Origin of the sequence: Cohnella baijiui, assembly GCF_020731285.1 — a bacterium.
GTDB lineage: Bacteria > Bacillota > Bacilli > Paenibacillales > Paenibacillaceae > Cohnella.
Window position 1 is genome coordinate 1 of sequence record NZ_JAJFOW010000017.1, and the last position, 57254, is coordinate 57254.

The 57254-nt window shown below is 60.0% G+C and carries 52 protein-coding genes, 1 tRNA gene and 1 pseudogene (1 of these 54 running past the window's edge); 35 read left to right on the forward strand and 19 right to left on the reverse strand.

What is annotated here, in order from left to right; all coding sequences use genetic code 11:
• Nucleotides 1-267: 267 nt before the first annotated feature.
• On the reverse strand, nt 268-822 hold the full coding sequence (locus LKX83_RS16480; RefSeq protein WP_227883386.1) for a GNAT family N-acetyltransferase: 555 nt from the start codon (nt 820-822) through the stop codon (nt 268-270).
• A gap of 215 nt (nt 823-1037) precedes the next feature.
• Between LKX83_RS16480 and LKX83_RS16485 the strand changes: the two genes are divergently transcribed.
• Nucleotides 1038-2249, forward strand: a complete 1212-nt coding sequence (locus LKX83_RS16485) for a copper amine oxidase N-terminal domain-containing protein (protein WP_227883387.1) — start codon at nt 1038-1040, stop codon at nt 2247-2249.
• A gap of 173 nt (nt 2250-2422) precedes the next feature.
• On the opposite strand, the pseudogene LKX83_RS16490 reads toward LKX83_RS16485, so the two are convergent.
• Nucleotides 2423-2587, reverse strand: a pseudogene (locus LKX83_RS16490) (aldo/keto reductase); the annotation flags it as partial.
• A 361-nt stretch (nt 2588-2948) separates the two neighbouring features.
• On the opposite strand from LKX83_RS16490, the gene LKX83_RS16495 reads away from it, so the two are divergent.
• From LKX83_RS16495 to LKX83_RS16535, 9 genes are all read left to right on the forward strand, one after another.
• Nucleotides 2949-3848, forward strand: coding sequence for a LysR family transcriptional regulator (locus LKX83_RS16495; protein WP_227883388.1), 900 nt, complete (start codon nt 2949-2951; stop codon nt 3846-3848).
• Nucleotides 3849-4027: 179 nt separating this feature from the next.
• Nucleotides 4028-4921, forward strand: a complete 894-nt coding sequence (locus tag LKX83_RS16500) for a transporter substrate-binding domain-containing protein (protein ID WP_227883389.1) — start codon at nt 4028-4030, stop codon at nt 4919-4921.
• A gap of 29 nt (nt 4922-4950) precedes the next feature.
• On the forward strand, nt 4951-5733 hold the full coding sequence (locus LKX83_RS16505; RefSeq protein WP_227883390.1) for an amino acid ABC transporter permease: 783 nt from the start codon (nt 4951-4953) through the stop codon (nt 5731-5733).
• Nucleotides 5730-6440, forward strand: coding sequence for an amino acid ABC transporter permease (locus LKX83_RS16510; protein WP_227883391.1), 711 nt, complete (start codon nt 5730-5732; stop codon nt 6438-6440). Before LKX83_RS16505 ends, LKX83_RS16510 begins: the two co-directional genes overlap by 4 nt.
• The gene (locus LKX83_RS16515) at nt 6437-7189 is read left to right on the forward strand and encodes an amino acid ABC transporter ATP-binding protein (RefSeq protein WP_227883392.1); all 753 of its coding nucleotides are present in this window, start codon (nt 6437-6439) and stop codon (nt 7187-7189) included. The genes LKX83_RS16510 and LKX83_RS16515 overlap by 4 nt, the downstream gene beginning before the upstream one ends.
• Before the next feature lie 20 nt (nt 7190-7209).
• Nucleotides 7210-8232: an LLM class flavin-dependent oxidoreductase gene (locus LKX83_RS16520; RefSeq protein ID WP_227883393.1), complete on the forward strand. Its 1023-nt coding sequence runs from the start codon at nt 7210-7212 to the stop codon at nt 8230-8232.
• Nucleotides 8229-8825 (forward strand): DinB family protein, encoded by a 597-nt coding sequence (locus LKX83_RS16525; RefSeq protein ID WP_370639090.1) that lies wholly within the window; start codon nt 8229-8231, stop codon nt 8823-8825. Before LKX83_RS16520 ends, LKX83_RS16525 begins: the two co-directional genes overlap by 4 nt.
• Nucleotides 8826-8827: 2 nt before the next feature.
• Entirely contained in the window at nt 8828-9358 is a 531-nt protein-coding gene (locus LKX83_RS16530) for a GNAT family N-acetyltransferase (protein ID WP_227883394.1), read from the forward strand.
• Nucleotides 9359-9547: 189 nt separating this feature from the next.
• Nucleotides 9548-10885 carry an LLM class flavin-dependent oxidoreductase gene (locus tag LKX83_RS16535; RefSeq protein WP_227883395.1) on the forward strand — a complete coding sequence of 446 codons (1338 nt, stop codon included), beginning with the start codon at nt 9548-9550 and terminating at the stop codon, nt 10883-10885.
• Nucleotides 10886-11085: 200 nt separating this feature from the next.
• Here LKX83_RS16535 and LKX83_RS16540 read toward each other — a convergent pair whose 3' ends face one another.
• From LKX83_RS16540 to LKX83_RS16550, 3 genes are all read right to left on the reverse strand, one after another.
• Entirely contained in the window at nt 11086-11391 is a 306-nt protein-coding gene (locus tag LKX83_RS16540) for a hypothetical protein (RefSeq protein WP_227883396.1), read from the reverse strand.
• Nucleotides 11378-11740: an alpha-helical endospore appendage domain-containing protein gene (locus tag LKX83_RS16545; protein ID WP_227883397.1), complete on the reverse strand. Its 363-nt coding sequence runs from the start codon at nt 11738-11740 to the stop codon at nt 11378-11380. Before LKX83_RS16545 ends, LKX83_RS16540 begins: the two co-directional genes overlap by 14 nt.
• Before the next feature lie 192 nt (nt 11741-11932).
• On the reverse strand, nt 11933-15223 hold the full coding sequence (locus tag LKX83_RS16550; RefSeq protein WP_227883398.1) for a DEAD/DEAH box helicase: 3291 nt from the start codon (nt 15221-15223) through the stop codon (nt 11933-11935).
• 250 nt (nt 15224-15473) lie between these two features.
• Between LKX83_RS16550 and LKX83_RS16555 the strand changes: the two genes are divergently transcribed.
• Nucleotides 15474-16715 (forward strand): NAD(P)/FAD-dependent oxidoreductase, encoded by a 1242-nt coding sequence (locus LKX83_RS16555; RefSeq protein ID WP_227883399.1) that lies wholly within the window; start codon nt 15474-15476, stop codon nt 16713-16715.
• Between the two features lie 115 nt (nt 16716-16830).
• On the opposite strand, the gene LKX83_RS16560 is transcribed toward LKX83_RS16555, so the two are convergent.
• On the reverse strand, nt 16831-17133 hold the full coding sequence (locus LKX83_RS16560) for a hypothetical protein (RefSeq protein WP_227883400.1): 303 nt from the start codon (nt 17131-17133) through the stop codon (nt 16831-16833).
• A gap of 169 nt (nt 17134-17302) precedes the next feature.
• Here LKX83_RS16560 and LKX83_RS16565 point away from each other — a divergent pair, with 169 nt between their 5' ends.
• Nucleotides 17303-19165: an LTA synthase family protein gene (locus LKX83_RS16565; RefSeq protein WP_227883401.1), complete on the forward strand. Its 1863-nt coding sequence runs from the start codon at nt 17303-17305 to the stop codon at nt 19163-19165.
• A 51-nt stretch (nt 19166-19216) separates the two neighbouring features.
• Nucleotides 19217-19885: a phosphatase PAP2 family protein gene (locus LKX83_RS16570; protein WP_227883402.1), complete on the forward strand. Its 669-nt coding sequence runs from the start codon at nt 19217-19219 to the stop codon at nt 19883-19885.
• 101 nt (nt 19886-19986) lie between these two features.
• Here LKX83_RS16570 and LKX83_RS16575 read toward each other — a convergent pair whose 3' ends face one another.
• Entirely contained in the window at nt 19987-20595 is a 609-nt protein-coding gene (locus LKX83_RS16575; protein ID WP_227883403.1) for a TetR/AcrR family transcriptional regulator, read from the reverse strand.
• Nucleotides 20596-20826: 231 nt separating this feature from the next.
• Between LKX83_RS16575 and LKX83_RS16580 the strand changes: the two genes are divergently transcribed.
• Nucleotides 20827-22317 carry a DHA2 family efflux MFS transporter permease subunit gene (locus LKX83_RS16580; RefSeq protein WP_227883404.1) on the forward strand — a complete coding sequence of 497 codons (1491 nt, stop codon included), beginning with the start codon at nt 20827-20829 and terminating at the stop codon, nt 22315-22317.
• Nucleotides 22318-22770: 453 nt separating this feature from the next.
• Here LKX83_RS16580 and LKX83_RS16585 read toward each other — a convergent pair whose 3' ends face one another.
• Nucleotides 22771-23973: an MFS transporter gene (locus tag LKX83_RS16585; protein WP_227883405.1), complete on the reverse strand. Its 1203-nt coding sequence runs from the start codon at nt 23971-23973 to the stop codon at nt 22771-22773.
• A 73-nt stretch (nt 23974-24046) separates the two neighbouring features.
• A complete protein-coding gene (locus tag LKX83_RS16590) occupies nt 24047-24478 on the reverse strand; it encodes a MerR family transcriptional regulator (protein ID WP_227883406.1) in 432 nt (143 codons plus the stop codon).
• Nucleotides 24479-24672: 194 nt separating this feature from the next.
• Here LKX83_RS16590 and LKX83_RS16595 point away from each other — a divergent pair, with 194 nt between their 5' ends.
• The 5 genes from LKX83_RS16595 (at nt 24673) to LKX83_RS16615 (ending at nt 32569) form a co-directional block, all read left to right on the forward strand.
• Nucleotides 24673-25731 carry a LacI family DNA-binding transcriptional regulator gene (locus LKX83_RS16595; protein ID WP_227883407.1) on the forward strand — a complete coding sequence of 353 codons (1059 nt, stop codon included), beginning with the start codon at nt 24673-24675 and terminating at the stop codon, nt 25729-25731.
• A gap of 40 nt (nt 25732-25771) precedes the next feature.
• The gene (locus LKX83_RS16600; protein ID WP_227883408.1) at nt 25772-26227 is read left to right on the forward strand and encodes a VOC family protein; all 456 of its coding nucleotides are present in this window, start codon (nt 25772-25774) and stop codon (nt 26225-26227) included.
• A gap of 28 nt (nt 26228-26255) precedes the next feature.
• Nucleotides 26256-26960 (forward strand): SDR family oxidoreductase, encoded by a 705-nt coding sequence (locus LKX83_RS16605; RefSeq protein WP_227883409.1) that lies wholly within the window; start codon nt 26256-26258, stop codon nt 26958-26960.
• 1499 nt (nt 26961-28459) lie between these two features.
• Nucleotides 28460-31639 carry an efflux RND transporter permease subunit gene (locus LKX83_RS16610; protein ID WP_227883410.1) on the forward strand — a complete coding sequence of 1060 codons (3180 nt, stop codon included), beginning with the start codon at nt 28460-28462 and terminating at the stop codon, nt 31637-31639.
• 33 nt (nt 31640-31672) lie between these two features.
• Nucleotides 31673-32569, forward strand: coding sequence for a TetR/AcrR family transcriptional regulator (locus LKX83_RS16615; RefSeq protein WP_227883411.1), 897 nt, complete (start codon nt 31673-31675; stop codon nt 32567-32569).
• On the opposite strand, the gene LKX83_RS16620 is transcribed toward LKX83_RS16615, so the two are convergent.
• The gene (locus tag LKX83_RS16620) at nt 32494-32847 is read right to left on the reverse strand and encodes a hypothetical protein (protein WP_370639091.1); all 354 of its coding nucleotides are present in this window, start codon (nt 32845-32847) and stop codon (nt 32494-32496) included. The genes LKX83_RS16615 and LKX83_RS16620 overlap by 76 nt on opposite strands.
• On the opposite strand from LKX83_RS16620, the gene LKX83_RS16625 reads away from it, so the two are divergent.
• Entirely contained in the window at nt 32837-32974 is a 138-nt protein-coding gene (locus LKX83_RS16625; RefSeq protein ID WP_227883412.1) for a hypothetical protein, read from the forward strand. The genes LKX83_RS16620 and LKX83_RS16625 overlap by 11 nt on opposite strands.
• A gap of 96 nt (nt 32975-33070) precedes the next feature.
• Here LKX83_RS16625 and LKX83_RS16630 read toward each other — a convergent pair whose 3' ends face one another.
• The gene (locus LKX83_RS16630; protein WP_227883413.1) at nt 33071-34204 is read right to left on the reverse strand and encodes a Gfo/Idh/MocA family protein; all 1134 of its coding nucleotides are present in this window, start codon (nt 34202-34204) and stop codon (nt 33071-33073) included.
• A gap of 114 nt (nt 34205-34318) precedes the next feature.
• Here LKX83_RS16630 and LKX83_RS16635 point away from each other — a divergent pair, with 114 nt between their 5' ends.
• Complete coding sequence (locus LKX83_RS16635) at nt 34319-35200, forward strand: AraC family transcriptional regulator (RefSeq protein ID WP_227883414.1); 882 nt, start codon at nt 34319-34321, stop codon at nt 35198-35200.
• Nucleotides 35201-35286: 86 nt separating this feature from the next.
• On the opposite strand, the gene LKX83_RS16640 is transcribed toward LKX83_RS16635, so the two are convergent.
• Nucleotides 35287-36162 (reverse strand): aldose epimerase family protein, encoded by an 876-nt coding sequence (locus tag LKX83_RS16640; protein ID WP_227883415.1) that lies wholly within the window; start codon nt 36160-36162, stop codon nt 35287-35289.
• A 253-nt stretch (nt 36163-36415) separates the two neighbouring features.
• Here LKX83_RS16640 and LKX83_RS16645 point away from each other — a divergent pair, with 253 nt between their 5' ends.
• From LKX83_RS16645 to LKX83_RS16655, 3 genes are all read left to right on the forward strand, one after another.
• Nucleotides 36416-37048, forward strand: a complete 633-nt coding sequence (locus tag LKX83_RS16645; protein WP_227883416.1) for a TetR/AcrR family transcriptional regulator — start codon at nt 36416-36418, stop codon at nt 37046-37048.
• The gene (locus tag LKX83_RS16650; RefSeq protein WP_227883417.1) at nt 37045-38325 is read left to right on the forward strand and encodes an MFS transporter; all 1281 of its coding nucleotides are present in this window, start codon (nt 37045-37047) and stop codon (nt 38323-38325) included. The genes LKX83_RS16645 and LKX83_RS16650 overlap by 4 nt, the downstream gene beginning before the upstream one ends.
• A 396-nt stretch (nt 38326-38721) precedes the next feature.
• Complete coding sequence (locus tag LKX83_RS16655) at nt 38722-39780, forward strand: phosphodiester glycosidase family protein (RefSeq protein WP_227883418.1); 1059 nt, start codon at nt 38722-38724, stop codon at nt 39778-39780.
• A 171-nt stretch (nt 39781-39951) separates the two neighbouring features.
• Here the strand turns inward: LKX83_RS16655 and LKX83_RS16660 are convergent, their stop codons facing one another.
• Entirely contained in the window at nt 39952-40560 is a 609-nt protein-coding gene (locus tag LKX83_RS16660) for a DUF3298 and DUF4163 domain-containing protein (RefSeq protein ID WP_227883419.1), read from the reverse strand.
• A 102-nt stretch (nt 40561-40662) separates the two neighbouring features.
• On the opposite strand from LKX83_RS16660, the gene LKX83_RS16665 reads away from it, so the two are divergent.
• Nucleotides 40663-41352: an aspartate/glutamate racemase family protein gene (locus LKX83_RS16665; RefSeq protein WP_227883420.1), complete on the forward strand. Its 690-nt coding sequence runs from the start codon at nt 40663-40665 to the stop codon at nt 41350-41352.
• A 56-nt stretch (nt 41353-41408) separates the two neighbouring features.
• Here LKX83_RS16665 and LKX83_RS16670 read toward each other — a convergent pair whose 3' ends face one another.
• Together LKX83_RS16670 and LKX83_RS16675 are read right to left on the reverse strand one after the other, a co-directional pair.
• Nucleotides 41409-42371: an SPL family radical SAM protein gene (locus tag LKX83_RS16670; RefSeq protein ID WP_227883421.1), complete on the reverse strand. Its 963-nt coding sequence runs from the start codon at nt 42369-42371 to the stop codon at nt 41409-41411.
• Nucleotides 42372-42518: 147 nt separating this feature from the next.
• The gene (locus LKX83_RS16675; RefSeq protein ID WP_227883422.1) at nt 42519-43175 is read right to left on the reverse strand and encodes a response regulator transcription factor; all 657 of its coding nucleotides are present in this window, start codon (nt 43173-43175) and stop codon (nt 42519-42521) included.
• 199 nt (nt 43176-43374) lie between these two features.
• Here LKX83_RS16675 and LKX83_RS16680 point away from each other — a divergent pair.
• A tRNA-Thr gene (locus tag LKX83_RS16680) sits at nt 43375-43450 on the forward strand.
• Between the two features lie 146 nt (nt 43451-43596).
• On the opposite strand, the gene LKX83_RS16685 is transcribed toward LKX83_RS16680, so the two are convergent.
• A complete protein-coding gene (locus tag LKX83_RS16685; protein WP_227883423.1) occupies nt 43597-43782 on the reverse strand; it encodes a DUF2524 domain-containing protein in 186 nt (61 codons plus the stop codon).
• A gap of 242 nt (nt 43783-44024) precedes the next feature.
• On the opposite strand from LKX83_RS16685, the gene LKX83_RS16690 reads away from it, so the two are divergent.
• The 6 genes from LKX83_RS16690 (at nt 44025) to LKX83_RS16715 (ending at nt 52979) form a co-directional block, all read left to right on the forward strand.
• Nucleotides 44025-45512 (forward strand): polysaccharide deacetylase family protein, encoded by a 1488-nt coding sequence (locus tag LKX83_RS16690; RefSeq protein ID WP_227883424.1) that lies wholly within the window; start codon nt 44025-44027, stop codon nt 45510-45512.
• A 26-nt stretch (nt 45513-45538) separates the two neighbouring features.
• Complete coding sequence (locus tag LKX83_RS16695) at nt 45539-46852, forward strand: nucleotide sugar dehydrogenase (protein WP_227883489.1); 1314 nt, start codon at nt 45539-45541, stop codon at nt 46850-46852.
• A gap of 17 nt (nt 46853-46869) precedes the next feature.
• Nucleotides 46870-48756: a glycosyltransferase gene (locus tag LKX83_RS16700; RefSeq protein WP_227883490.1), complete on the forward strand. Its 1887-nt coding sequence runs from the start codon at nt 46870-46872 to the stop codon at nt 48754-48756.
• 38 nt (nt 48757-48794) lie between these two features.
• Nucleotides 48795-50561: a polysaccharide deacetylase family protein gene (locus LKX83_RS16705; RefSeq protein ID WP_227883425.1), complete on the forward strand. Its 1767-nt coding sequence runs from the start codon at nt 48795-48797 to the stop codon at nt 50559-50561.
• 17 nt (nt 50562-50578) lie between these two features.
• Nucleotides 50579-51664: a glycosyl hydrolase family 18 protein gene (locus LKX83_RS16710; RefSeq protein ID WP_227883426.1), complete on the forward strand. Its 1086-nt coding sequence runs from the start codon at nt 50579-50581 to the stop codon at nt 51662-51664.
• 781 nt (nt 51665-52445) lie between these two features.
• Nucleotides 52446-52979, forward strand: coding sequence for a type 1 glutamine amidotransferase domain-containing protein (locus tag LKX83_RS16715; protein WP_227883427.1), 534 nt, complete (start codon nt 52446-52448; stop codon nt 52977-52979).
• 147 nt (nt 52980-53126) lie between these two features.
• Here LKX83_RS16715 and LKX83_RS16720 read toward each other — a convergent pair whose 3' ends face one another.
• Genes LKX83_RS16720 through LKX83_RS16730 form a run of 3 tightly spaced genes read right to left on the reverse strand, consistent with a single transcriptional unit; the run spans nt 53127 to nt 54511 of the window.
• On the reverse strand, nt 53127-53603 hold the full coding sequence (locus LKX83_RS16720; protein WP_370639092.1) for a VOC family protein: 477 nt from the start codon (nt 53601-53603) through the stop codon (nt 53127-53129).
• A 51-nt stretch (nt 53604-53654) separates the two neighbouring features.
• The gene (locus LKX83_RS16725; protein ID WP_227883429.1) at nt 53655-54161 is read right to left on the reverse strand and encodes an SRPBCC family protein; all 507 of its coding nucleotides are present in this window, start codon (nt 54159-54161) and stop codon (nt 53655-53657) included.
• The gene (locus LKX83_RS16730) at nt 54161-54511 is read right to left on the reverse strand and encodes an ArsR/SmtB family transcription factor (protein ID WP_227883430.1); all 351 of its coding nucleotides are present in this window, start codon (nt 54509-54511) and stop codon (nt 54161-54163) included. The genes LKX83_RS16725 and LKX83_RS16730 overlap by 1 nt, the downstream gene beginning before the upstream one ends.
• A gap of 367 nt (nt 54512-54878) precedes the next feature.
• Here LKX83_RS16730 and LKX83_RS16735 point away from each other — a divergent pair, with 367 nt between their 5' ends.
• The 3 genes from LKX83_RS16735 to LKX83_RS16745 form a co-directional block, all read left to right on the forward strand.
• Nucleotides 54879-55640 carry an IclR family transcriptional regulator gene (locus tag LKX83_RS16735; RefSeq protein ID WP_227883431.1) on the forward strand — a complete coding sequence of 254 codons (762 nt, stop codon included), beginning with the start codon at nt 54879-54881 and terminating at the stop codon, nt 55638-55640.
• 184 nt (nt 55641-55824) lie between these two features.
• Nucleotides 55825-56598 (forward strand): SDR family NAD(P)-dependent oxidoreductase, encoded by a 774-nt coding sequence (locus LKX83_RS16740; RefSeq protein ID WP_227883432.1) that lies wholly within the window; start codon nt 55825-55827, stop codon nt 56596-56598.
• Between the two features lie 19 nt (nt 56599-56617).
• Nucleotides 56618-57254, forward strand: partial view of a fumarylacetoacetate hydrolase family protein gene (locus tag LKX83_RS16745; protein WP_227883433.1) — the 5' portion only. The gene runs 248 nt beyond the window's last position; only the first 637 of its 885 coding nucleotides appear in the window; its start codon is at nt 56618-56620; the stop codon falls past the right edge of the window.

Consider the following 57254-nt stretch of genomic DNA (forward strand, 5'->3'; position numbering starts at 1 on the left):
GGTAATTTCCATTACCCCTTATGTGGAAGTTTTATTCAGTGACCTAAGTAGTAACTACGAATGCAACTAATTTACTAAGCGACCCGAACCGAGCACAAACAAGGCCAAATGGCATACACCAGTGGCGAACCATCGGCCGGAATCCGACGAATTTTCACCAAGACCCAACTGAGTCATTCGAAACCAGCCTCGCAGATGGCCAAGCGTCCAAGGCAGCCGTCAGGAGTGGAAGGATCGTCAATTATTTCCAATGAAGCCAACCTTCACTTAGCGTGGAAGCTGGGGTCTCCCGTCCGGCCGCAGATCGATCCAGAACCGTTTCACCACGTTGCCGTTTTCTTCGATGTAGCTCGCGTCAGGCACGCCGCCGTTATTGACGATCGTGCGCTCGGAGGCGATATTGTCCGCGTCGCAGACGACCAGCACCCGGTCCCAGCCCCATGATCGGGTCATCTCGAGCGTCAGGGACAGCAGCCGGGTAGCGTAGCCCTTCCTTCGCTCCGACGGCCGGATGCCGTAGCCGATATGCCCTCCGCTTTGGAGGAGCTTGTCGGTCAGCCGGTGCCGGATGTTGACGGCCCCGAGCACCCGGCCGGACGAGCCGACCAACCAGAAGGTGGAGTCGGGGACCCATCCTTCGGGGAGATGTTCCCCTTTCTCGTTGTCGAGCAGAAACCGGACCATCGCCGCAAAATCCGTCGGGTCCCGCTCGATCACCCAAGGAACCATGTCTTCTCCGCTCGCCAGCCATTCCCGGTAAAACGAAACGTACTCCTCGCGCAAGTCCGTTGTCGGTCTTGCCAGCCGAACCTCTTCGCGCATCGGCGTCCTCCTTTTGGCGCGAACCGCACTTTGTCTCTCCATTATAAGGGACTTTCCGCCCGACAGGGAGCTCCCATGAACACCTGATTCGGTCCTGGTCAGATAGTAGGAGATTCCGTCTTTTTGTCCTTTTATCCCGATGGGATTGGAAGTAAGATGGGGGTTAATGTCGCAGCGCATGCTGGGCAAATCTCATCGGATAGGGGAATCGAATGATGAAAAAACGATGGACCGGATGGCTGGCCGCAGCGGTGCTGTTGGCCTCCGCAGGCACTGCTTCCGCAGGTACGGCCTCCGCAGCGGCTAAGGACCAGCCGATTCAGGTCACGTTAAACGGGAGCGCGTTGCAGTTCGAGACGGCGCCGGTCATCGTGAAGGGAAGGGTGTACGTCGCGTTCCGTCCGCTGTTCAAGCAGTTGGGTTACACGGTCGATTATGCCGAGGCGACAAAGCGGATCAAGGCCAAGTCCGACCAGCGCGAACTGGAGATGACGGTTGGCGGGGCGGATGCTCTCGCGGGCGGCCAGTCCATTCCCATCGACGGACAGCTCAAGGTGATCAACGGAAGCACCTTTATCGGCGTGAAATTCCTCGGCTCGCTCTCGGACAAGAAGGTCGAGTGGCAGCCGGAGAGCCGGACGGTCGCGATGGTCGACAACGTGACTGTCAATCCGCAAGAGGCGGCGCTCTATCCTGTACTGGAAAAGCTGGCGACGGCCGAGGCTGCGGCGGACGCGGATGCTCTGGCGTCGCTGTTCGCGGACGATTCGCCGCAGAAGGCCGGGTTGGCCGACGCGCTGAAGGCGCAATTCCAGGTTGTGAAGACTGCGACCTCTTTCGTCAGCAAAGAGATTCGCGCTTACGCTGATCAGGAGGCTACCGTGGTCACGGTAGAGGAGACCAAGAAGGTCAGCGGCGGCTTCTATCCGAACACCCGCTCGGAGGTGCAGTATACGCTCCATCCGGGCGTGGACGGGCAGTGGCGAATCTACTCGGCAGAAGTGCTGTCGACGGAATTCACCAATATCGACGAGCTGCTGGCGCACCCGGCTGCGCTGCCGGCGTCGGAGGAGTCGGCGATCAAGGCCGTGCTGGAGAAGCAAGCGGCAGCTTCGAACGCGGAGAATCTCGAAGATTATCTGGCGACGATGTTCTATACCGACGACGTGACGCAAGAAGATGTAGCCGATGAGCTCCAGCAGGTGTTTGAAGACTACGATGCCTCGCTGACGCTGGACAAAGTGGTCGTAGCCGACTACAACGGGTCGGACAGTGCGACCCTCTTGTTCGTCGCGACCACGGAAGTGAACGCCGGCGGCCAGAAGGTCAAGAGTAGCGTCACGGTCGCCAACGCCGCACGGAAGCAGAACGGCCAATGGCTGCTTGATCCGGTGGCGCAGCAATTGTCGGTGAAGCCGATCACCTAGGTTAAGGAGAAACGGGGGAGAGAAGCAGCGACGCATACGTGCCAGCCTGGCCGCAAAACGCGGCCTACCCGCGCGAAGCGGCGCCCAGGCGCCCGCCCAGGCAGGGCCGCTCCCTGCGCACGAACAAGCGCCCTGCCGCAACGGCAGGGCGCTTGTCTTCGTGCGTGCTCGGGTCAAGGCAGCGCCCGTCCGCGCGAGGCGAGGTACAGCGAATACCATTCCTCGCGGGAGAGCTCGACCTTCTCGGCGTCCGCGCAGGCGCGAATGCGGGCGGGGTTGGCCGTGCCGATGACCGGCTGGATCTTGGCCGGGTGTGGAAATCCCAGTTTGACCCCTTCTCCGAATCGTGTTAAGATCTTAAACAAAGTTATCGGGTAAGCGATATAAGAATTAAATATTAGCTTCATTGTTCGGCGGGTTGACCGATCGATCGGAGACCTCCCTATTGCGCATCCTTCGATGCGGGAAGGGGAGGTCTTTTTGTCAGTCATACAGAATGTATTAGTTCTACACTTAACCATTTCTGCATGACCTCCGATAAAAACGTGTCGCCGTTCGGGAAGACGGCAAAGCCGTTTTTACTTGTCACGCGATAAGCGGGAAGATCGATTGCTTTCCGGAGCGCCTTTCGAGAAGAACGACGGTTCTTCGACGGAAGGCTTTCTTTTCATTCGATTGGAGGAGAAGGGGGCCGAAAGCATGAATATCGAAAATATCGAAGCCTTTGTCTACGTCCTGCACTATGGCAGCTTCAACAAGGCGGCCGACGCGCTGTATCTGTCGCAGCCATCCGTGACGGCGCGCATCCAGACGCTCGAACGCGAGCTGGACTGCATCCTATTCGACCGGGTCGGCAAGCAGGTGCACCTGACGGAAAAGGGAAAGCTGTTCCATCCGTACGCTCAGCAATTGATCGATACGTACCGCAAGAGCAAGCAGCAGCTTCGGCAGACGATGACGAACAAGGAGGAGCTGAGGATCGGCTGCACCTCGTCCGTCGCCCACTACATGCTGCCCGAGCTGATCCCCGATCTTCGCGCCCGCTTTCCCCTGCTCCGCTTCAAGCTCGTGACCGGCACGACGGACGACATCGCCGCTCGGGTGCTGGACAAGGAGCTGGACATCGGCTTCGTGCGCAAGATCAGCCACCCCGATCTGCAGTCCGCCGTCGTCTACGAAGATCCGATCCGCCTGTACGTCTATGGGGGACATCCGTTCGCGGATGCGGAACGCCTGCCGATCGAAGCGCTCGGGCAAGAGCCGCTCCTGTTCTTCGAATGCGGGGCGCTCGACTGGATGCGGATACATCGGGTGTTCGAGAACCTCAGTCCGCTGCCGAATCTGATCCTGCAGACGGACAATCTGGAGACGGCCAAGAAGCTGGTGCTGCAGAAGGCGGGAATCTGCTTTCTTCCCGGCTTGAGCGTCAGGCAAGAGAAGGCGCTCGGGCTGATGAAGCCGATCGACTTTCCCGAGACGTCCGGCATCGCGCTGAAGACCTGTCTGATCAGCCGGCAAGGGGAGAATGACGCATATTTCCAAGACATCCTCCGCATCGCGTACGACCGGTTCTCCCGCTCGAACGGATGGATCGAATAGTTGCATGGATCGATAGAGGATCTCTATTATCCGGCATATTGACGCTTCGGAGTCACGGGTGTACATTGATTTCAATATAATTCTTACTATGCGGGTATGAATTATAAACATTGAATGAATCGACCCGTCAACCGGAGTTCATTCGCCCATATGCGAAGAGAGAATCGGAGGGTATGAGGATGAGAAAAGGTCTTTGGCTCACGACCGCGTTGGTACTGGTATCGGTGCTAGCCGGCTGCGGCAACAAGAACGATTCGAACGGGGGAGCGGCTTCCCAGGCGTCTCCGTCCGGTTCGGCGCCGGCGCCGGCATCCGCTTCGCCAACGCCAAGCCAGGAGGCTTCGGGATCGGCGGCGGTGAAGAAGATCGTCGTCGGCACGGGGACGCAGTTCCCCCGGGTATGCTTCATCGACGAGAACGGCAAGCTGACCGGGTTCGACGTCGAGCTCGTGAAGGAGATTGACAAACGGTTGGCGGATTACGAGTTCGAGCTGCAGACGCTGGACTTCTCCAACCTGCTGCTGAGCCTCGAGACAAAAAAGATCGACTTCGTCGCCCACGAGATGGAGAAGAACCCGGAGCGAGAAGCGAAATACCTGTTCAACAAAGAGCCTTACGCCCACTGGCGCAACAAGATCATCGTCGCCAAGGACAACGATACGATCGATTCGCTGGACGATCTGGTCGGCAAAAAAGTGCTGACAAGCGCGACCAGCGCGGAAGCGCAAATCCTGGAGAACTACAACAAGTCGCACGATAAGAAGATCAACATCGTCTACCAGAGCGGCGCCGCCAACGATACGGTGGCCCAAGTGGCGAGCGGCCGCGTCGACGCCACGCTGGGCGCGGATTTCACGCTGTCCCTCATCGATCCGAAGGGGCAGCTGAAGACGACCGGCGACGATCTCAGCGAGGCGGATATTCTGTTCGTCTTCCGCAAGGACGATCCCGATTCGCAGCGGCTCTCGGACGCGGTCGACGGCGCGATCAAGGAGATCAAGGCCGACGGCACGCTCGGCAAGCTCAGCAAGGAATGGCTCGGTCAGGACTATACGTCGGACGACGCCAAGTAGAAGACTCGGGAGGACGGTGAAGCACGCGGATGGGTACGTCTTTCGACATCTCCTATGTGTTCGATTACTTCGTGAAGCTGCTGCCGTATATTCGGATCACGCTGACGATCGTCGGCTGCTCCCTCTTGATCGGCCTCGGCATCGGACTGCTCGTGGCCCTGCCGCGGATGTACCGGATTCCCGTCCTGCAGCGGTTCTCGCAGGTTTACGTCTCCTTCTTTCGCGGCACGCCGATCTTGATCCAGCTGTTCCTGTTCTACTACGGGATGCCGGAGATGCTGAAGCTGATCCACATCGACGTCACCAAGGTGCCCGCGCTATATTTCGTCATCTTCGCCTACGCGCTGCATACCGGCGCGTTCCTTTCCGAATCGATCCGCGGCGCGGTCGGCGCGGTGGACCGGGGGCAGGTCGAGGCTGCCTACGCGGTCGGGATGACCGGCTATCAGGCGTTCGGTCGAATCGTGCTGCCGCAGGCGCTCGGTATCGCCATTCCCGTGTTCGCCAACCTGGTGATCGCGGTGCTCAAGGACACCTCGCTTGCCTTTTCCCTCGGCATCATGGAGCTGACCGGGAAGTCCCAGACGCTCCCGACGATGTCGCAGCACTTCTTCGAGGCGTACTTGTCGCTCGCGCTCATCTACTTCATCATCAGCATCGCCCTGGAGAAGCTGTTCTTCGCCGTCGAGCGCCGATTGCTCCGCTACGAGGGCGACCGCGACCGGGACGGCAGGGCGGCGAGCGGACGCAAGTGGCTGAACCGCCGCTTCTCTGGCAGGCTTGAACTTCAGAAGGAGGGGGCAAGGCCATGAAGCTGGACCCGGCGTTCATCTGGACCGCGTTCATAGAGCTGCTGTCCGCCATTCCGACCACGCTCGAGATCGCGGGCGTGTCCGTCCTATGCGGCATCCTGATCGGGACGGCCGTGGCGCTCGTTCGCATCTATCGCGTGCCGGTGCTTCATCCGATCGCGTCGGCCTACGTCACGTTCATCAGGGGCACGCCGATGTTGACCCATCTGCTGCTCATTCTGTTCGGCCTGCCGATGCTCATCGATGCCGTTGCCGAGTCGCTAGGCATACCGTTTCGGTCGGTCTCGATCCCGATGATCGGGTTCGTCTACATCTCCTTCTCGATCACGGAGGGGGCCTACATGTCGGAGGTCGTCCGGTCCGGGATGCTGGCGGTGAACCGCGGCCAGATCGAAGCCGCGTACGCCGTCGGGATGACGACGCCGCAGGCGCTCCGGCGGATCGTCTTCCCGCAGGCCTTCGCCGCAGCGCTTCCGAATCTGTCCAACTCCGCTATCGGCATGCTGCACGCCACCACGCTCGCTTTTGCCGCCTCGGTCGTCGACATTAACGCCAAAGCCCAGATCGTGGCCGCGACGAACTGGAAGTTCTTCGAAGCTTATCTCGCGGCGGCTTTGCTTTTCTGGGGGCTGACGTTCCTCATCGAGCGGCTGACCGCGCTGCTGGAGAAACGGATCAATTCTTACAATCGAGGTGGAGTGGCATGATCCGATTGACGCAAATCCGCAAATCGTTCGGTCGCAACGAAGTGCTGAAGGGCATCGACCTGACCGTGCGCAAAGGGGAGGTCGTCGCCATTCTGGGACCGAGCGGTTCCGGCAAAACGACGCTGCTCCGCTGCATCAACTACCTGGAGCGGCCAAGCGACGGCGAGATCGAGATCGGGGAGCTGCGCGTGAAGTGCAAGCACCCGTCCAAGCAAGAGATTCACCGCCTTCGCGGCAAATCGGCGATGGTCTTCCAGCAATACAACCTGTTCAAGCACAAAACCGCGGCGGAGAACGTCATGGAAGGACTCGTCGTCGTGCAAAAGGTGCCGAAGGAAGAGGCTCGCAAGCGCAGCGTCGAGCTGCTCGAGAAGGTCGGGCTCGGCGCGAAGCTGGACGCCTACCCGAGTCAGCTGTCCGGCGGCCAGCAGCAGCGCGTCGGCATCGCCAGGGCGCTGGCGCTGAACCCGGAGGTCATCCTGTTCGACGAGCCGACGTCGGCGCTTGATCCGGAGCTCGTCGGCGAAGTGCTGGCCGTCATCCGCAAGATCGCGAAGGAAGGCATCACCATGATAATCGTCACGCACGAGATGAATTTCGCCCAGGAAGTCGCGAACCGCGTCGTCTTCATGGACCAAGGAGCCGTCGTGGAGGAGGGCGCGCCGAACGAGCTGTTCCGGTCGCCCAAGGAAGAGCGGACGAGACAATTCCTGCAGCGGATGACGCCGGAAGCCGTCTATTCGATCTAAGCGAGAGGAGTGTCAGCGATATGGCATTTACATTCGGCATCTTGGATCAAACGATCGTCTTCCCCGGGCAGACGCCCGCGGAAGCGTACGGGAACACCGTCAAGCTGGCCCGGCTGGCCGAAGCGCTCGGCTACGAACGATTCTGGGTGTCGGAGCACCACGACTCGGGCCAGACGGCCGGCTCGTCGCCGGAAGTGCTGATCTCCCACCTGCTGGCCAAGACGGAGCGGATCCGCATCGGCTCCGGCGGGGTGATGCTGCAGCACTACAGCCCCTACAAAGTCGCGGAGAACTTCAACGTGCTCGCGACGCTCGCCCCCGGCCGGGTGGAGCTCGGCATCGGCCGCGCGCCGGGCGGCCTCCCGCGTTCGACCCGAGCGCTGCAGCAGGGGCAGGCGGATTCGCAGGAACTGTCCGTGAAGCTGGCCGAGCTGGAGCGGTTCCTCTCGGGCCCGGCGGGGGAGGATCATCCGCTGGCAGGCCTTCAGGCCAATCCGCTGCCCGCCGAGCCCGCCGGCATCTTCTTGCTCGGCACGAGCGTATCCAGCGCCGAATTGGCGGCGGAGCGGGGCTTGCCGTACGCGTTCGCCCTCTTTATCAACAACGATCCGGACACGGCGAGCCGCGCGTTCGCGACGTACAAGGACCGCTTCAACCGGGCGTCCGGCCGGCAGCCGAAGCCGATCCTGGCGCTCTCGGTCATCGCCTCCGACACGGAGGAGGAGGCCGCGGAGCTGGCGGGCGCCTTCAAGAGCGTCCGCGTGACGCTTGGGAGCGGCAAGACGGTGAACGTCGGCTCGCTCGAGCAGGCCGAGGAATTCGCCCGGCAGGCGGGCGAGACGTACACCGCCGAGGTGCGGGACGCGGACATCACGAGGGGGACGAAGGACGTCGTGCGCCGGCGGCTGCTGGAGCTGTCGGAGAAGTACGGGGTCGAGGATCTGATCTTCACCACGATCATCGGAGACTTTGCCAAGCGGGTCCGTTCGTTCGAGATTCTGAAGGAAGCGTTGACGGAGCAGCCGGAGGAGGCGACGCCATGAGTTCATTCGCGCAAGAGATCGAAGCGTATCTGCGAACGTACGAGGAATTGAAGAGCGCCATCAAGGGGCTGAACGAAGAGGAACTGCACTGGAAGCCGGCACCGTCCAAATGGAGCGTCACCGAGGTGCTCGCGCACCTCGTCGATCATGCGATCGTCATCTCCTTCCGCATTCGGGAGATTCTGTCCGGCTCCGAGACGCGGCTGCCCGCCTTTGCCCAAGACGCATGGATCGCGGGACAGCGGGCGAACGAGGCGGAGGCGGTGGATGTGCTGGAGGCGTTCCACGCGCTGGTCGAGTACCATGCGCTGCTGTTGCGCCGGCTGTCCGACGCGGACTGGGACCGGTCGGCGGTCAACTTCAAGGGGGAGACTGTGACGCTGCTTCAAGTCGTTCGGGCGTTCGCGGCCCATGCGCACAATCATGTGGGGCAGATCGAACGGATCAAGGCGGCTGCCGGTACGGTCGGCAAAGGCTTCGGGAGTTGGAGTGCCGTCAGCTCCGGCCCCGGCAGTTCCAGCGGTTCCGGTGCGGGCGGCGCCGAATCGGTGGGCTCCGGCTCCGGCTTGGCCGCGCAAGAAGGGAGGGCTTGACGATGGCCGAATCGAAGCTCCGGATTCGGGATGCGGAGATGGCCGATCTCGAAGCCATCCGCCAAGTGCTGCTCTCGGCTTACGAGCAATATCGGCACGACCTCCCGGCGGAGCGTTGGAGCGAATATCGCGAGAACATCGCCCATGCCGTCGATAGGCCCGGGGCGACCGACTGGCTGGTCGCCGAACGGGAAGGGGCGATTGTCGGCAGCGCCACGCTGTTCGATTCCTCGTTGGCGGCGTACGGACGGGACCTCGGGATCGAGTCCCCGATCGTACGGCTGCTCGCCGTCGCGCCCGAGGCCCGGGGCCAAGGCGTGGCGACGGCGCTGCTCCGCGAATCGGCCAGGCGGGCGAAGCTCGCGGGCGCCGAGACGCTCCATCTGCATACGTCGGACATGATGGCATCCGCCGTCCGCCTCTACGAGCGGCTCGGCTTCGAGCGCGCGACCGACAAGGATATCTGGAACGGCGACACGCTGGTGAAGAGCTATCGGCTGCGCGTGTCGGAGACGGCGCTGTCGGAGTCGTAAGACACGCGAGCGGTGAAGGCTGCCAGGTTCATGCGCTGCGTGGAGACGGCGATGGGGATAGGCAAGGGCGACAGCGTTGCCGGAGCCGCAGGCTGCAAAATGACGGAGTCAGTGGATTCTGAAGCCGTGTTAGCGGCGGCCGGGAGGCGTAAACGGCAGAATGATCGAATCACGAAGGAGGAGAATGACATGGCCAATCGGAAAAATTTGAAATTCGGCGCGATCATCCACGGGGTAGGCGGGAACATCTCGGCCTGGAGACATCCCGAGATTCCGGCGGACGCCAGCGTCAGCTTTCCCTTCTACGTGCAAGCCGCGCAGAAGGCGGAGGAAGGCTTGTTCGACCTGGTGTTCATCGCAGACGGCCTCTATATCAACGAGAAGTCGATCCCGCACTTCCTGAACCGCTTCGAGCCGATTACGATTCTGTCGGCGCTGGCGGCGGCGACGAGCAAGATCGGTCTCGTCGGCACGCTGTCCAGCTCGTACAGCGAGCCGTTCACGGTTGCGCGGCAGTTCGCCTCGCTCGATATGATCAGTGGCGGCCGCGCGGGATGGAACGTCGTCACGTCCCCGCTCGAAGGCTCCGCCCGCAACTATAGCAAGCCGGAGCATCCGAGCCATGACGAACGCTACCGGATCGCCGAAGAATATTTGCAGGTCGCCAAAGGGCTGTGGGATTCGTGGGAGGACGACGCGTTTGTGCGCGACAAGGCGTCCGGCGTCTTCTTCGATCCGGCCAAGATGCATCGGCTGAACCACAAAGGCCGCTACTTCTCCGTGGAAGGACCGCTGAACATCGCCAGATCGCGGCAGGGGCAGCCCGTCATTTTCCAGGCGGGCTCCTCGGAGAGCGGCAAGGACCTGGCGGCGAAGGAAGCGGACGCCGTGTTCACCGGGCAGGAGCTGATCGAGGACGCCAAGGCGTTCTACCGCGACGTAAAGGACCGGGCCGTCTCCTACGGACGCTCTCGTGACGATCTGGTCATCCTGCCGGGAATCGGCCCGATCATCGGCAGCACGGAGGAGGAGGCGGAGCGGAAGTACGAGGAGATCGCCGGCCTCGTGTCGATCGACAAGGCGCTCGATTATCTCGGCCGCTTTTTCGACCATCACGACTTCTCGCAATATCCGCTCGACGAGCCGTTCCCGGACATCGGGGATCTCGGCAGCAACAGCTTCCGCAGCGGCACGGACAAGATCAAGCAGACGGCCAAGGAGGAAGGGCTGACGCTCCGCCAAGTCGCGCTCCGTTCGGCGACGCCCCGGGGATCGTTCATCGGCACGCCCGAGAAGATCGCCGATCTCCTTCAGCGGTGGCATGAAGAAGAGGCGGCGGACGGCTTCATCATCCACTCGGCGTTCCCGAGCGGGCTGACCGACTTCGTCGAGCAGGTCGTGCCGATCCTGCAACGCCGAGGCATCTACCGGACGGCGTACGAGTCCGACACGTTGAGAGGCAACTTGGGCATCCCGATCCCGGCCAACCGGCACACGGTCGCCCGGTCGCAGGCTGCTGCGTTCTGACCGGCACACGAAATCGATCGATAAATAGGGAGATTCTCGTCTTCGTTTTGAAGAAGAGAGGTCTCCTTTTTCATTTGCGGATCGGCAAGCAGAAGTTGCTCATCCCGCAGTTGGATTCCCCGCGAGATGCTGCGGTGGGCGCCTGCCGCCGGCGTCTCGCCGGCGCGAAAAAGAGGAGCGCTTAAACTGCGCTCCATCGGTCAGAGCTTTTCCCGGCTGACGCGAGAGATTCGGGCCGCTTCGTTAAAAAAGGAGGGGGCTTGGCTGTTGGGAGACCGGCGCACGCGGGGGGACAGCTCGGGCGGCAGCAGGTGCGCGCTTCCCGTCATTTCGGCCAAGGTTCGCATCAGCTTGACGGTTTCCTCCTGCAATCGCCCGACAGCCGACAGCGGACGCGGGCCGAGCGCCCGGCCGGCCTCGGCCAAGAGCCGTATGCCTTCCAGCGCCTCGTGAAAAGGAGCCAAATAGGCGTTCGCGAAGACGTCCCGTTTGTCATCCGTCCGCATCGCAGCGCTCCTGTTCGGCCAGCAGCGACTGCGCGCTTTCGACGGTGTGCAGCAGGAGCCTCTGGATATCGGCCAGCGACTCGATCATGCGCGTGACGCTGGTCTGGAAATCATGGATCTGCTGATGGGACGGCGAGGTGGGAAAATCGCCGCCGGGACCTGCGAATGCCCGTATTTTCATCGCCTCGGCTTGGAGGAGACAGGAAATGGCCGTCTCCTGGCTGGCGACCGCCGTCAGCATGTCATGAAGCACATCCGAACGGGTCGCCTTTCGAACGCCCGGGGCCGACAGCTTGTACGGCGGCGCGGCATGTTCGCCTGGACCGGGGGCGGCTTCAAGAGGGGCCATGCGCTCTCACCTGCCTCGGTGGGGTGCTCATGCGCGTCTATTCTTCGCCATCTTCGACCGCGCATTCAGAATATCGTATGCGCGCACGCCGGGGTTCATGTGCGAATATGCGAGCGTAGGAGAAGACCGGGACGGCGACAAGCCGCCGCGGCCGAGGTGATGATTCTCCATCTCCGGCCGCGGCTCGTCGATTTAGATCATTAACAATTCGCGGATTTCCTCTTCGGTAATCGAAGACAAGGCTTCCTCGCCCGGCTGGATGACTTCGGCGATGAGGTCTTTTTTGCGCTGCTGCAGCTCGTACATCTTCTCCTCGATCGTCCCCTCCGTGACGAGGCGGATGACCTGGACGACTTTCTTCTGGCCGATGCGATGCGCCCGGTCGGCCGCCTGCTGCTCGACTGCGGGGTTCCACCACAGATCGTACAGGATGACCGTATCGGCTCCCGTCAGGTTCAGCCCTGTACCCCCCGCGCGCAGCGAGATGAGGAAGATGTCGTTCTCTCCCTCGTTGAAGCGGCGGCACAGCTCGACGCGCTCCTGCGGAGGCGTCGATCCGTCGAGATAGAAGCACGAGAGGCCGCGCAAGGAAAGCTCCTCGCGGATGATCGCCAGCATCGAGGTGAACTGGGAGAAGATGAGCATGCGCTTGCCGCCGCTTAGCGCCTCGTCGACGATCTCGAGCAGTTGCTCCATCTTGCCCGAGTCTCCTTCGTATTGCTCCACGAACAGCGACGGATGGCAGCAGAGCTGGCGCAGGCGGGTCAGGCCGGCCAAAATGCGCATGCGGCTTTTCTGGAAGCCTTCCTCGCGCAGATGAAGCACCGTCTCCGCCTGCAGCTTCGCCAGATAGGCGACGTACAGCTTCTTCTGCTCGTCGGTCAGCTCGGAATGCTGCAGCGTCTCGATCTTGTCGGGCAGCTCCTTGAGCACGTCGCTCTTCATCCTGCGGAGGATAAAGGGACGGGCCCGCCTGGCGATCGTCTCGCGGGACAAATCCGCGAACGCCTTGCGGCCGCCGAACAGATCGGGAAAGACGGCATCGAAGAGCGACCACAGCTCTTCGAGCGAATTCTCGATCGGCGTGCCGGTCAGCGCGAAACGGTAGCCGGCGCGGATGCCCTTGACCGCGTGGGCGGTCTGCGTCGCGTGGTTCTTGATCGCCTGAGCCTCGTCGAGGAACAGCGAATGGAAACGCTGATCCGCATACAGCTCCATGTCCCGGCGCAGCAGCGGATAAGAGGTGATGACCACGTCGACGCGATCCAGCTCGCCGAGCATGTCGCTGCGCTCCTGCTTGGCGCCGGCGGCGAGCCGCACATTCAGCTCGGGCGCGAAGCGGGCGATTTCGTTGCGCCAGTTGTAAATGAGAGACGCCGGCGAGACGATGAGCACGGGGAGACCCGACTCCCGCAGCTCATGCTGTACGGAGACGATGAACGCGATGCTCTGCAGCGTCTTGCCGAGGCCCATGTCGTCGGCGAGAATGCCGCCGAAGTGGTAGTGGGCGAGCGTCTTCATCCATTGATATCCGTACTTTTGATAGTCTCGCAGAATGCCGGACAGCGCCTGCGGCACCTCGAACTCGAGGTTGTCGGGGTTTTTCATGTTGTCCAGCAGCTGGCGCAGCGAGCGGCCGAGCTTGACGCTGGGACCGCGGACGTCGGTGTCCATGAGCTGAAGGCCGCGGACGACGGACAAATCGAGGCGCGCGCCCTTGATCTCCTGCTTGCGGACGCCCATCTCGTCCATCAGGCGCGAGATTTCGAGAAAACCGCTGTCCTCGAGCGACAGATACGCTCCGCTGGACAGGCGGTAATACGGCTTCTTCTCGACGAGATTGCGCAGAATATGGCGGATCTCCTCGTCGTCGATGCCGTCGATATCGAACCGCACCTCCAACCATCGCGTGTGCGAGTCGATGTCGATCGACATCTTCGGCTGGGGAGGCGTCGACTGGATCATCGTCCGCAGCGCGCCGGTGGCGTTCACCTCGGCGAGCCGCTCCAGCTGCGGGAGGAGCCGATACTGGAAGCGGTAGATTTCCTCGTCGTCGTCCAGATACAGCTCGCTGCCGTTGTACTTGAAGTCGGCGCGTTCGATGAGGCTCATGATCCGGCTCTCGCGCTCGATGTCGCGCAGCAGGATGCGGTCCGTGCCCGTCTTGCGCAGCGCTCCGTCCGCCTTCAGCGCGTCGATCTCGATGTCGTCGTACCGATAGGTCAACCGGGCAAGCAGGCGATCGTTCACCCAGTCGAGGTCGAGCTTCGCCTGCATGCGGGGGCTGACGATCCGGTCCGAGATATGCCGGGCGATGCCGACCTCGCCGATGCGCTTCAGGCCCGGGATGACGCGGTCCATGAACGGTTCCATCTGGGCGGGGGAGATGAGCACCTGCTTCGCCGGCTTGTAGGCGAACATGCGCTTCAGCTCCTCGATCCGGCGGATCGAACCGTCGTCGACCTCGTGAAGCTTGCCTTCCGCGGCGACATAGCCGTAGTTTTCCAGAACGAGCAGCTTCTCCAGGCCCAGGATGTCGAGCTGGTAGCCGTCCATTTCGGGCGCACGATCCAGCTCGAAATGCAGGGGCGGCGGTTCGTCCGTCACCGTGATGCGTTCGGCGGTGCGCATGCCCTGTTCGAACCGGACGTCGGCTTCCGCGAACAGCGGAAGCAGCTCCTTCCATGCGAGCGGCGGCAGGATGAGAAGGCGGTCCTGCTGCAGCGAGAAGCTGCCCGGCGGGGTGCGGAAGGCGTCGCGGTACGTCGACTCGCTGCGCGCGATATCGATGAGCTTGGTCAGGATGGCGCGGTCCGCCGGCTTGAAGCGGTGGAGAAGCGGGTCGTAGGTGAAGTGCTTGGCGAAGACGAAGGGCTGCCGATGCTCGATGCGGCCAAGCACCTCCTTGATTTTCTGGACGACGTAAAGACGCCGGGGACCGAGCTTCATTTCGATCGCCAGCAGCGGCGAGCGGCTGTACTCGGAAACGGCTTTGCAAGTAAACTCCACGTCGAGCTCGGAGGCGACTTCCGCGGGGTCGGCATCGGCGTCCTCTTGAACGATCGGCGCTCCCGCGCCGCCGTCGAACAGCGAGATCAGTCCCTTGGTGAACAAGATGTCGCGGGCGGGAATGAGCGGCGTCGGCGCCGGCTCGGCCCGCCGCGGCGCGTCCTGCGCCGATGCGGGCATCGGCTCGGGCTGCTGGGCGGCATGGAGATGAATCAGGACGGCGGCGATATGCTTGCAATAATATTGGGTATGAACGACGGGGCAGTCGCATCGCGCGTCGACGACGCCCGAATCGTCCATCAGGATGCGTACGGCGTAGCGTTGGCTCCCCCAAACGTAAGCGTCGTAACGGCGTTCGGCCGGATTGTAGTCAACCTCCATGACGCGGTTCGCTTCCTCGTATTTGAGGCCGCGCTCAAAGGACGTTTGACCGCACAGCAGCTTGATCTGTTGAAGGGACAGCTTGTGGCTCATGAGAGGCTTCCTTCCCCGCCTGATACCAGCGTACTTGTTAATATTTCATTATACCACAGCGCGATTCAAGTAAACGATTGCCCTTTCGGCAGCGTCCGCGTTCGCTCGAAGCGCCTATTCGCGAACGGCATGACTGTCGCGCGTGACCGGTATGACGGCAACGCATGACCGGCGTAACTGGTCATATGATCGCTCGCCGCCCTACAATCGGGAAGATGATCGATCGGATCGAGAAGGGAAGGGGAAAGGAATGAAAAAGGAATACGACGTGATCGTCGTTGGCGCACGGGTAGCCGGTTCCTCGCTGGCTTGCGCCTTGTCGGAGGCGGGATACGAGGTGCTGCTCGCCGATCGGGGGAGCTTCCCGAGCGATACGCTCTCCACGCACAACATGTACGGGAATTCGCTGGCTATGCTAAAGGAAATGGGCGTATACGACCGCTTGAGGGATACCGGGACGCCGGTATTCCGCCGGGCGCGGCTCGACTTCGACGGAGCGGTTCTCGACGGACGCTTTCCCGGAGACGAAGCCGAGTCGGAATGTCTCTGCGTGAAGCGGGTTTACTTCGACGGCATCCTGTTCGATCGGGCGAAGGCCCAGCCGGGCGTCGCGACGCTCGAGGGATTTCGCGTAATCGGGCTGTTGCGGGACGGCGGCCGCGTCGTCGGCGTGACCGGCCGTCACCGGGACGGGACCGCGGCCAGCTACGGCGCGAAACTCGTCGTAGGAGCGGACGGACGCCTCTCCTCCGTCCGTTCCCTCGCGGGCAGCCGCAGGCTGCGCGCCGTTCCGACGGACTTCGCCTCCTATGTGGCCTACGTAGACGGCTTCGCGCAGGAGGGAGAGATCCATGTCGAGTTCTACAAGGCGAAGGACAAATGGGCGATCGCCTTCCCGACGAGCGACGGGCAGTTCGTCATCGGCTTCATGTATCCGCTGGACGACGAGGTCTGGATGCGGCGCTTCGTCGCCGACCCCGAGGCCGGCATCCGCAAGCTCGCCGAGGAGGGCTTCGGACACACGACGTTGCCCGAGCGGCTCCGAAAAGCGCGCATCGGCGGGCCGATCCGCGGGCTGCACGGGTACGACAACGACTGGCACGACGGCATGGGACCCGGCTGGGCGCTCGTTGGCGACGCGCTGACGTTTAAGGACCCGACGATCGGCCAAGGCATGCACGACGCGCTCTTCGGCGCGCGTACGCTTGCCGCGATCCTGGCGGAGCACGGGCGGGATTGGGACGGCAACTGGGAGGAGATGGGGCAAGCTTATCGGCAGATCATGGAAAAGAAGCTGCTGTCCCGCTTCCAGATGGGCTGCCAGTTGACGCGCAACGTGCCGACGCCGCCGGAGACGACGGCCGTTTACCGGATGATCGGCGCGGACGCGCAGGCGACCAGCACGTTTTTCGGGATGTACAATTACAAGCGCGAGCCGGAAGATCTCGAACCCGAGATCCGGCGCCTGCTCGGCGGGCGTACCGCCGGATAACCGCGGCCGGCGATCGCGCGAAGAGGGGCTGTCCTCCAGGTCTAGACGACCTGTAGGGCAGCCCCTCTTGCCATGAGGGAGGCGCGTGCGCGCGAGCTTCAGGTATTTGGGCGGGCTAGGCTTGCTCCCGCAGACCTACGACGTGCACGAGCTGAGGCGTCGACATGACCTTGATCACGTGGTGCGCCTTGTCGTATTCGACTTTGCCGGAGCCGGCTTCGGCGGCCGGGGAAGATCCGAGCACGTAGAAGAGATCGTCGGCGAGCGTGCGGATACAGACATCGCGCTCCGCGGGCTGCAGTTCGTCCCATTCTTCCGCGCTCATCTCGAACGTTTCGTAGCAGTCGGGGATCGTCGCGAGCGCGCCGGACAATTCGTCCAAAATCTTGTCGTAAGGCCTTGTATAGCGGATCGCCATATCGCTCTCACTTCCTTTCGAGTCGTCCTCATTATAACTTATTTAGAGAAACTTAAGGTGTGCCAACGGTGCCAATTGTTTGTATCGCTTTCTTTCGCAGGGCCAAAAGACTATAATGAATACGCTGATTTGAACTGCAAGTTGCAAGATCGTTAGGGGTTGGATTCGGATGACAACAAGAGAACGCGCCTGGAGATGGCTCTCCAAACCGTTCGTTTTTTTTACGATCGTGATGATCTTCAAAATGTATCTGGCGGGTTATGTGATCTTTGAAGGATGGCGCGCCTGGCTCCCGCTGGCGACCGGATTGCCGTCGGTTTGGGTGGTCTTCTCCCTGATCGAGCTGCTGGCGCCGAGGCGCAAGCTAGGCATGTATTTGACGATGAATGCGGTCATGACTTCGGTCTATTTCGCGGTCATTATGTATTACAAATATTTCGGCGTCATCGTCACGTACCACGCGCTGAAGCAGGTGAACCAGGTCACGGAGGTCAAAGGCAGCGTATTTTCGCTCCTGCACCCTTATTTTCTGCTCATCTACACCGACTTCGTCGTCCTGCTTGTTCTGCTGATCGCCAGCCGCAAATTCCGCGCCTGGGGCCGCGCCCTCAAAGTCAGGAGCTCGCGCTCGCTCTTCACCGCGCTCGGCACGCTTTCGCTGGCGGCCTGCATCCTGACGATCTGGCCGTACCGGGACAGCATGAACGAGATTTTGCAGGCGGAGCGGATGGGTATTCTGAATTACGAGGCGTATGCCGCGTTTGCGTCGTCCAAGGACAATCCCGTCGATCCGAAGACCGTTACCCAAGACGCGATCGACCGCCTGAAAGGCGTCCGCGAGCCGGAGGCCACGCCGGTCGGCTGGGGCGTCGCCGCCGGAAAGAATGTCATCATCCTCCAGATGGAGGCGTTCCAGAACTTTCTGATCGGCATGAAGCTGGACGGGCAAGAGATCACGCCGAACATCAACAAGCTGGCGGCGGAGAGCCTCTACTTCGACCATTTCTACCAGCAAGTCGGCCAGGGCAACACGGCGGACGCGGAGTTCGTCGTGAACACTTCGTACTACGTGCCGATGAACGGAGCGGCCTCCCAGGAGTACGGCAACAAGGAATTGCCGAGCATGCCGAAGGTGTTCGCGGCGAACGGATACCAGACCGCCACGTTCCACACGAACGACGTCGTCTTCTGGAACCGCAACGAGATGTACAAGTCGCTCGGCTGGGACACCTACTACGACAAAAAGTTTTTCGGCGACGAGGACACGGTCATGTTCGCCGCCTCGGACGAGGTGCTGTACGACAAGACGGCCGACAAGCTCGCGGAAATGCAGAATGCCGGCAGCCCCTTTTACGTCCAGGTCATCTCGATGTCGGGCCATCACCCGTTTAATCTGCCCGAGCGCAAGTATAAGATGGATTTGCCGGAACGATACGAGGATACGCTGGTGGGCAACTACATCCGCGCCCAGAATTACGCCGATTTCGCGCTCGGACAGTTTATCGAGAAGCTGAAGGCGAATGGCGTCTGGGACAACAGCGTTATCGTGCTATACGGCGACCACCAAGGCTTGCCGATCTACTCGCTGACGAGCCGCGAGAAGGACTTGATGCAGGAGATCTTCGGCCGCGAATACGGGCTGCCCGATATGCTTAACATTCCGCTGCTCGTCCACGTGCCGGGCAATGCGATGGAGCCGAAGGTCATGGACGGCGTGGGCGCGCAATCGGACGTGTTCCCGACCGTCGCCAACCTGGCGGGCATCTCGCTCGCCGATCATCTTCATTTTGGCCAAGATCTGCTCAATCAAACCGATAATTTGCTGCCGCAGCGCTATTATTTACCAACCGGCTCGTTCCAGAACGATACGCAGATGTTCGTTCCGGGCAAGGATTTTACCGATGGCACCTCGCGCGCGCTGCCGGGGTTCGCGGAGGATCCGAAGAGCGCGACTCGACAGCAGTTTGACAATGCGCTGGAGCTGCTTAGCATGTCGGACAGCTACGTTCGCTCGCTGCCGGATCGGCCTTAATCGAAACCGTCGATACGATCCAATGGAAAAGAGAGAAGGAGAGGGGTGGGGATGTTGGAAGCCTGGAAAAACCGCGGCAAGAAAGCGGCGCCGCTGCTCGGCATGCTGATCTTCCCGGTATTGGGCGCGATCTATGCGCTTACGAACAAGGTGGACGACAAAATTTACAACCTGATGACGCCGCTTGATCATGCGATTCCGTTCGTCAAATATTTTGCGCTGCCTTATGCCGTTTGGATCTTTTATATCTACGTGTGCGTCGTTTATTTTTATCGCAAGGATTTGCGGGTGTATTACCGGTCCCTGACGGTGTATACGCTGAGCGCGTTGACGTGCTATCTCGTCTATTCCGTATTTCAGACGACCGTTCCGAGACCGCTGCTGACCGGGAACGATCCGTTCACGCAGCTCGTATCTTATTTGTACCAACGGGATCAGCCCTACAACTGCTTCCCGAGCATTCACTGTTTCTCGAGCTACATGGTATTCCGCCTGCTGGCCGCCAGCAAGTTCCGCACGCGGCTGAATCTCACGCTTGTCGGCTCCATGTCGTTCCTCATCATCCTGTCGACGCTGTTCGTCAAGCAGCACGCGATCATGGACGTCCTCGGCGCCGTGCTGCTCGTGGAAGTCGCGCTCGCCGTCGTCGTGCTTACGGAGCGCCTGTTCGTTCGTCAAGCGGTGGAGAGAGAACGGAGCAGGGGCACGTACGGGGCCTGATCCGTGCAGGAACAACGGCAGGAACAACAAGAAAAGGCTGTCCGCGCATAGGGTGTGAACCTAATGCGGGACGGCCTTTTTGTTTTCCGGCAAGCGGGGGTTCAGGTGGCAAGCAGCTTGCAGTAGTTCGCCTTGATCTGCTCCTTGGTGTAGCCGCGCCCTTCGCGCAGGTGGACGTAGCCGGAAGGATGCAGCGCGCACAGGACGGCATGCGCCTCGATGTTCGTATCGGCGATAGGTGACGGCGTCTCGCCCGCCCCCGCCGATTTCTCGGCCTCCGCTTCGCGGAACAAGGCGGATAGACGCTCCTGGATGAAGGCGTAGCCCGCGGAGCGGAAAAAGGCCGATTCGTCTTCGCAGGCATGGAGGGAATGAACCGGCAGAAGCCACTCGTATTTATCGTCGATAAAGTCGATGAGCAGCTCGATAACGCCTCCGATGCGCTGCCGTGCGGGCAGATGCTTGTTGTCCCGGAGATAATCTTCCAGCCGGTCCATGTATTCGCGTCCCAGGCTCTCCATCAATTCGGCGCAAAGCTCGCCTTTGTGCGCGTAACAGCGATATAGCGTGCCTTGGCCGACGCCCGCGGTTTTGGCGATCTGATGCATGCTGACGGCTTGGACGCCGTGCTGGGCAAACAGCGCTTGGGCGGTTTGCAGGATGAGCCGGCGGTTTTGCGCCGCGTCGCTGCGTTCTCGTCGGACAGCCATGCGATTCCCTCCCGATTTTCTTTGAAATGAGAGCTTGGTTCGTATTGACAACCGGACATCTGTCCGGTAACATCGAAAATATCCGGACAATTGTCCGGTTAAACAAAGGCCAACTTGCGCAAAAGCCCATACAACCATTGTAACGCCGGCTATCGGAGCGGTCAACGGCATGGGGAAAGAGGCGGAGCGGAAGAAAAGGATCGGCCTTTCAAGGGAGAGTGGAGAGTAACCATGTCAGCCAAGGCAACAGCCGCGGGACCCGCAACGTCGATCAAAGGCGTCATTGCGCCGCTGATCGCGATCATCGTCGGGATCTTCATGGTCATCCTGGACGGCACGGCGGTTAACGTCGCGCTGCCGCAATTGATGGTGGAATTCAATCAGACCAGCTTGTCGCTCGTGCAATGGACGGTGACGGGCTACGCGCTGGCCCAGGCGGCGATCATTCCGCTTGCGGGATGGCTGTCCGACCGCTTCGGCGCGAAGCGCGTCTTTTTGATCGCGATCGGCTTGTTCACGATCGGATCGCTCCTGTGCGCGCTCTCGACTTCGGTCGAGATGCTGATCGTCTTTCGTATTTTGCAAGGTTTGGGCGGCGGCGTCGTCAGCCCGATCGCCATGGCGTTTATTTATCGTCTGTCGCCTCCCGGCAAGGTCGGCCAGGTGATGGGCATGATGGGCATTCCAATCCTGCTGGCTCCGGCGCTCGGTCCGGTGTTGGCCGGCTACCTCGTCGACTACGCCAGCTGGGAGTGGATCTTCCTGCTGAACCTGCCGATCGGCATTATCGGCATCGCGCTCGGCATTCGCACGCTGCCGAACATCAGCCGGCAGTCGGTGGCCGCGCTGGATCTGCTCGGCATCGTCCTCGCGCCGATCGCGTTCGCCGCGCTCGTCTACGGCGTCTCCGAAGGCGGCACGTTCAAGAACGGCGAATCCAATTGGACCGCGCCGACGACGTTGGCCGGCATTATCGTCGGCGCGCTGGCGCTCATTCTGTTCGTCGTCGTCGAGCTGAGACGCAAGGACCCGCTTCTGGAGCTGCGCGTCTTCCGCTCGAGCACGTTCAGCCGCGGCATCGTCGTGCAGTGGATTTCGCAGATCGCCCTGTTCGGCACGATGTTCCTCGTTCCGCTGTTCCTGCAGCAGGCGCACGGCTACTCGGCGTTCAAGACGGGCCTCATCATGATCCCGCAAGCGCTGGCGTCGGCCGTCTTCATGCCGATCGGCGGCAGACTGTCCGACCGCTTCGGCGCGCGTCCGCTCGTCCTGGCCGGGATGGTCATCACGACGGTGGCGGCGTATCTGCTGTCCACGATCTCCGGCGACGCGAGCGTGAGCACGTTCCTCCTGCCGCTGGCGCTGCTGGGGGCCGGCATGGGGCTGTTCATGATGCCGCTGAATACGTACCTGATCCAATCGGCGCCGCAAAATCTCGTCGGCCGGGTCACCTCGCTGACGAACGCGGCGCAGCAGGTCATGATGTCGTTCGCGGTCGCGGGCCTAACCACGCTGTCCACGACGCGGATGCAGGATCTGCTCGTTCAACAGCAAAAGCAGGCGCCGGATCTCGGCATCTTCTCCGACGCGTTCGGCTACACGTTCCTCATCCTCACCGGCGTGTCGGTGCTGGGCCTGGTGCTCGGGTTCCTGCTCTCCAAGCCCAAGAATCCGCTGCCCGAAGGCGAAAACGCGGCCGAGATGCATATGATGGTCGGCTGACGGCCGCCTTGCCAACCGGCGCATAACCCGGAAATTGGACGACCCCCACAGGGATACCCTGCGGGGGTCTTTGTTTTCGGAAGTCGGTATGTTGTTGCCGAACTTGCTTTCATAAGCGCAACCGCGCAATCTTTCCTAGATCACTTGCACGAAAGCAACGAAAGCCCTGCCTCTCAGTCGTTCTTGCGGCTCCTGTGGCCGCGCCAGTCTCGAATTCGTGTTTCCTTCCAGCAGCCAGGTAAAAAGGAAATGAATGGGGAATGGGAGCATATTCATCCCGTTGAGAGGAAAAATCAGAGGGTCGCACTTACTACAAATTTTAATGATACACGAATGTTTGCGAACTGTCAATCCTAAAGAAAAGCCGCTAAAGAAAAGCCGCTAAAGAAAAGCCGCTCAGGGAGCTTCATGCTCCCTTGAACGGCATTTGGTCGGAATATCTTGCAGATCGGGTCAATGCCCGCCGCCCGCATCCACGTTCCGCAGCGCCCGGCGTCCCAGCCAGGTGACGGCGATGCCTAGGAACACGATGAGGGCGCCGAAGTAGAAGGGCAGCTGAACGTTGCCCGTCCACTCGTGGAGCTTGTTCGCGAGCCACGGGCCGATGGCGCCGCCGACGAAGCGAACGAAGTTGTACGAAGCCGAGGCGACGGAGCGTTCGACGGGCGCGGCGCCCATGACGACGGTCGTGAGAAGCGTGTTGATGACGCCGAGGAACAGGCCGGCGACGATGACCAGGATGACGAGCGCCGTCTTGGATGCATGCCAGACGCCCATCGCTGCGAGGTCCAGCGCGAAAAGCAGCAGCATGAGGCGCAGGGCGGGGACGGCACCCATCGCCCTCGCGAGCTTCGGCGCGCCGGCGACGGAGGTGATGGCGAGCGCGACGCCCCAGCCGAAGAAGACGTAGCCGAGCTGGTGGATGCCGAGCTCCATGACGAGCGGCGTGTAGGCGAGCAGGGTGAAGAAGCCGAAATTATAGAACAGGGCGACGATCCCGAGCGTCAGCAGCCCCGGATACCGGAGCGCCTTGAACGGGTCGGCGATGGAGATGCGGACTTTGGGCTTCGGGATCTTGGGCAGCAGGACGAGAATGGCAACGAACGCGAAGGCCATCAGCACGCTGACGCCGAAGAACGGCCCGCGCCAGGAGATGGAGCCGAGCTCGCCGCCGAGCAGCGGTCCGACCGAGATGCCGAGACCGAGCGCCGCCTCGTAGAGGATGATGGCTTTGGCGGTGCCGCCGGTGGACAGGCCGACGATGGCCGTCAGCGCGGTGGCGATGAACAGGGCGTTGCCGAGCCCCCAGCCGCCGCGGAAGCCGACGATCTGCCAAACGGTGTCCGACATCCCGGCAAACGCGGAGAACGCGATGTTGAAGGCAATGCCGACGATCATCGTCCACTTCGGGCCGATGCGGCTGCTGATAAAGCCGGTGATGAGCATCATGAGGCCGGTGACGAGCGTGTAGCTGGAGAAGAGCAGGGATACCTGGCTTCCCGTAGCGTTCAGCTGCTTGCTGATCGCCGGCAGGATCGGATCGACGAGCCCCATGCCCATGAATGAGATGACGCAGGCGAAGGCGACCGCCCAGACCGCTTTGGGCTGGTTGAACAAGCCGCCTTCGCCGGGTAAACGTTCGGATGTTGATTTCATGTGATCGTTAAGCCTCCCGTAGATCTTAAAGGATAGAAATGGTAAACGATGCGAATCAAATGCGTTCGGACGCTCAGGCGTCCTCCAATTGGACCAGGCGCTTGCGAATCCGTTCCCGGATGCCGCGCAGCTCCGCCTGCAGTTCCCGGATGCCCTCCATCTTGCGCTCGGTCAGCGCCAGGTGCTCGGCGATCAGGCGATCCACCTCGGTCAGCTTCGTCCGAACCTCGGCTTCGGCGCCGGGAGGGGGAGGAGACTTGCGGTAGGCTTCGAGCTCGTCGCGCATGGCGAGGTGCTGCTGCAGCTCTTGCAGCGAGAAGCCGAGCACCTCTCGGGCGTTCAGCATTTTGTTCAGCCGGTCGATATGCGCTTGGGTGTACAAACGGATGCCGCCTTCGCTCCGTTCGGGAGGCGGGATGAGCCCGATCTCTTCGTAATAGCGGACCGTCCGCTTCGTCAATCCGCATGCCCGGGCGACTTCTTCGATTTTCATCAGACGTTCCAATCGATCACCCCCGTTGTTTTTCTGCACACGGGCCATTATATTCCTAACCTAACCTTTACGTCAACGTTAAGTTTAGGAAGGAACGACATGGAAGAAGGGGCGCGATTCGGGGAAACGGCGGGGGATTGACGCTCCCGTCCGCAGACGGTAAGATAGCTTGTGAACGCGTGTTTATAAAGCGAGGATGAAGACCCGTGAAAAAGCCGGAGATCAACTCCGTAGAAATCGCCCGCCTGGCCGGCGTGTCCCGCAGCACGGTCAGCCGCGTCATCAACAACTATGCCAACGTGCCTCCGGACACCCGCGCCAAGGTGATGAAGGTGATCGATCAGTACAACTACGTGCCGAACCTGTCCGCGCAGGTGCTGGCCGGGAAGCGGACGCGTACGATCGGCTTGTTCATGATCGAAACCGGTCCCGTGTCCCGCGACATGCTGTCGAACATGCTGCTCGCCAGCATCATCGAGAACGCGTCGGCCTACGGCTACTATGTGCTGACCTACATCCTGCGGGGGACCGAGGATGCCGAAGCGGTCCGCAGCGTGAAGGATATTTTTTATCAGCGGCGCATCGACGGCGGCATCTTCATCGGGGCCGCCAACCGGGAGCCGTTCATCGAGCACCTTATCGCGGAAGGCTTTACCGTCGGCATCGTCGATCAGGAGCTGCCCCGCGACGTGGAGCCCAACCGGATCGTCGTGAACTTTGACAACGACCGGGGCATGATGATGGCCGTCGGCCACCTTTACGAGCTGAACCATCGGGACATCGGCATCGTGAACGGGGACATGAAGCGGTTCTCGGGCCCGAACAAGTACGAGGGCTTCGAGGCCGCCATGCGCCACTACGGCCTGCCGATCCGGGAGCGATGGGTGCTGCCGGGCGGGTTCTCGGAGGAGAGCGGATACGAGGCGCTGCGCGCATGCCTGCAGTCGGGAAAACCGCTGCCGACGGCGATGATCATGGCGAACGACAGCGTCGCCTTCGGGGCAATCCGGGCGCTGCAGGAGGCCGGCCTCTCCGTGCCGGACGACCTGTCGGTCATCGGCTTCGACGACCATGCGCTCAGCGCCCGATTCACGCCGGCGCTCACGACGGTGAAGGTGGACTTCGCGGAGATGATGCGGCAGCTCACCGCATTCGTCGTCCGCCGCATCGAGAACGAAGGAGAGAGCGAGCCCGTCCGCTATTGGGTCCACTCCCATCTGATCGAGCGGGACTCGTGCAAGCGCCTGCCGGACAGCGTCGGCTAACGATTTTACTCTCAATTGACCCTAAAGGAGCCCGAGTTCCATGGAGAAAAACGTGCTGGGCAACAACGTCATTACGCAAATCGGTCTGCTGGTGCGCGACATCGAGAAAACGTCGCAGGCATACGCCGATTTCTTCGGCGTCGACAAGCCGCAGTGGTTCTGGACGGGCGCCGCGGACGTCGCGCGGACCGAGTACCGCGGCGCGCCTTCGGAAGCGCGGGCGAAGCTGGCTTTCTTCGATATGGGTTCCCTGCAGTTGGAGCTCATCGAGCCCGACGACCAGCCGAGCACCTGGCGCGAGTCGCTCGACCGCGACGGGGAGGGCTTCCACCATATCGCGTTCGTCATCGACGGGATGCAGGAAAAGGTGGCGGCGCTTGGCCGTCAAGGCATGCCGCTGCAGCAAAAGGGCGAGTACACCGGCGGAAGATATGCCTACGTTGATACGATGAAGGAATTGAAGGTGCTGATCGAGCTGCTGGAGAACGACCGCTGATCGAAGATACGCGGGGAGGAGATTTTCGATGAACTTGCTCGTTACCGGAGCCGCCAGAGGGCTCGGATTGGAATTGACCAAGCAGGCGGCCGCTCGCGGACACACCGTCGCCGCCTGCGTTCGGGAGGCCGGAGCGGCTTCCGCGCTGGGGGAGGCGGCGCTGCAGTATCCCGGCCGGATCCGCGTCGAGACGCTCGACATCGTCTCCGAGACGGATGCGGAGCGGCTGGCCGCCAAGCTGAAGGCAGAGGGCTTCGTGCTGGACGGCATCGTCAACAACGCCGGCGTGCTGCTGGGCCGCAACGGCGGAATCGCTTCGCTGTCGATGGCGGACGTGCGCCGGACGTTCGAAGTGAATCTGTATGGCCCGCTCATCGTGGCCAAGCATCTGACGCCGCTCCTGCGGGAGAGCGAGTCGGGCGCGGAGATCGTCGTCAACATTTCCTCGGAGGCGGGGAGCTTCTCAGGCGCCTACGGTGGCGACTACCCGTACGCGCTCTCCAAGATGGCGCTGAACATGTTTTCCAAGCAGTTGAGCGAGGAGCTCAAACCGCGCGGCATCCGCGCGCTCGCCGTGCATCCGGGCTGGATCCGCACGGATATGGGCGGTCCGGCGGCGCCGCTGTCGCCGGAGGAGAGCGCGGCCGGCATCCTGAACCTCGTCGAAGGAACGACGAGGGTGCCCGCGGAGACGTTTTTCGTCGACTACGCGGGCCGGCCGATGCCGCTCTGAGCGAAACCGGCGCGTCGAGGTTGAAGGTGTTGTAAGGCGAAATGGGCGCGCGGAGGCTGAAGGTTGTGCGAGGCGAAACGGCGCGTCGTGGCCGAGGGTGCTGTGAAGCGGAAAAACGTTCGCTAAGCGGGCAGAACGCTGCGTTCCTCGCGGCGGAGGTCCGATCCATGGGCAAACGTTGACTGAGCGCGGACTTGTACATTCTATTGGTGCCAGGACAGGACGGCTGCCGCGAGGCGGTCGTTCTTTTTGTATACGAAAACCCCCAGTTCGACTGGGGGTTCGGGGAAGCTTATAGCTATGAGCAGTCATCCTTTGAACGCCATGATGATCGCCTGAAATTCAAATGGATTCGATGATTAGAATACAATTGGCCCCCCAGGGCGATAAATGACCGATTGTAATCGATTTTTAGCATACAATGCGCACCTCAAGGGGCTAGATGACGAAATGTATTCGATTTATCGTGTACAATCGCAAACAGCGAAAAGAAGATAAGAAGTCTGATCCACTCACGTTGAAAGATCTGTTCGATCCGTTTAGGGTGAGTCGGTGAAAAAAAGGGTGTGTAAAGAGGGCGTGTAAAGAGGCCCCTTTTCAGGGGCTAGCCCAAGGCAACGCGCGGTTGGCAGATCTTCAAGTAGCGCTTAGAGGCGCTTGCTTGTAACATGCCATTATAGGGCTGATGGAAGCCACAGGCTAAGCAAGTGGTTATGACTAGTCATACAGAATGTATAAGTTTTACGGGTCAGCCTAAGAAACCGGTGCTTGACCAACGGATTGGCCTCGAACGAGTGGCCTGTTTGGATCATTGCCATGCTAACGGTTGTAGTAGTGCCTAATCGACCCCAAAAACGGAGGTTTGCTTTCTAACGGTTATATGCGCGCTTATTTGGACGAAACAGCCCCTCTGGCTACGAAAAAACGGGAAATAGGCTCGCTGGCAACCGCTACATTTTGCAAACCCCATTTTTCATCTAAATAGCGTCGTTCACAACCGTTAGAATTTTCGCCCGCTTTTACGCACGCACTCCCATCTTCTTCTCTGATCAAGCACCGATTTCGGTTTTGAGCCAGGTTTACCCCTATCCATTTCTGTCTGACCTCCGATAAAAAAGTGTCGCCGTCCGGGAAGACGGCGACACATTTTTACTTGTGCCGACGGTCAGGGGAGACAGCCGCAACCCGAATTTTTCGGGTTAACCGGGTACGCTCGCAAGTTGGGGAATGGCGAAAGGGGGGCGAGCGAGGCAAAATGCACATCTTAAGTCAAATGAAGCCTGGCAGGCGGAATCGAACGAGTCGACCGGCCGGTCAAATAAAAGTTGAAACCACAAACCGTTGGCGCCGTAGAAGGGAAGGTAGCCGGAGATCGAAACGTACATCAAATAGACATTTGACTTTCGACCGGGCGTTCGATACGATGGCAGCGAATAAGCGAGTACCGTGCATGGATCTCCCGATGGGCGGGCAGGGAAAAAGAGAGAAGGAGTGGAATCATGAGAAGCATCATCAAGTTTTCGCTGAACAACAAGTTTGCGCTATGGATGATCACGATCATCGTCCTGGTGGCCGGATTGTATTCCGGGATGAACATGAAGCAGGAAAGCCTGCCGAATCTGTCGCTTCCCTACCTCAGCGTGACGACCGTCGTGCCGGGCGCCTCCCCGAACGGCATCGTCGAACAGGTGACGGCTCCGATGGAGCAGCGACTCAAAAACGTAGAAGGCATCAAAAACATCACATCCACGTCGATGTCCAACGTCTCCAACATCATGCTCGAATTCGACTTCGGGCAAAACATGGACAAGGCCACGACGGGCGTGCGCGAGGCGATCGACAGCGTCAAGCTGCCCGATACCGCGCAGTCTCCTTCCATCTCCAAATTCTCCATCAATACGTTCCCCGTCATTTCGCTTAGCGTCTCGGGCGACGGCAGCCTCGAAGATTTGACGAAGACCGTCACGGACGAAGTCCAGCCGGCGCTCGAAGGCTTGGATGGCGTCGCATCGGTGCAGATCGCGGGCCAATTCGTCAAAGAAGTCAAGCTGACCTTCGATCACGCGAAGCTTGCCCAATACGGCCTGACCGAAGATACGGTCAAGCAAATGATCCAGGGCTCGGCCGTAAATGTGCCGCTTGGCATTTTCACGATGGGCAAGACCGAGAAGTCTCTCGTCGTAGACGGACGCATCGCAACGCTCGACGACCTGAAGAACCTGGAAATCCCGGCCATCCCGGCGGGAGCCGGAGCGGGAACGGGCGGCGCCGGAGCAGGCGCGCCTGGCATGGGAGCTGGCGGTGCCGGACAAGCCGGTGCGGGCGCACCGGGAGCAGGCCAAGCCGGCGCCGGCACGACGACGGGCGCCGGAGCGACTGCGGGCATCCCGACGGTCAAGCTGAGCGAGCTGGCCACGGTGGAACTCGTCGGCCAAGCGGAATCCATCTCGCGCACGAACGGCAAGGAATCGATCGGCATCCAGATCGTCAAAGCCAACGACGCGAACACGGTCGACGTCGTCAACGCCGTAAAGCATGAAGCCGACAAGCTGAAGGAAAAGCATGGAAACATCAGCATGACGGTGCTGCTCGACCAGGGCAAGCCGATCGAGAAGTCCGTCGAGACGATGCTGAGCAAAGCATTGTTCGGCGCCCTGTTCGCCGTCATCATCATTCTGCTGTTCCTGCGGAACCTGCGGACGACGCTCATTTCGATCCTGTCGATCCCGCTGTCCCTCATCATCGGCGTGCTGCTGCTGCAGCAATTCGATATTACGCTGAACATCATGACGCTCGGCGCGATGACCGTCGCGATCGGCCGCGTCGTCGACGACTCCATCGTCGTCATCGAGAACATCTACCGACGCATGTCCCTGTCCGGCGAGAAGCTGAAGGGCAAGGAGCTCGTCCGCGAAGCGACGCGCGAAATGTTCATGCCGATCATGTCGTCCACGATCGTCACGATCGCCGTATTCCTGCCGCTCGGCACCGTCAGCGGCATGGTCGGCCAGCTGTTCCTGCCGTTCGCGCTGACGATCGTCTTCTCGCTGCTTGCCTCGCTGCTCGTTGCGATTACGATCGTGCCGATGCTGGCGCATACGCTGTTCCGCAACGGTGTGAAGCCGGGCAAAGCCCAAGCCCACGACGACAATCCGGGCCGCCTGGGCATGGCATACCGCCGCTTGCTGTCTTCCGCGCTGCGTCACAAGGTGATTACGGTGCTCATCGCGGTCGCGCTGCTCGTAGCGAGCCTCTTCCTCATCCCGTTCATCGGGGCGAGCTTCCTGCCGGCCCAGGAAGAGAAATACACGATGATCACGTACTCGCCGGAGCCCGGCGCGCTGATCTCGGACGTCGAGCAGCGGGCGCTGAAGGCCGAAGAGTACCTGCTGAAGCAGCCTGACCTGGCCAACCTGCAATACTCCGTCGGCGGCAGCAATCCGATGTCGCCCGGCCCGTCCAAGTCCGGCTTGTTCTACCTGCAGTTCAAGGATGAAACGAAGGACTTCTCGGACAAAAAGACCGCGATCGTGGACGAGCTCAAAAAGCTCGTGCCGGAAGGCGAATGGTCGGAGATGGACTTCTCCGGCGGCGTCGGCGGCAGCAAGTTCAGCCTGAGCATTTACGGCGACTCCCTGGATGAGATCCAACCGGTTGCCGAGAAGGTCGCCGACCTCATGAAGCAGGAAAGCACGTTCACGAAGGTCGACACCAGCCTGTCCAAGACGTACGACCAATATACGCTCGTGGCCGACCAGGCCAAGTTGAGCCAGTATGGCCTGACGGCCGGGCAGCTCGCGATGAAGCTCATGCCGGCCCGCCAGGCGTCGGCGCTGACCTCGATCCATCAAGACGGCAAATCGTATGATGTCTTCGTCACCGTGGAAGGCACCGAGTACGGCAGCATCGAGGACATCAAGAATACGAAGCTGCAATCTCCGCTCGGCATCGAAGTGCCGATCAAGGACGTCGCTACCGTCGAGGAAGGCAAAGCGCCGAACTCGATCGCCCGCGAGAACAACCGGATGGTCGTCACCGTCAGCGGCGAGATTACGTCTTCCAACGTCGCGAAAGCCTCGTCCGACCTTCAAGCCAAGGTCGACAAGCTGGAGAAGCCGTCCAGCGTCGAGATCCGATACGGCGGCGTTACGGAGCAGATCAACGAGACGTTCACGCAGCTGGGACTCGCAATGCTCGCCGCGATCGCGATCGTTTACCTGGTGCTCGTGCTGACATTCGGCGGCGGACTCGCACCGTTTGCGATCATGTTCTCGCTGCCGTTCGCGATCATCGGCGGCCTGGTGGCCCTGTGGCTGACAGGTGAAACGCTCAGCGTGTCGGCGCTCATGGGTGCGCTCATGCTGATCGGGATCGTCGTCACCAATGCGATCGTCCTCATCGACCGCGTCATTCACAAGGAGAAGGAAGGTCTGTCGACCCGCGACGCGATCATCGAGGCGGCCGGCACGCGCCTGCGCCCGATCCTCATGACGGCGCTCGCGACGATTGGCGCGCTGCTGCCGCTCGCCTTCGGCTTCGAGAGCGCGGGCATCATTTCCAAAGGCCTGGGCGTCACCGTTATCGGCGGCCTCGTCAGCTCCACGCTGCTGACGCTGCTCATCGTTCCGATCGCTTATGAAGTGCTGATGAAGCTTCGCCGCAAGCCGAAGCCCGAGTAAGTCGGGCGAACGGGGAGAGGAGAGAGACCGGCGTTGAGCGACAAGAAGGTACAGATCATCGAAGCAGCCATGCGCTGCTTCGCCCGCAAGGGGTTCCACGCCACGTCCATTCAGGAGATCGTAGACGAATTGGGCATGGCGAAGGGATCCATCTACTTCTACTTCAAGTCCAAGGAGGAGCTGCTCCTCTCGGTATTCTGGCACTACGCCGAGAAAATGATGGCGGGGATGTCGGTGCTGCCGGAGGAGCGGCAGCTCCCGCCGCGGGAGCAATTCCGCCTCCAGCTCAAACGCCGGCTCGACTTTTTCAGGGACAACCGCGAATTGCTGCTGATGCTGATGCGGGAGCCATATCCGAAGGCCAAGCAGGAAGAGACGTTAAAGCTCATCCTCGGCATTCGGGCCCGGACGCTGAAGTGGAAGCAGCATCACATCTCCGCGATCTACGGCCCAAGCGCCGAGCCTTACGCCTGGGAAGCGGCGGGGCTGCTCAGCGGCATGTTTAACGAGTTGATGCACGCCTACATGATCGGGCAGCCGCCGTTCGACGGCGACCGGATGATCGAATATCTGCTGCAGCGCCTCGACGACCTCATGGAGGGGCTCATCCGGCGCGGAGACGCTCCGCTCATCTCCCCGGGAGCGGCCGAGCTCGCACTGGGCGAGCTGCAGACCACGGACGCCGAGCAGGAAATCCGCCAGCTCATCCGCGGGCTGGTACGGCTTGCGGAGCAGACGAGGGACAAGGAGGCAAGCGCGGAACGGCGGTCGGAAATGATCGGCGTCGCCTCCCGGCTAGAGGACGAACTGTCCGAGTCGATCCCCGATCGCTACATCATTCGGGGCATGCTTGCCTACATGAAGGAGCTGGCGATTCCCGCCTGGCGGGAGCCTCTGGATATTCTGGTCAAGAAGCTGTATCCGCAATAAAAAGAAAACAGGCTGCCCCCGAAACGGCATGAATGCCGGGAAGGGGCAGCCTGTCTGCACATAAAGGTCCATACTAGCGTGTAAGCCATCGGTCGGTCGAGATTTGGAACCGACAAACAAGGCAATGGAGGTGCATAGGCCGCCATGTTCGGGCGATCGCGCACGACGTCCTCCACGGCCGCGCGCAGGGCGTGCGAGCCGCCGTTGCGGGCCGCGTGGACGAACGTCACCTGACGCGGCGTCTCGTCTTCGGCCAGCGCGTTTAACATGCCGACCATCGGCGTGAGCCCGACGCCGGCGCTCAGCAGGATGACGGGCCGCGGGTCCGTCCGATCCAGGGTGAAGTCGCCGGTGGGCGGAGACGGACAGGATCGACCCTTCTTGGACCTGTTCGTGACCGTGTGATCGCGGTCACGCGGATTCGCAACATTGTGTGACCGGCGGACAGCCGCCAGCCGACGCGCGGCTCGACGACGGCCGCGGTCAACCGTTATACTCGACTCATAGCGAAACGGACGCCGCGCGCAGCTCGCCCAGCTCCTGGTACATGCCGGTAAGCTGCGCTTCCTTCGCTTTGAGGCAGAGGAGCGCGCTCACGAGACCGTCCCGCAGCGTGCTGACCGACGTCCCCTTGCCCCGCATGACGTCGACGAAGTTGGCGGCCAAGCCGGTGTCCCCGCCAAAATGGCCTTCGCTCTCGTTGTACCGGTAACGGTCCATGCGGGGGCTGTGGTGGTGGTGCACGACGACCTCCCCGGTGACGAAGTCGAACGAGATCGTTCCTTTGTAGCCGAGGAAGGTCGCTCCGCGCGCGGCCGCTCCCCGGCGGGCGAAGAAGTTTTGGGTGTAGGAGACATGCATTCCGCTTTCGTAGCGGATGAGCGCGCTGCCCGAGTCCTCGTTGCCGGTATCTTCGGCGAAGCAGCAGAACGGCCATTCCTCCGCTTCCGGCGTTCCGACCGTGCTTTCGGCGCAGGTGCGGTTCTCCTCGCAGTCGGCGCAGCGGAGTCCGGCGGGCTTGTTGCCTTTGAATACCTGTTTGGACGTCATCGCGCAGACGGCCGCGGGATCCTGCCCGAGCACGTAGTTGATGTAGTCGAAGTCGTGCGTCGCCTTCTGCAGGAACATGCCGCCGGTTTCGGCTTCGTCGCGGTACCAGCTATGGTAATAGACGCCGCCGTACGGAACGTTGTTGACGGCCTGCACATGCTCGATCGTCCCGATCGTTCCGGCGTCTACGATTTCCTTGACGAGCTGAACGATGGCGGTCAGACGAAGCGGGTGGGAAACGACAACCGGGGTATTGTAAGTCCGCGAGGCTTCGTACAGCCGCGTCCAATCCTCCATCGTCGTCGCGACGGGCTTTTCCATGTAAAGCGGGATGCCGGTGGGCAGCGCTTGGAGCGCATAGGGCGTATGCAGCGAGCAGCGCGTCCCGATGAGCAGACCGTCGGGGCGAGCGCCCTCGAGCAGCGCCTCCAGCGTGTCGTAACGCGGCACGGGCGCTCCGCGGTCGGAGGCTTCGGGCGCGCCGGGATCGAGAATGCCCGCGATCCGGCAGGACGGATCGTGCCGCAGAATCTCGCCGACGACGGTTTTCATGCGCAAGCCGTAACCGATGATGCCTAATTTCATTCGAATCATCCTCCGATATATGGGGTTGTTGACTCCATTATAAGAGGGCGCGGGGGCTGGCTCTTTGACCGAAGAGCCACAATATTGGACGCTTTGGCCGAAAGGGGGGAGATGATGGCCGACTTTGTTCGCACGAAGCTGGAGGATGCCCTTCCGATCCGGGAAATCATTACGATCTTCGATTTCGAATTCGCGCGCGGTTATACGTTTCGCGGCGAACGGCACGACTTCTGGGAACTGGTCTACGCGGACAAAGGCGAAATCACGGTGCAGGCAGGTGAGGAGACGCGCGTGTTGGAACCCGGCAGCGTCATTTTCCACAAGCCGAACGAATTCCACAGCTTTTATGCCAGCAGCGGCACTGCACCGAATATCGTCGTCGTCACGTTCGACTGCCAGGCCGAGGCGATGCGGCGCTTCGAAGATCGGGTTTGCCGGCTGAGGGACGAGGAGCGCAACCTGCTCTCGGGCGTGATCCGGGAAGGGAAGCGCGCGTTCCGATATCCGTTCGAGCACCCGCTTCGGCGCAGAGAGGATGCCCCGGCCGGCTCGGAGCAGCGGCTGCGGATCTACCTGGAGCTGCTGCTGCTCGAATTGCTGGGACGGCTGGACGAGCCGCGCGAGGAAGGGGCCGCCCGGCTGCTCACAACGGCGCAGGCGAACGAGAACGCGGAGCTGGTGCGGCGGGTGATCGCTTACATGGAACGCCATATCGGCCGCACGCTGACGCTGGAGGAGATCGGCCGCGAGGCGTGTGTCACGAAAACGCGGCTGAAGGAAGCGTTCAAGCGGCAGACCGGATACGCCGTCATGCAGTACTTTATTAGGTTAAGGATCGACCGCGCGAAGACGGCGATCCGCGAGCGGAACGCCAATTTCTCGGAAATCTCGGAGTGGCTCGGCTTCAGCAGCGTGCACGTCTTCTCCCGCACGTTCAAAAAGACGACGGGCATGACGCCGACCGAATACGCCCGCTCGGTGCAGGCGCGCGTTTAGCCTCAAGCCAAAAACATCCAACCGGAAATCCGGCTGGATGTTTTTTGATTAGGGAGCCTTTTCAGCCTACGCGATGCCATGGTCCCTTATACGAGCTCGATCGCCAAGTCGGCTTCGAGTGCGTCGCCCGGCGGCACCAGAATGAGCCCTTCCTTGTCGTTGAGCGCTTCGTTGAGCGCCGTCCACGGCTCTACGCAAACGAAAGGCTTGCCTTCGACGGCCCACAGCACGACGACCTTGAACGCCTCGCTGTAGGTCAGCTTGACGCGGCGGTCCTCGTCGAGCGCGAAGACGATCTCCGGCGTCTTCGGATCCAGCAGCGCGACCGATTCCGGCAGGCCGTTCAGATCGACCGAGCCTTCGAACGGTTTGACCTCGCGGTCGTTGTAGTCAAGCATCCGCGTCGCGTCCGAAGCATAGGAGAGATGCTTGTCGTCCGTGGCGAAGTAGGGATGGAAGCCCGCCTGCACCGGCATTTCCCGATCCGACAAGTTGTTGTACGACTGTTCGAGGTGCAGCTTTCCTTCCTTCAAGCGGTAGGTGAAATGCAGCTCGAATTCGAACGGAAAGGACTTCAACGTCTCCGCGTTGCTTTGCAGGGCGATCGTGAGCGAAGCTTCGCCGTCCGTGCGCGTATGGACGACTTCCCAGGGCGAAGTGCGCGCCACGCCGTGGTTGCGCATCGAATAGGTCCGGCCCTCCCACTCGTACTGCCCTCCGCGGAGCTGGCCGCAGATCGGGAACAGCACCGGGATGCCGCCGCGGATATTGGCCTCCGGGTCGAGGAAGGTGGCGCGGTCAAGATAGAGCAGCTCCCGGCCGCGCAGCCGGCAGCCGATGACGATGCCGCCGCGCTCAGGGCAGACCAGGACGCTGGAGTCGGTGGCGGGTTCTTTCAGCTCGTAAATCGTATAAGTATCGTTGTAGGCGGCCACTTCGTGGCCGGTTGAATTTGCATTCAAAATGAACAAGCCTCCGATCGGGGATAGGGGTGGATGCGAGCGAGATGCGACGGGCGTTCGGTGCTCGAAATCCCGGCCATCGGTCGTTCATAGCTATTCTAACAGAAGCGGGAGTCCCGGGTCCAAAAAAAGGGAAGGAGGGACGATAGGAAAAAATGGAATTCCCGTTTACAACGACACGCGTGTCGTTTATGATGAATTCATAAAACGACATGTGTGTCACTTTTAAAGGTGGAAAGGAAGCGTGGGCGGCATGTCTCCGAAAGTCACGGAGGAGCACCGGGAAAGCAAGCGGCAGGAGATCGTGGAGGCTGCCCTCCGGGTTTTTATCCGGCAGGGCTACCTGGCGACGACGATGAAGGATGTCGTCGAGGAGAGCGGCTTGAGCCGCGGCGGGGTGTACTTGTATTTTTCCAGTACGGAAGAGATGTTCCGGGCGATGGTCGAGGAGATCGATCAGGCGAACGCGCGGCAGGACGAGGAGCTATTGTCCGCTTACCCGACCGTATGGGAGGCGATCGCGGCGATGTTCGCCCTGCTGCGGAAGGAGCTGTTGCGCATTCGGGAAGGCGTCGTTCCGGTGTTGATCGAAGCGTTCGCCGCGGAATGGCGCAAGGATAGCTTTAGAGATTTGCTGGAGCGGCGTTACGCAGAAGGATGCGTCCAGCTCGAGCGGATGCTCCAAACCGGCGTGGATCGCGGGGAATTCCGTCCCCGGATCCCGATCCGGACGATTGCCAAGATGTTCAGTTCGATCCAGGGCGGCATCATGGTCGATACGACGCAGTTCGGAGCGGCGGGCACGGAAGCCCCGGAACAGATCGAGGGCTATCTCCTGTCGCTGCGGTATTTGATAGGCGTACGAGAAGAGGGGGATCCGGCATGAAGGCGCTGTTCCGCAACCCGAACTTTACGCGAATGTTCGTCGCGACCGTCGCGTCGCAGCTCGGCACGATCGTCGGCAATATGGCGTTCGCCTTTTACCTGCTGGACCGTTTTGCCTCGCAGCCCGGGCTGGCGTCGTTCGCCGAGCTGATGTACTCCTTGCCTACGCTGTTCGTCTTCTGGGCCGTCGGCGTCGTGGCCGACCGGTTCGACCGGCAGCGCATCGCGGAGCATGCGGGCTGGATCCGAGTCGGACTGACCGTTCTCTTGCTGCTCACGCTGATCGCGGGCTGGCTGCCGGCGGCTTTTGCCGTGCTGTTCCTGCGCAGCGCCGTCTCCAAGTTCTACTTTCCCGCCGAATCGGCGATGCTTCAAGGCATTCTGAAGCCGGATCAATACGAGCAGGCCGCCGGACTCAACCAGACGGTCATGGGCGTATTTACGCTGCTCAGCGTCGGGATCGGCGCGGCGGCCTACCACACGATCGGCATCATGGGCGCGGTGGCCGCGGACGGCGTCGGACTCGCCTTATCCGCGCTGCTCATACGCAGCCTCCGCATCCCCGCTTCCGTGCGTCTGCCGAATGGCAAGACCGCTTGGCGAGACGTTCGCTTCCGCGAGGTGCGCGGCGATTTCGCGGAGGGGATCAACTATATTCGCCGCAAACCCCTGCTGCTGGCGCTGGTGTCGGGCTTTTTGCTCTTCGGCCTGCTGAACGGCGGGTTCGCGATTCTGCCGCTCTACACGATGAAGTATAAGCTCGCGCCGGACAATTACACATTCTTCTCGTCCCTGTTCGCCGTCTTCTTCGGCATCGGCATGCTGATCGGGAGCATCGTCGGCGCGGCCATCGTGAAAAAGTGGCGCCCGCATCTGACCATCCCGGCCGGGCTGTTGGCCACGAGCCTCCTGGGGCTTGCCCTGTTGACGGCGCAAAATCCGTGGGTGTATCTCGGCATCATTCTCGTGATCGGCTTCACGATGGCGCCCGTGAACGTCGCTATCGGCGGCTGGATGCCGGCTTTGATCGATCCCCGCCAAATGGGACGCGTGTCGGCCTGGAACGATCCGCTCTTGATGCTGGGCCAATCCGTCGCTTTGGCGCTGATTGCTTGGCTTTATCCGCATGCCATGAGCCTCAACTTCATATACGCCTCGCTGGCGGTCATCCTGTTCCTGTCGTTTTTCTTCTATGCGGGCACGCTTCCCCGCCTGCAGCGCCGAGAACGGACGCGAATGAACGCGGCGGAGACCGGAAGCGTCACTCCGAACCTTTAGCCCATACAAATTTTGTCATTTCCGGAGAAAATGCCGTCGAACGATCGGCGCGAGAGGGGCGATCGGACTTATTTTTTCGAATGCCACGCAACAACAAGGTATCCATCGTCGTCTATTGTATGGCCATTCTTTTGCGGAAACGTCGCCGGAGGTCGGGCAGCCCCGAACTTTGACGGATCCGCCGCCCGCGTCGGGTGCCGTCGCCGCTTTCCCGGTGAACGGCGGCGCATTCGGATGCGGGCGGCCATGAATAGATGAAGGAGCGTGGGTCCCATTCCCAGCCATACGATCACAACGCCTGCTACGGGCCCCCAGCCAGGCAGACAACCCGGCGCGCTGCCTCCGCGCAGCCGGGCGACGCAGAGACGACGCAAGCGCCCGGGCTTCTGGGCGTGGATGTTACGTTTGTTCCTGATCGGCATTTTTCTGGCGGCGGCCTTTTTCGTTTGGTTTTTCCTTACGCCTTCGGGCAGTTATTGGCGGTATCGGGCGGCAGATACGCTCATCACGACTCAGCATCGCCATTGGGCCAAGTATCTCATCGGCCAGCAGGGACTGGAGACGCGCGTAGCCGAATATATGAAGCAGTTCGAAGAGATGGGCGAGGAGCGGCAAAATACCGAGATCCAGCTCCCCGGCGGAAAAGACGGTGGCAAAGACGTCAACGCGGCGGGAGACGGCGAACAGCCGCTGACGAGCGTGGAAGAGATCGACGGCAAAGGCTATCACGGCTATATCCTGACGGTGACGGATCCGACCAAGGTGCGGCTCGTCGTCCCGAACAAGGTTGGCCGGGGAGAACTCGTGTCCAGCATGGTCAAGCGCACCGGGGCGCTCGCCGGCGTCAACGCGGGCGGCTTCGCCGATCCGCAATGGCAGGGCAACGGCTTCCAGCCGATCGGCCTCGTCATCACGCAGGGCAAGATCTACTACAACGGTCTGGGCAAAGACAAGAGCGTTCAGATTGTCGGTCTCGACAAGCAGGGGAAAATGATCGCGGGCCGCTACTCGATCCAGGAGCTGCTGAACCTGGGCATCTCCGAAGCGGTGAGCTTCGAGCCACGCATCATCGTCAACGGCAAAGGGCTGATCAAAAACCACAACTCCGGTTGGGGCATCGCCCCGCGGACGGTCATGGCGCAGCGGGAAGACGGCGCGATCCTTTTCCTCGTCATCGACGGCCGTCAGCCGGGCTACAGCATCGGAGCGGACCTGTACGACTGCCAGCAAATTTTGCTCGAGCGCGGCGCCGTCATCGCGGCGAATCTGGACGGCGGCTCCTCGACCATCCTCGTAACCGAGGGCGGCGACATTATGAACAAACCGTCTTCCAAATCGGGCAAAGGTCGGTATCTGCCTACGGCCTTCCTCGTCTTCGATCACCCGGAGACGGTCAGCGTGCCCAACATTTGGGCCGGATTGAAGCCGGGAGATATCGACCCGAGCAAGTGGTAATCGGCAGGCCGGAGCCTCGGCTCCACAGTAAAAGTCAACCTATATGCAGCTAAAAAAACGGCCCGACACCCGTCCGCGAGACGGACCGTCGGGCCGTTCTTTGCTTTTGCAGCGGACATCCGTCGGAGACGGACCGGCGTCGGCAGTCGGAAGTCGGAAGCCAGGAACGGGTCAGTAGAGCAGGACGCCGAGCGGACCTTCTTCGTCGATGAGGTCCTGGATCTGAAAAACCGAGATGGGGAAGTATGGAAAGCCCCAGGCGTAGGGGACGATCGCGTACAATGGGAAATAGATGACGAGGGATTTGTCGGCGACGTAGAAGTCCTGGTCGTCGGTGATGCCCGGATACTTTTCCAGCAGGGGCAGCTTGCGCGCTTTGATCTGCGCCCGGATGATCGCGTTCAGCCTTTTCTTGTAGTCGCTGCCCGGCTTGAACAGCTCTCCCAGTTTGTAGGAGCGGCCGGTATCGCCATCGAAGGTCAGCGACTTTTGCAGGGTATTGCCGTGGGCGCCGCCGGTGAAGGCGTAATTGAGCAAGGAAAGGCTGAGCACGCCTCGTTGGTTCGTCTTGATCTCGAACGTGCCGTCCATTTCCTGGATGTCCGAAGACGGGTAGCCTTGCGCCTTTTGCAGGTCGGACACGGTCCGTTCGATCGTCTCGTTCATTTTCTTCCGCGCTTCCTCGCCGGTCCCGCCGGTAATGACCGGCGTGTTTTGTTTGAGCGGGGGTTGGTTTACTTTCACGATGTCGATCGGGAGCATCAAGGTCTGGCCGTTCATCGTCATTCCCCTTTGCGGTAGGCGTTGATTACGACAGCTTATGCATCGGGCTGGGCAGGCGTTCGCGGAGGGGATCCTCTATAATGAAAGGGGAAATAAAAATTGAAAACAATCGGAATGCTCGGCGGTATGAGCTGGGAAAGCACCGTTCTCTATTATCAGATTGTGAATGAAGTGGTTAGGAAGGAGCGAGGCGGATTACACTCCGCAAAAATCTTGCTGTATAGTGTAGATTTTGCTGAAATCGAACAATGTCAGGCGACTGGCGACTGGGAGAAGAGCGCGGCTATTCTGTCTGAAGCAGCGAGGAATTTGCAAAAGGGCGGAGCCGACTTCATCGTCATTTGCACGAATACGATGCACAAGGTTGCTCCGCAAATTCAAGCGAATATTAATATTCCCATCATTCATATCGCGGAAGCGACTGCAAACGAATTGCTGCAACACAAGGTTCAAAAAGTTGCGCTGCTAGGTACGAAATACACCATGACGCAGGACTTCTATAAAGATAAACTGATAGCTATGGGGATTGAAGTCCTCATTCCCAATGAACAGGAAATCGAGGCGGTCAACGACATTATTTATGATGAGCTTTGCTTAGGAACTGTTTCTGAACCATCCAAGAGAAAATATCTTGCTATTATGGAACGGCTTGCTTCGCAAGGAGCCCAAGGTGTCATTCTGGGTTGCACTGAAATAGGATTACTTATCCATCAAGAAGACACTTCATTACCGGTTTTTGATACGACACGGATACATGCGGAAAAAGCAGCTATGTTCGCAATGAAATAACATCCAGGATCGGAGTCGATCGTTCGGGAAAGGCATAGCCAAGCGACTCGGACGAGTCAAAACAGCGTGAGTTGCACGGGCTGGCAGGCGGCCGTCTCCGGCTCCCGCATCGGAGGGGCACCGCGCCGATCCCCGGCCGCATCGCCGCGAGGTACCTCCGCCTGACCGATCGGCGCGAGGCCGTACCGCTTCATCTGGGCCTCGATGCGCGCGTAGACGGGGCGGCGAACAGCCTCAGGCAGGCGCGCCGAGTGCCAGTAAAGCCTTCCGTACGTCTCGACGAGGTCGGGATAGGACGCGCGAAGCGTGGCAAAAAACCACGACTTGACCTCCGGGGTCGAAAGCCGGAGGAAGGAGGCCATCATCTCGCGGACGCCGGCGGCTTGGAGCGCGGCCAGGAGCGCATCGGTCTCTGCCTCGCCGTCTGTCAGATGGGGCAGGATGGGGGCGACGAAGGCGTGAACCGCGATGCCCGCTTCGCGAAGCTGCCGCATGCAGTCGAGCCTGCGCCGGGGAGAAGGGGTAGCCGGCTCGAACGTGCGCCAGATCGTCCGGTCCAGCGTATGGATGCTCATGTTAACGGAAACACCTCGCATCTGGCGCAGCAGGTCCAGATCGCGCAGCACGAGCGGGGAACGGGTCGTGATGCTCGCGCCCACCCCGAATTCGGCTAGTGCCTCCAGGCAGCCGCGCGTCAGCCGGGTTCTGTTCTCGAGCTGCTGATAAGGATCGGTGGCGGTCCCGATGGCGACGTGCGCGGGGAGCTTGCGACGGGCCTTCATGCGGCGCAGCTGCTCGCGCAGGATGGCCGGAGCGTCCTCCTTCCAGAAGATGCGGCGCTGAAAGGTATCGTCGGCAGCCTCGCCTAGAAAGGCGTGCGTGCTGCGCGCGTAGCAAAAGCTGCAGCCGTGCTGGCAGCCGCGGTAGGGATTGATCGACCAGTCGAAAGGCATCGACGGCGCGTTCACCGCGTTCAGGATCGTCTTGGCCGGCATCGGATCGTACTGGGTCGGATTCATTCCCGCAGCCCCTCTCATATTTGAAATAGGAACATATGTTCTATTTGATCATAACAAAAGGGGACGACGCCTGTAAAGCGTACGTCCCCTGCCATGGTTTGGGTCATAGCGTGCGCGCCGTGGAATTCCGGAAACCCGCCGCCTTTGCTACATGACTTGCATCGCTTTGAGCCAAATGACCGCCTGGGTGCGATCGTTCGTGCCGATCTTGTCGTAGATCGCGCTGATGTAATTTTTGACCGTTCCTTCGCTCATGAACAGCAGCCGCGCAATCTCCCGGTTCGTCCTTCCTTCGACCATAAGCGCGATGATGCTCGTCTCGCGATCGGTAAATTTGACGGGCGCGCGATCGCGCGGCTGCATGACGGGAGGCCGTGCGGCCTGGGGGGCCGATAGCCTTGCGGCCAGTTTGGCGGCGACGCTCGCGGGGAGCATCAGCTCGCCTTTGACGGCGTCCCGAATGGCCTGAAGGAGCTTGTCGCTCGGGATGTCCTTGAGCAGAAAGCCGGCGGCTCCGTTCGCCAGCGCCTCGATGATGTAGTCGTCCTCGTCGAAGGTGGTCAGGACGAGCACCTTGGTTTTCGGGTAGAGCGGGCGCAGGCGCTTGACCGCTTCGATACCGTTTAGAACGGGCATGCGGATGTCCATGAGGACAAGATCGGGACGAAGCTCCTGGGCCAGCGTGCAGGCTTCCTCGCCGTTTTCAGCGGTCGCGACGACCTCCATGTCCTCCTCCAACTGGAGGATCGTCTGCAGCCCGTCTCTCATCAGCGTCTGATCGTCCGCGATTAAAATCTTGTACACGTCCGCTCTCCCCTTTCTCATTCCCATTATAAGGCAAATCCCATCGTTTGACAGCTTCGAAAATCCGTTCCTGGACCGAGGGGTAAGAACGGCAATCGACGACCGCCGCGAAGGTTCGTTCGGGGGTGAAATGCCAAAAAAAACCTGAAACAAAAAGCTTGACTATTCGGGCGGAAATCGGTATTCTATAAAAGTGCTCGCTGATGTAGCTCAGCTGGTAGAGCAACGCATTCGTAATGCGTAGGTCGGGGGTTCGAATCCCTTCATCAGCACCACTTAACTGTTCCTATGGAACGCGACTTGCCCGACAGGGGAGTCGCGTTTTTGCGTTTAACGACGTTTCTCTTCTATATAAAGGGACTTAGCAAACCAAACCAAAGCAGCCTCCCGAACGGGAGGCTGCTCGAAGCGAAAGCGCGCTTCAGGACGGTGAGATGTCGCATTTGTTCAAGATGAACGAGATCTGGTTCTCCAGCCGGTGAATCCGCTCCTTCGCTTCCTGCGAATCGGCGCCCTGCCCTTGCAGGTCCGCCAGCTCTTGCTTGAGTTGGTGCAGATCGTCGCCCGCGCGGGCGCAGTCGTAATCGCTCTCCAGATGGTTAAGCATGAAGAGTCCTCCAATCCTTAGGGTCATCTTCCCTATTGTGGAGGACTTTTCGTTCTTTTATGCCCGCTCCGATTTTTTTTGGCGATCGCGTATTTTTTAAGTGTTTGTTCAGAGGCGGGTGGTACAATCGTCTTCGTTTGCAGCAGGGGGCATTTGCAACGATTTACCAGATGTAATCCGGCCAGCATCCCGTTACATTGGTATAGGCAAATGAATGGCGAGTATAGGACGGCGGTGTCGAATTGGACAGAAAACGAAATACATACTTTCATTACGGACGTGCAGGCGCGTGTCTGCTGCTGGCGGTCGTGGGACTCGTCTGGCTGACGGGCTGCAGCCTATTCGGAAGCGGAGATGAGACGGTCCGCGATCCGAATGCGGACAAGCCGCAGCCGGAGATCGTCCGCTATACCGGCGAGAAGAGCAAGGTGTACCCCTTCGTATACACGGCGAAGCGCGAACTCTCCCTCACCTTCAACGGGATGAGCGACGACGTGACGATGCGCAAGCTGCTGGACGAGCTGGACCGATACCGCATCCGTGCGACGTTTTTCCTGCCCGGCATGCGTGTCGCGGAAGAGCCGGACGTCGCCAAGGAGATCGTGGCGCGCGGACACGAGATCGAGAACAACACGCTGAATCGCCTCGATCTGACCAAGCTCGATTACGAGCAGGTGTACAAGGAAATTCATTTGAGCAACGAGATTATCCAGCGCGAGACGGGCGTGACGCCTCAGTTCGTCCGGACGAAGTCGGGCGACTACAACGACGACGTGCGCCTTGCCACGGCGCAAATAGGTTTGAAGGGCGTCGTCAGTTATAGTTTGTTCTTGCACAATTGGCAAAGCGAATCCGAGCCGGAGAAATATCTGTATATTCGCAAGCATATCACCCGAGGCGGAATCATCAACATTGATACGGAAGAGGACAAAGCGCTACTTGAGGCTATTCCGATGCTGGCCCGTGCAGCTGAAGACGTCGGCTATTCCTTCGTGCCGGTCAGCAAGTTGGTTGCTCATGGCGGTATTCGTAAACCACTTGAAGAAATTAAGGGCTACGACGCGATTAAGCCGAACAAGAACTACGAAAACGCAAAGTATAACCTCATTTTCAGCAATCGGGAGACACGCAAGAAAGAAGTCGCGCTGACTTTCGACGATTGGGGTACCGATTATACCATAACGAAAATTCTTGACATTCTGGAGAAATACGACGTAAAAGCAACTTTCTTTCTTCGCGCGAACGGTGTCGAGGCAAATCCGAATTTGGCCAGAGCCATTCTAGAAGCCGGCCATGACGTGGCCAACCACTCCTACTCTCACCCAGTCGTGACCACGTTAACGCCAGAGCAGCTGCAAGACGACATCGTGAAGGCGCACCAAGTCATCACCGAAGCCATACAGCAACAGCCTACGATGCTTTTCAGGCCGCCTACAGGTGAAATCGACGACAAGACGGCCAAGATCATTTCTGCAATCGGATTCCCGAATATTGCGCTCTACGATGTGACGACATTCGACTGGGACGCTAACAATAGCGCGAATCACATCGAGAACATTATCATGAATCAAACGCAAAACGGGAGCGTTATTCTTCTGCATATGCTTGACGACATTCATACGATCGAGGCACTGCCGTCCGTCATAGAGGGTCTCGAAAAGAAAGGCTTCACGTTAGTAAAGATGGCGGATCTCATCGGATTGAACCAAAGCGGAGGTCGGAAGCAGTGAACATGGGCGTAGAAGAAGCGGTTCAACTGGAATTGTACGAGCGTATCGCGAAGCGGGTGGAGCCGCTTGCGGTCGTCGGACTGGGATATGTCGGACTTCCGCTCGCGGTGGCGTTCGCCGAGCGGGCCGACGTCATCGGGTTCGACGTCAGCGCTCGGAAAATCGAAGGATACAAGCAAGGCGTCGACGCGACGGGCGATCTCGGCGACGAAGCGCTGCTGCGGAGCACGGCGCTGTTCACGTCGGACGAGGAGGAGCTTTCGCGCGCCCGTTTTTTCGTCGTCGCGGTCCCGACGCCGATCCAGAGCGGCAACGTGCCCGACCTGCAGTATGTGGAGAGCGCGAGCCGGCTCGTCGGACGACATCTGCGCCCCGGCGCGATCGTCGTCTTCGAATCGACCGTCTATCCGGGGGTGACCGAGGACGTTTGCATTCCGATCCTGGAAGTCGTGTCGGGATTGCGCTGCGGCATCGACTTCAAGGTCGGCTACTCGCCCGAGCGGATCAACCCGGGCGACAAGGAGCACCGGCTCGAAAACATCGTGAAGATCGTTTCCGGGATGGACGGGGAAACGCTGGAGACGGTCGCCAAGGTATACGAGCTGATCATCGAAGCGGGCGTCTACCGGGCGGAGAGCATCAAGGTGGCCGAAGCCGCCAAAGTGATCGAAAACGCGCAGCGGGACATCAACATCGCGTTCATGAACGAGCTGTCGATGCTGTTCCACCATATGGGCATCGAGACGAAGGCGGTGCTGGAGGCGGCGGGCACGAAGTGGAACTTCCTGAAGTTCACGCCCGGCCTCGTCGGCGGGCACTGCATCGGCATCGACCCCTATTACCTGACGTACAAAGCGGAAGACACCGGGTATCGCTCGCGGATCATTCTGGCCGGCCGCCATATCAACGACGGCATGGGTCGGTACGTGGCTCAGCAGCTGGTCAAGCTGATGGTAAAGCTCAAGCAGGACATGAACGGCGCGCGCATCGGGATACTGGGTCTGACCTACAAGGAGGACTGTTCGGATATCCGGAATACGAAGGTCGTCGATATCGTCCGCGAGCTGGAGGAGTACGGGATCAGTCCGCTCGTGGCGGATCCGCTGGCCGATCCTCGCGCGGCCGAGGAGGAATACGGCATCAAGCTGACGGCGCCGTCGGAGATGCGCGGGCTGCACGGCGTCGTCGTCGCGGTGCCGCACCGGGCGTTCGCGCACCTGGGCGTCGCGGACTTCGACGCGATGTTCGCGCCGGGCGCTCCGAAGGCGCTGCTCGATATCAAAGGCGTTTGCGACAAAACGGATTTTGAACGCAGCGGCTATCATTACTGGAGCTTGTAATGAACAAGCGGCCGCGAATGGGAGATTTCACCGTGTGGAAGAAAAAGAAAAGCAAGCCGGCAGGCGAGGTGCTGTCCGTCCCCCGGACGGACCGGCGCACGCTGTCCAACGTGCCGGACCCGGAACAAATCCGCGTCACGCTTGACCGCCGGGGAACGAAGAGCGAAGCTGCAGCGAGCGCGGAGCGGGACGCGGATTATTTGAACCGCATCCGCATGCTGAGCCTCCGCTATATGGCGGACTTCGACGTGTTTCTCGCCCCGAACGGCGCGAAACGACGGGCGCGCGTCCAAGGCCGCGCAGTCGACATCTCGTCGACGGGGCTGCTCGTCGCGCTGAACGCCAAGACGGACCAGATCCGCGTAGGCGATCGGATCTGGATCCGGTTCCGCATCCCGCCCGGCACGATGCCGGAGGGCTTCGAGTCGGCGGTTCGCATGCGCGCGACCGTCGTTCGCGCGTTCTCTCGCGAGGAGGATGGCCGCGAACAGGCGATGCTGGCCTTCGAATTCGATAAACCGCTCACAGCCTATTTTCAGCGCAAACGCTGGGGCTACTCGGTCTACATGGCGAGCGGCATGCTGTTCGTCGCCTTCGCTTTCGTCATGCTGATGCGGGCGGAGAGCGTGATTTACTTCAAGTACAACATGTGGCTTTATTTGTACAGCTTGACGGCGGCCGCTTTTCTGCTGACGAGATACTTGTTCGGGGCGTTTTATCGCGACGTGCCGGTCAATCCCGACTATACCCCAGGCGTTTCCATCATCATTCCATGCTTTAACGAAGAAGCGTGGATTCATCGGACGATCCTCAGCTGCATGAATCAGGACTACCCGATCGACAAGCTGGAAGTCATCGTGGTCGACGACCGTTCGACCGACGGATCGGCGGAGCGCATCCGTCAGGTCGTCGAGATGGTGCACCAGGAAGCGGAGCGATTCGCGACCCGGGACCGGCTGAAGATGCACGTGCTCGAGCAAAACGGAGGCAAGCGCGTGGCGCTCGTCAAAGGCGTGGAAATGGCGAAGCACGACCTGGTCGTGTTCGTCGACTCCGACAGCTTTCTCGAGCCGACCGCGATCCGCCACTTGGTCCAGCCCTTCCAGGATCCGCGGATGGGCGGCGTCGCCGGGCGGACGGACGTCGAGAACAAATATACGAACTCGATCACCAAGCTGCAGACGGTCCGGTACTATATCGCCTTCCGCATCATGAAAGCGGCCGAGTCGTGGTTCGACAGCGTCACCTGCCTGTCCGGCCCGCTGTCCTGCTACCGCAAAGATCTCATCCTGAAGCATGCGGACGCCTGGCTCGAACAGAAGTTCCTCGGCCAGCCCGCGACGTTCGGCGACGACCGCAGCATGACGAACTTCATTTTGAAGACACATCGGACGGCTTATCAGGATTCGGCGATCTGCTCGACGATCGTGCCGTCGAAGATGAGCGTGTTCCTGAAGCAGCAGATGCGCTGGAAGCGCTCTTGGCTGCGGGAATCGCTCCGCGCGGGCACGTTCATCTGGCGCAAGGAGCCGTTTATGGCGCTGTTCTTTTACATCGGGCTCATCGTGCCTATCGCCGCGCCGATCATCGTGCTGTACAACCTCGGTTACGTCCCGCTCGCGTACGGCGTGTTTCCGGGGACGTTCCTGACGGGGCTCTTGATGATGGCGCTGCTAATGAGCCTGGCGCACCTTCTGTTCCGCAAGAGTCGGTTGTGGGTATTCGGATTCGTGTTCTGCCTCTTCTATGAATTCGTGCTGCTTTGGCAGATGCCCGTCGCCTGGGTGACCTTTTGGAAGTCGACCTGGGGGACGCGGGAGACGCCGCAAGACATCGAAGCGAAGAACCGAAAAGCCGCACGCAGGCGCAAAGTCAAAGAGAGCAAGCCGGGGCTCCCGCTGTAGGGAGTCCCGTCAGATTCGCGAAGCGAGGAGAGGCAGACATGGGTATTCGGCCAAAGCGCGCTGCCCTTGATTATCGCAAGAAAAACCGCCGCAAAGCCGTCAAAACGGTCCTTCAGCTGGCGATTTTATGCATCGTGGGTTATGTACTGTTTCACGCGCTGGCGGACGTCAAGCGCTATGCCGAGCCGGATCGCGCCGCATGGCGCAGCGACAACGGCTTCGTCGCGCTGTCCTACTTCGGCGTGAGCCGCTCGGGGACGCCGAAGCTGATGGCGAAGCGGCAGCTGGACGAGCAGCTTCGCACCTTGAAGGAGCAAGGCTACGTCACGATCTCCCAGCAGGACGTCCTGGACTATTATAAAGAGGGAAAAAAGCTGCCGGACAAGGCGCTGTTCCTCGCGTTCGAAGACGGGCGCAACGACTCGAGTCTGTTCGCGCAGCCGCTGCTGGAGAAGTACAACTTCAAAGCGACATTCCTCTCGTACGCCGACAAGATGGGGGACGGGCAGCGCAAATTCGTCCAACCCGGCGAAATGAAGAAAATGGCGAAGACGGGGTACTGGGAGCTCGGAAGCAACGGCTATCGGCTCTCGTATATCAACGTGTTCGACAGCGAGGGCCGCTTTCTCGGGATGAAAAACGAGGACGAGCTCCGCAACAAGATGAACGTGGACTACTACAACCACTACCTGATGGATTTTATCCGCGACGGCGACATGATTCCGACGGAAAACCGGCAGGAGATGGAGGCGCGGATCGGCGCCGACTACGCCAAGATGAAGCAGGTGTATACGGATAAGCTGGGCTACGTGCCGGGCGTTTATATGATCATGCACGCCAACGCGATGCACCAAGGCATGAACCGGCTCGTCTCCGACGCGAACGACGCGAATATCCGGCAGATGTTCGCGATGCATTTCAACCGGGAAGGGAATGCCCTGAACAAGAAGGGCGACGATCTCTACGATCTGACGCGGGTGCAGCCTCAGGCTTACTGGTACACGAACCATCTGTTGATGAAGCTTCGGGAGGATACCGGGAGGGAGATGAGCTTCGTCGTCGGCGACAAGCGGCGGGCCGAAGACTGGACCGTCGTCCGCGGCGCGGCGCAATTCATCGACGACCGCATCGCCCTCACGTCGGAGCCGTCGGACGAAGGCTTGATGGTGCTCAAGAATAGCGCCGGAGAGCAGGACATCGCGCTGACCGCGACGCTCGGCGGCAATGTCGTCGGCAAGCAATCGCTGTACGTGCGATACGATCGCCGGCAGGAGACGTACGTACGGGTCACGTTGGCCAACAACCGGCTGATCGTCGAGCAGAAGAAAGCGGGTCAGGCCGCCGAAACGCTGCTGTCCCGCGAGCTCGACGAAGTGAAGTGGAAGGAAACCGATCTGACGCTGAACAAGGCGACGGTGTACGCGAGGGAACAGACGAAAACGCGGGACTTGACGGAAGAGCGGGAATATCCGATAAATATTAGTGACAAACGGAATATCCGGGTCGAGGTCCGGGGAGATCGGCTGCGCGTATCGGTGGACGGTGCCGTGCTGCTCGACGGCGCGGCGATCGACGGATCGATCGCGGCGGGCGAGGTGGCGTTGGCCTCGGCCCCGCACACGCAGAGCAAGCGGGACGACATCTACGACGCCGTATTCGACGGCGTCAAGGTCGAGGCGATTGGCGCGGAGGGTAACAGCGAGGAAGTGCGCTATAGCAACCGGTTCTCCGGCGTGCGCAAGTGGATCGTCGAAACCGGGCGGACGTTCGACGCGGTCGTGGACTGGATGATCGAAACGTTCTGATCGGCGGGAAGGGACTGATGGCATCGATGAGTTTGACGAAGCGGCGAAGGGCGGCCATTCTCGCCTCGGCGGGCGGGCTGATCTTGGCGGCAGGGACGCTGCTGGCCGCCGTGAAGTCGGACGCAATTGGCGCGGCGGAGCCGGCGAAAGTCCGGGCGGAAGCGCGCACCGCATGGCTCGCCGACTGGCAGTGGGAAGCCGGCGCGGCGGATTTGAAGGCGGCGGGAGAGCTGCAGAGCCTGCAAGTGTTCGCCGCGTATTTCGACGAGTCGGACCGGCTCGTGTTTACGCCTGAATTTCGCGAAGGGCTGCCCGCCATCCGCGATGCCGCTGCGTTAAACGGCACGAAGCATCTCGACCTGACGCTGGTCAACGATATTCTTTACGCGGACGGCTCCGAGAGCCAAAAGGACGCGGCGTTGGTGAGCCGGCTCGTGGCCAGCGACCAAAGCCGCACCAAGCATCTGAAGGACGTGCTGGCCGCGGTCGAGATGTACGGCTTCGACGGCGTGGAGCTGGACTACGAGAAGGTCAAGGATGCCGACTGGAATAAAGTGATCCGCTTTATCGCCGATTTGCAGGTGCATCTGAAAAACAGGGGCAAGACGCTCCGGGTCGTGCTGGAGACGCGGGCGCCGACCGATAAGGTGAAGCTGCCTGCCGGGCCGACGTACGTCATGATGGCTTACAATTTGTACGGCGGGCACAGCGGGCCGGGACCGAAAGCCGACGAGGCATACGTCAAGCAGGTTGCCAAGCGGCTCGCCAAGCTGCCGGGCGACCCCTATGTCGCGCTGGCGGCCGGCGGCTTCGACTGGGGGCCTAGCGGCGATGTGAAAGGCGTCACCGAACAGCAGGCGGCGCTGCTGGCCGAGCGCAGTATGAAGCCGCCAACCCGGGATGCCGCAAGCGGGAGCCTCCGCTTCGACTACCTCGATGACGGTGGCGCCAAGCACACGGTTTGGTACGCGGACGGCGAGACGCTGTCCCGTTGGATCGCCGCCGCGAAGAGCGCCGGCCGCGGCAACATCGCGCTCTGGCGGCTCGGCGAGCTCGGCGACGGAACGCTGGCGATGTACGGGGTGCACGGCAAAGGCAATTAGCATACCGCTTCATTGCACGAAGAACCCCTTGGCCTGGGCCAAGGGGTTCTAGTATTTCGTTCTCATCATGATTTCTTAGAAATCTCTAATCTACAAATCTCGCGTAATCCGGTTCGCTCCGGACGAGGAGGGTAAGATAAGGGTGCAACAACATTACACCCTTGAAGGAGTGATTCACAATGGCACGTACAGAGCAAGACACCATGACGAGGCGAGAGGCCGGCCGGATGGGTGGCGAAGCGACGGCAAGGACCCATGATCGGGATCACTACGAAGACATCGGACGCAAAGGCGGAGAGTCAAGGGGAGCAAACAGGCAATCGGACGACCATCAAGGTCGAGGAAACACGCAGCGGGACGACCACGGCAGGTTCACCAGCGGGCGATAAGTCGGGACGCGATCCGTTCCGTGACCGCTTTGCAGGCAGGCAGAGCTTATTTCGTATCACCCACGTGGAATAGGATGTGATTCCGTTGCAGCACAATAGAGGCAAAGCGCGGAAAGGCGAAGGCAAGCGAAGCCTCGCCGGCATCATGGCCACAGGGCTTGAATGACGATTGCACCGCCGCCATAGCCCTCACGATATAGAAGCGGGGCCGCATTACGGGCAACCGTTACATGAGCTTTCTGGCATCCGCGCTTTCGATAAAGGATGGGCCGACGAGCGGCGATCGCTCGCCCTCCCGTCCGGACGCAGCACCATGCAGATAAGCAGGCCGCAGATCGTGCCGGTGCGGCCTGCTTTTCTCGTGGTTCCAACGAAGGAAGGAGTCGGGAACGATGAAGCAAAGCGTGAAGAAAGTCGCCTTTTTGCTGGCGGATGGATACGAGGATTCGGAAATGAAAAATCCATACGACGCGTTGATTGAAAACGGCAACGACGTCGACATTATCAGCACCCGCAAAGGCGCGGAGCTGAAGGGCAAGAAGGGCACGATTACTTATACCTCGCACCTCACGGCCTCCGAGGCGAACCCGGACGACTACGAAGCGGTCGTCATTCCCGGCGGCAAGTCGCCGGAAGCGCTGCGGGAGGATCCGGCCGTGATTGATTTCGTCGTCAAGGCGAACCAAAAGGGCCTTCCGATTTCGGCGATTTGCCACGGGCCGCAGGTGCTCGCGAAGGCGGGGCTGCTGCAAGGCAAAACGCTGACGAGCTACCCCGGCATTCGGGACGAGGTTGAGGCGGCGGGCGGCAAGTTCGTCGACCGCGAAGTCGTCGTGGACGGCAACCTAATCACGTCCCGCGGGCCGCAGGACGAGCCGGCGTTTATCCGCGAGACGATCGACAAGCTGGGCGTATCCGCGTACTGACCGCCGTATCCGGCGAAAGATGGGACCGTTAAAGGTCCGGCCACGAAAGCGTGCAGTCAAAATGAAACAAACGGCCTTAGCCCCGATGGAAATTCGGTCTAAGGCCGTTTGTTATATGCGACGCGATGTTATTAAGGGGTATGCCGCTTAACTTTCGTATGCCTGCTTCAAAGCCTGGACATCGATTTTATCCATTCGCATCAGGGCTTCCGAAACCTTGCCTGCTTTCCGGGCATCTTTGTCTGCAAGGAGTTCGCCGAGGATCGCAGGAACGATCTGCCACGACAAGCCGAATTTGTCTTTCAGCCAGCCGCAACGGCCTGGTTTGCCCCCCTCGGCGGTAAGCTTCTCCCACAGTTCGTCGACTTCTTCCTGTGTTGCGCAGTTCACGAAGAACGAGACGGCCTCGTTGAACTTGAATTGCGGACCAGCGTTTAACACCATGAACCGCTGTCCCTCCAATTCGAAAGTCGCGGACATCAGCGTCCCTTTCGGAAATGGCGCTCCATCACCATAGCGGGTAACGTTCAACGTTTTTCCATTTTTGAACACCGAGTTGTAGAAATCGATGGCTTCCTCTGCGTTGTCATTGAACCACAAGAAAGGGGTAATTTTGTTTTGCAAGATCATTCATCTCCTCAATTATGATTGTTTTCATTTTCGTTTCTTCTGTCCTTAAACGATGAATTGTCCGATCCTTTCGGCGAACTTGTCGAGCGACTGTTGCATGCCGAGAACGGCGAGTTTCGCCATTTGGCCCGGCTCCCATTCGTGTTCGGTGATCGTCAGTTCCGTCCGGGCGTCATCCAGGGCTTTGAATTCGATGACGAATTGAACCTCTTTCGGAAAATCCGGGGGCATGCCCACGTCAGCGGGATCGATCGGGTTGCCATGCGCATCGGACAGACTCTGTGTAAATTCAAGACGTTCTTCGGTCACGATCGTCGTATAGACGCCGGTGTTGTAGTAGATAGAGCTCCCTTGCTCTGGCGGCGCCTGCATGCAGAATAAATACTTGCCGCCCACACGAAAATCGATTTCGCAATGCGGCGAGGTATAGTTCGCGGGCCCCCACCAGAGCGGTACCAGCTTCGGATCCGTCCAGCCTTTCCATACCCACTCGACAGGGATATCTAGTACTCGGGTGATCACGAGGTCTTGCTTGTTCGAATTAGGGCTCATCAGGATTCCTCCGGATCGGTTGGGGTTGTGGCGGCTTTCGCCATTTCTGCTTTCATGACGGCTTCGAATGTATCCAAGCGCCGGCTCCATCGCTGTCTCATGTTCCTGGACCAATCCTCGAATGCGAGCATGGTACTCGTGTTGATCCGATACATGCGTTGCTGTGCCCTTTTTTCCACAATGATCAATTTCGCCTCGAGTAAAATCTTCAAATGCTTGGAGATGGCTTGCGGACTGACTTGGAATTGTTCGTGGATCTGAGATGCGGGAAGCTCTTCAATGTCGGCAAGCATATCAAGGATGCGGCGGCGTGTTGGATCTGCCAATGCGGAAAAGATATCGTTAGGCATACAGCTTGTTCCTTTCCCCCTCCTTTCTACAGATTTTCTTGTGAGGTTCGGTTTGATCTCGCGTTCGGCAGTTTGATTCTCAAGCTCATATTAAACCATTTTGTTTATAAAGTAAATGGTTTATAAAAAATAATTCACATCAATCCCTGTTGGGCTAAGTGATTGATCATGGAAATTGAGAGCACAAAAACATCGCTTAATCGCTCAAATTCCTCGGTATTCGTGCTAGGGCACCGGGGATTCGGGCCCTTTTGTGTGCACGGTGGAAGTATTTTGTTCAATCCTGTAGACGGCCATTTTATCATTTGCTACGCTTAGTGAATAAGGTTTACTATACAAAACTTTTTTCGCTAGGAGGATATGAAACTTGGAAAAGAAGTATTGGGTTCCAGCCTTGGAAAAAGCGAATGCCGTTCTTCGGCTCATCGCGGATCAACCGGGGAAACTTCGTTTGATCGATCTATCCAAAGTGACCGGAATCCACAAAAGCTCCATGTTTTCCTTGCTGCATACGATGGAATCGCTGAACTGGGCCGTATCCGAGAAGGATGGCACCTATTCTTTGGGATCGGCCATGGCTTCTTTCGGAAATGCGTTTTTCAAAAAGTTCAGTTTGATCGACCAGTTTGCCAAAGAAGCAAGACCGGTGGTGGAAAGGATTCGATTAACGGTTCAGCTGGGCAAATTGGAGGGGGACCAAGTGCTTTATCTGGCCAAGGAAGAAGCCGTTTCCCCCATCCGCCTCGTTTCGGAGCCGGGCATGCGAATTCCCGCTCACGCGACCGCGCTTGGTAAAGTCATGTTGTCCGAACTGGACGAGGTTGAATGGAATGAACGGTTCCCGACCGGGAGATTAACCCCATTAACACCCAATACCATTTCGGACAGGTCATTGCTTTGGGCATCTTTACAGGAAATCAAGCGGCAGAAGTTCGCGTACGACCTGCAGGAATCGATACTCGGCTTTTGCTGCGTGGCTTCGCCTGTTCGCGATGAAACCGGAAGGGTCATCGCGGCGGTGAGCTGCTCGATGCCTTCGCATATGTGGGAGGAAAAAAAGGAAGACGCGCTGCGGGAAATCCAGCAATTGGCGGGCAAACTGAGCTTGAACCCCGAAAATGGCCTGTGAAAGTCCGAAAGTCAGCCGTTCGTTCGATGATTAGCATACTAACGGGCGCTCCTTGGGGCGCGTTTTTTCTGCGCGGTGTAATCCACCTGCATTGCGGAAAGAAGTTGGTTGGTTTATATTGGACTTAATAAGTTCATTATAATAAATTTGGTTTATTATAATAAACCAAAGAGGCGGTGCGCCGATGAGATTGAAAAACAAAGTAACGGTGATTACGGGCTCCGGATCCGGTATCGGCAAAAGCTCCGCGCTTTTAGTCGCCAAGGAAGGCGCAAGCGTCGTCGTCAACGATATTTCGATCGAGAGAGGGGAAGAAACGGCAAGCGAAATCCGCGCGGGCGGAGGCATTGCCGTTTGCATTCCGGGAGACGTGACGAATCCGGATTCGGTCGAGAAACTTGTCGCGGATTCGATCGCGCAATTCGGCCGCATCGATGTATTGTTCAACAATGCGGGAATCAGCGGCGTCGGCGCTTTGCATGAAATTCATCCTTCGGATTGGGATCGAATCATGAATGTCAATGTCCGAGGGGTCTATCTTCCGAGCAAATATGTGCTGCCTCACATGATGAAGCAACGAAGCGGAAGCATCATCAATATGTCCTCCTGCGTAGCGGAAATCGGGTTGGCCCGGCGCGCCTCCTACGCTGCGACGAAAGGCGCCGTGCTGGCGCTGACAAAATCCATGCAGGTAGACTACGCCTCCTTTAACATCCGCATCAACGCTTTGCTTCCGGGAACGATCCTAACGCCATTCGTCGAGAATTATCTTAAAACCTCATACGCGGACAGCGAAGCCGCTATCGAATCGCTTAAGAAACGCCAGTTGAGCGAACAATTGGGGTTGCCTGAGGACGTGGCGGCAGCCGCGCTGTTCCTGGCTTCCGACGATTCCAAGTTCATGATGGGTAGTCCGGTTTATATTGATGGCGGCGTAACGTTTGGCAAAAACGCCTGAACCCATTGGAGGAATGGAAATGAAACTTGTCACGTTTAACCGGAACGGCCGCGAATCGCTCGGCATGAAAGTCGACGGGGGGATCCTGGATGTGACGGCCTACGGATTCTCAGGCGGCATCATGGAGGTCATTGCCGGCGGCACGAGCCGGCTGGAAGAGCTAAGACGCATCGCCGACGCGGCGGGTTCGAACGCATCGGCGAACCTGCTGGACGAAGCCGCCATGGATTGGGGGCCTTGTGTAACTCAGCCGCAAAAAATCATCTGCATCGGTCTCAATTACCGCAAGCATGCCGAGGAAACGAACGCGCCGATTCCGGCGTTTCCGATCCTGTTCAACAAATTCAATAATACGCTTACCGGGCACAGGAAGCCGATTGCAATTCCGAAAGTCACGCAGAAGTTGGACTACGAAGCGGAACTGGCGGTCGTGATCGGCAAGGCCGCGAAGTACGTGCCCAAGGAGCGGGCTTTGGAACATGTATTCGGTTACGCCTGCGTCAACGACCTGTCTGCGCGGGATTTGCAAATGAGGACGCAGCAATGGCTGCTCGGCAAAAGCTGCGATGGATTCAGTCCGCTTGGACCGTATCTAGTGACGGCTGATGAAGTGGGCGACCCGAACGATCTGGCCATCCGGTCGATCGTGAATGGAG

Coding starts and splice junctions, on each gene's coding strand:
- LKX83_RS16645 (WP_227883416.1), top strand. CDS start 36,416: ATGTCTCCGAAAGTCACGGAGGAGCACCGGGAAAGCAAGCGGCAGGAG.
- LKX83_RS16740 (WP_227883432.1), top strand. CDS start 55,825: ATGAGATTGAAAAACAAAGTAACGGTGATTACGGGCTCCGGATCCGGT.
- LKX83_RS16525 (WP_370639090.1), top strand. CDS start 8,229: ATGAGTTCATTCGCGCAAGAGATCGAAGCGTATCTGCGAACGTACGAG.
- LKX83_RS16610 (WP_227883410.1), top strand. CDS start 28,460: ATGAGAAGCATCATCAAGTTTTCGCTGAACAACAAGTTTGCGCTATGG.
- LKX83_RS16705 (WP_227883425.1), top strand. CDS start 48,795: ATGGGTATTCGGCCAAAGCGCGCTGCCCTTGATTATCGCAAGAAAAAC.
- LKX83_RS16505 (WP_227883390.1), top strand. CDS start 4,951: ATGGGTACGTCTTTCGACATCTCCTATGTGTTCGATTACTTCGTGAAG.
- LKX83_RS16685 (WP_227883423.1), bottom strand. CDS start 43,782: ATGCTTAACCATCTGGAGAGCGATTACGACTGCGCCCGCGCGGGCGAC.
- LKX83_RS16730 (WP_227883430.1), bottom strand. CDS start 54,511: ATGCCTAACGATATCTTTTCCGCATTGGCAGATCCAACACGCCGCCGC.
- LKX83_RS16495 (WP_227883388.1), top strand. CDS start 2,949: ATGAATATCGAAAATATCGAAGCCTTTGTCTACGTCCTGCACTATGGC.
- LKX83_RS16725 (WP_227883429.1), bottom strand. CDS start 54,161: ATGAGCCCTAATTCGAACAAGCAAGACCTCGTGATCACCCGAGTACTA.
- LKX83_RS16560 (WP_227883400.1), bottom strand. CDS start 17,133: ATGGCGATCCGCTATACAAGGCCTTACGACAAGATTTTGGACGAATTG.
- LKX83_RS16540 (WP_227883396.1), bottom strand. CDS start 11,391: ATGCGGACGGATGACAAACGGGACGTCTTCGCGAACGCCTATTTGGCT.
- LKX83_RS16715 (WP_227883427.1), top strand. CDS start 52,446: ATGAAGCAAAGCGTGAAGAAAGTCGCCTTTTTGCTGGCGGATGGATAC.
- LKX83_RS16620 (WP_370639091.1), bottom strand. CDS start 32,847: ATGGTCGGCATGTTAAACGCGCTGGCCGAAGACGAGACGCCGCGTCAG.
- LKX83_RS16565 (WP_227883401.1), top strand. CDS start 17,303: ATGACAACAAGAGAACGCGCCTGGAGATGGCTCTCCAAACCGTTCGTT.
- LKX83_RS16625 (WP_227883412.1), top strand. CDS start 32,837: ATGCCGACCATCGGCGTGAGCCCGACGCCGGCGCTCAGCAGGATGACG.
- LKX83_RS16660 (WP_227883419.1), bottom strand. CDS start 40,560: ATGAACGGCCAGACCTTGATGCTCCCGATCGACATCGTGAAAGTAAAC.
- LKX83_RS16575 (WP_227883403.1), bottom strand. CDS start 20,595: ATGGCTGTCCGACGAGAACGCAGCGACGCGGCGCAAAACCGCCGGCTC.
- LKX83_RS16655 (WP_227883418.1), top strand. CDS start 38,722: ATGTTACGTTTGTTCCTGATCGGCATTTTTCTGGCGGCGGCCTTTTTC.
- LKX83_RS16510 (WP_227883391.1), top strand. CDS start 5,730: ATGAAGCTGGACCCGGCGTTCATCTGGACCGCGTTCATAGAGCTGCTG.
- LKX83_RS16635 (WP_227883414.1), top strand. CDS start 34,319: ATGGCCGACTTTGTTCGCACGAAGCTGGAGGATGCCCTTCCGATCCGG.
- LKX83_RS16580 (WP_227883404.1), top strand. CDS start 20,827: ATGTCAGCCAAGGCAACAGCCGCGGGACCCGCAACGTCGATCAAAGGC.
- LKX83_RS16515 (WP_227883392.1), top strand. CDS start 6,437: ATGATCCGATTGACGCAAATCCGCAAATCGTTCGGTCGCAACGAAGTG.
- LKX83_RS16550 (WP_227883398.1), bottom strand. CDS start 15,223: ATGAGCCACAAGCTGTCCCTTCAACAGATCAAGCTGCTGTGCGGTCAA.
- LKX83_RS16545 (WP_227883397.1), bottom strand. CDS start 11,740: ATGGCCCCTCTTGAAGCCGCCCCCGGTCCAGGCGAACATGCCGCGCCG.
- LKX83_RS16600 (WP_227883408.1), top strand. CDS start 25,772: ATGGAGAAAAACGTGCTGGGCAACAACGTCATTACGCAAATCGGTCTG.
- LKX83_RS16650 (WP_227883417.1), top strand. CDS start 37,045: ATGAAGGCGCTGTTCCGCAACCCGAACTTTACGCGAATGTTCGTCGCG.
- LKX83_RS16700 (WP_227883490.1), top strand. CDS start 46,870: ATGGGAGATTTCACCGTGTGGAAGAAAAAGAAAAGCAAGCCGGCAGGC.
- LKX83_RS16630 (WP_227883413.1), bottom strand. CDS start 34,204: ATGAAATTAGGCATCATCGGTTACGGCTTGCGCATGAAAACCGTCGTC.
- LKX83_RS16500 (WP_227883389.1), top strand. CDS start 4,028: ATGAGAAAAGGTCTTTGGCTCACGACCGCGTTGGTACTGGTATCGGTG.
- LKX83_RS16555 (WP_227883399.1), top strand. CDS start 15,474: ATGAAAAAGGAATACGACGTGATCGTCGTTGGCGCACGGGTAGCCGGT.
- LKX83_RS16535 (WP_227883395.1), top strand. CDS start 9,548: ATGGCCAATCGGAAAAATTTGAAATTCGGCGCGATCATCCACGGGGTA.
- LKX83_RS16710 (WP_227883426.1), top strand. CDS start 50,579: ATGGCATCGATGAGTTTGACGAAGCGGCGAAGGGCGGCCATTCTCGCC.
- LKX83_RS16570 (WP_227883402.1), top strand. CDS start 19,217: ATGTTGGAAGCCTGGAAAAACCGCGGCAAGAAAGCGGCGCCGCTGCTC.
- LKX83_RS16520 (WP_227883393.1), top strand. CDS start 7,210: ATGGCATTTACATTCGGCATCTTGGATCAAACGATCGTCTTCCCCGGG.
- LKX83_RS16585 (WP_227883405.1), bottom strand. CDS start 23,973: ATGAAATCAACATCCGAACGTTTACCCGGCGAAGGCGGCTTGTTCAAC.
- LKX83_RS16605 (WP_227883409.1), top strand. CDS start 26,256: ATGAACTTGCTCGTTACCGGAGCCGCCAGAGGGCTCGGATTGGAATTG.
- LKX83_RS16530 (WP_227883394.1), top strand. CDS start 8,828: ATGGCCGAATCGAAGCTCCGGATTCGGGATGCGGAGATGGCCGATCTC.
- LKX83_RS16480 (WP_227883386.1), bottom strand. CDS start 822: ATGCGCGAAGAGGTTCGGCTGGCAAGACCGACAACGGACTTGCGCGAG.
- LKX83_RS16485 (WP_227883387.1), top strand. CDS start 1,038: ATGAAAAAACGATGGACCGGATGGCTGGCCGCAGCGGTGCTGTTGGCC.
- LKX83_RS16670 (WP_227883421.1), bottom strand. CDS start 42,371: ATGAATCCGACCCAGTACGATCCGATGCCGGCCAAGACGATCCTGAAC.